Source organism: Marinobacter sp. SS21, from assembly GCF_028369065.1.
Taxonomy (GTDB): Bacteria; Pseudomonadota; Gammaproteobacteria; order Pseudomonadales; family Oleiphilaceae; genus Marinobacter.
This window is the reverse complement of sequence record NZ_JAQNDA010000001.1, coordinates 1-57,671: the sequence shown is the minus strand read 5'-3', so window position 1 is coordinate 57,671 and position 57,671 is coordinate 1. Positions and strand designations below refer to the sequence as shown.

Here is a 57,671-nt window from a genome sequence, read left to right as displayed (position 1 = left end):
GTTCATTTTGCAGCCAGCAACTGACTTTCCAATTTTTGTAACGTGAGAGCATCACCATGAAAAGAACGTTTCAACCGAGCGTACTGAAGCGTAAGCGCGTCCACGGTTTCCGTGCCCGTATGGCCACTGCCAACGGTCGTAAGATTCTGGCCCGTCGCCGTGCCAAGGGTCGCGCGCGTCTGTCCGCATAAGCCGTTACCATGAAGGCCTTGCACTTTCCCAAGACTGCACGCTTACTGCGCCCTGGGGATTACAGCAAGGTCTTCGATAACGTCCAGGTCCGAGTTTCACACCGGCACTTCTTGATATTGGCTACCCCCAACCAGCTGGGCCACGCCAGAGTCGGTTTGATCTTCGCCAAAAAGCACCTGAAACTGGCCGTACAACGTAATCGGGTCAAGCGACGGGTGCGTGAGACGTTCCGGCAACAGCTGCAACTGCCGTCCATGGATATCGTGGTCCTGGGGCGGCAGGGTCTGGCCGAGGTTGAGAATGCCAAGCTTCATGCCATCCTCAACGAGCTGTGGCGACGTCTGAAACGCAAGACCTCCACCGACGCAGCAGCTTCGGCTAAGCCGCCAAACAGTCAGACGTCCTCGCCAGTTACCCATCAACCGACTGGTGACGAGAAAGGAACGGGTTAATGCGGAAACTGCTGCTTCTGCCCATTCGCTTTTATCAGTACGCAATCAGTCCCATGATGGCGAGTCACTGCCGTCACTATCCAACCTGTTCCCAATACGCCGTAGAGGCCATAGAACAACATGGCGCCCTGTCCGGCCTGGTGCTGGCGGTAAAACGGCTGCTACGCTGCCACCCTTGGGCTGATGGTGGCTACGATCCTGTTCCGACGCCAACGCCAACGTGCGGCTGTGCGCCCAGCCGGAACCAGCACGCTCACCGGGTACCTACCCATCCCGTAAACGCCAACCAGACGACACAGTAGGTTTATGGATATCAAACGCTTTGTACTCTTTGCCGGGCTGGCCGTGGTCAGCTACCTGATGGTGCTGGCCTGGAACGAAGATTATCATCAGCCGCAAACTCAACCGGTGGCCGAGCAGCAAATCGAAGCCGGTCAGCCGCAGCTCGCCAACACCGCAACGGGCGAGGAATTTGCCACCCCGGAAAGCAACACAACCGATATCGCCAGCACCGGGTCAGTCAATACCGTCGGTGAGCAACTGATTACCGTTACCACCGATGTCATGTCTCTCAAGATTGATCGGGTCGGCGGCAATCTGGTGGAAGCCGCGCTGCTTCACTACGACGATACCCTGAACAGCGGCCAGCCACTGAAGCTGCTGAACAAGTCCGACTACCAGACCTACGTGCTTGAGAGCGGACTGATCGGTAAACACGGTTATGACAGCCGCCGTAATGGCCCAACTCCGGTCTATCAAACCAGCGCGGACGAGTTTCAGCTGGCGGAAGGCGAGAATGAGCTGCTGGTCAACCTGTCCTTCACCGCGGATAACGGCGTTCAGGTCACCAAACAATACCGCCTGGCCCGGGACAGCTACCGCATCGATGTCCGTTACCTGATCGACAACCAGTCCGACAGCGTCTGGGAAGGCAACTTTTCCGGCAAGATCGTGCGCGACCGGGCACCAGACCCCACCGCCCAGAACAGCCTGGGTATTCAAGCCTTCCTTGGCCTGGTGGTGAGCACGCCGGAAGATCCCTACGAAAAGTTCGACTTCGACGACCTGCGTGAAACTCCGATCAATCAGGCGGTGACCAATGGCTGGTTGGCGTTTCTCCAGCACTATTTCCTCACCGCCTGGGTGCCCAGCGCCGATCAGCCCAATCAATTCCAATCCACCATGCGTGGGCCGCTGTCGGTGATGGGCTTCGTCAGCCCGGCCACCGTGATCGCCCCGGGTGAGCGCGGCGAGGTCGGCGCCACCGCCTACGTCGGTCCCAAGATCATTGATCGGCTGGAAGAAGTTGCGCCGAATATGGATCGCACCGTCGATTTTGGCTTCCTGTTCTTCATCGCCCTGCCGCTGTTCCTGATCCTGGAATGGTTCCACGGCCTGGTGGGCAACTGGGGCGTAGCCATCATCCTGCTCACCGTGCTGGTGAAAGGGGTGTTCTTCCATCTGTCGGCCACCAGCTACCGCTCGATGGCGCGGATGCGTGCCGTCGCCCCCCAGCTGACCCGGCTGAAAGACCTCTACGGCGATGACCGTCAGCGCATGTCCCAGGAAATGATGGCGCTGTACAAGCGGGAAAAAATCAATCCCCTCGGCGGTTGTTTGCCGATCCTGGTGCAGATGCCGGTGTTCATCGCCCTGTACTGGGTACTGTTTGAAAGCGTGCAGTTGCGCCATGCGCCGTTCATGTTGTGGATTCACGACTTGTCAGTGATGGACCCCTATTTCATCCTGCCGATCCTGATGGGCGCCAGCATGTTCATTCAGATGAGTCTGAATCCGTCGCCACCGGACCCCATGCAGGCCAAGATCATGAAGATGATGCCGCTGATCTTTACCGTCTTCTTCCTGTGGTTCCCGGCAGGCCTGGTACTGTACTGGCTGGTCAACAACATTCTGTCGATCTCCCAGCAGTGGTACATTACCCGCAATATTGAAGCGGCCGCCGCCACCAAGAAGTCCTGACCCCGGGGCTTGTCCCTGGCGAGTTATCCACAGAGGCTCCTGATCAGGGGCCTCTGTGCGTTCTGTCCGGCCTGCGGATACTGAGGAATTCCCATGAACCATCGCTCCGAGACCATTGCCGCCATTGCCACCGCCCCAGGCCAAGCTGGAGTCGGCATCGTACGGGTATCCGGTCCGGTCGCCCGGGAGATTGCCCAGCGGGTACTGGGCTTTGATCCGACACCGCGCTACGCCCATTACGGGCCGTTCCGGCAGGCCGACGGCGGGATGATCGATGAGGGCATCGGGCTGTTTTTCCCCAACCCGCACTCGTTCACCGGTGAGGATGTGTTCGAACTGCAAGGCCATGGCGGCACCGTGATTCTTGACCTGCTGCTGCGGGAGGTGTGCAGCCTGGGCGCCCGCCTGGCGCGGCCGGGGGAGTTCTCCGAGCGGGCGTTTCTCAACGACAAGCTGGACCTGACCCAGGCCGAGGCCATTGCAGACCTGATCGAAAGCAGTTCCGAACAGGCCGCCCGTTGCGCGGTGCGCTCGCTGCAGGGGGAATTCTCGCGCCGCATCGATGGCCTGGTCAGCGCACTCACCAACCTGCGGATCTATGTGGAAGCCGCCATCGATTTTCCCGAGGAAGAAATCGATTTTCTCGCCGATGGCAAGGTCGCCGAGGACCTGAACCAGGCGATGACGGCACTGGACGCCATCCTGGCCGAAGCCCAGCAGGGCACCATTTTGCGGGACGGCATGAAGGTGGTGATCGCCGGCCGGCCCAACGCCGGTAAATCCAGCCTGCTCAATGCCCTGGCCGGGCGCGAGGCGGCCATCGTCACCGCCATCGAGGGCACCACCCGGGATGTGTTGCGGGAACATATCCACATCGACGGCATGCCGCTGCACATCATCGACACCGCCGGCCTGCGGGACAGCCCCGACGAAGTGGAACAGATCGGTATTGCCCGGGCCTGGGAGGAGATTCGCCAGGCCGACCGTATTCTGCTGATGGTGGATGCCACCACCACCGCAGAAACCGAACCCCATGCCCTCTGGCCGGATTTCATCGATCATCTGCCGGCCTCGGCGCCGGTCACGGTGATCCGCAATAAGGTGGACCTGTCCGGCGAAGCGGTCGGGCTTGTGGATAACCCCAAGGCGCCGGTGATTAGGCTGGCGGCCAAGTCTGCCGCCGGACTGGAGTCGCTGAGGGATCACCTGAAACAATGCATGGGTTTTGCCACCACCACCGAAGGCGGTTTCCTCGCCCGCCGCCGCCACCTGGATGCGCTGGATCGGGCCCGGCAATCGTTGTTGCAGGGCCATAATCAGCTGGCCGGCTACGGTGCCGGCGAACTGCTGGCCGAAGACCTGCGCGCCGCCCAGGACGCCCTTGGCGAGATCACCGGAACCATGACCCCGGACGACCTGCTGGGCAAGATCTTCTCCAGCTTCTGTATCGGCAAATAGACACCGCCAGCAGCGGTGTCGGAAACCCAGGGAGAGCACCACGCCATGCCTTATCACCCACACTCACTGGCTCTGGCTTGGCAGGGTCGCCGGCGGCTGGCGCTCGGCCTCATCGTCCTGTTGCTGGGGGGCTGCAGCAGCCTGTACTACAGCACCATGGAGAAGCTGGGCATCGAGAAACGGGACATCCTGGTGGATCGGGTGGAAGACGCCCGTGATGCCCAGGACGAGGCTCGGGACACCTTCCGGTCGTCGCTGGCGCGGTTCCAGAGTGTGGTGGCGACCCCCGACAGCGAACTCAAGGCGAAATACGCGGACATTCGTGACGCCTACGAGGACAGCCAGGCGGCGGCGGAGGAGGTCCGCGACCGCATCGAGGCCGTCGAGGACGTGTCCGAGGCGCTGTTCGAGGAGTGGCAGGACGAACTGGCGCTGTACCAGAGCGCCTCGTTACGCCGTACCAGCGCGCGCCAGCTCGCCGAGACCCGCAGCCAGTACCGGCGGCTGATCGACCGTATGCACCAGGCCGAAGACCGGATGGAGCCGGTACTGCAGGCATTCGAGGACCAGGTGCTGTACCTCAAGCACAACCTGAACGCCCAGGCCATCGGCGCCCTGGAAAGTGAGCTGGGTCGCATCCGCGGCGATGTGGACAGGCTGATCCGCAACATGGAGCAGGCCATCGCCGAGTCGGAAGCCTTTATCCAACGTTTTCAGAGCCAGTAACTGGCGACGACGGGAGAAACGACAGAAATCCGGTGAAGCGGATGACGGGGACGCGGGGAAGGCGATCCCGGACAGCGCCGGGATCGCCTGATTGCGGTGATCAGCCGTGGAACGCCATGTGCTCGGCGTCCAGCTGCATCAGGTTCTTGGTGGGGCTGAGCATGCTGGTGGCGTGGGTCTGGGCCCGCGGCAACAGCCGCTCGTAGTAGAACTCCGCGGTGGCCAGCTTGGCGTTGTAGAACTCGGCCGAGTCGTCGCCGCCGTTGTCCAGTTTCTTCACCGCTACCGCCGCCTGCCGGGCCCACATGTAGGCCATGGTGACGTAGCCGCTGTACATCAGGAAGTCGTGGGCAGCGGCGCTGACCACGTCGCGATCCTTGCGGGCGGCCAGCATCACGCGCAGGGTCAGCACGTTCCACTGGGCGGTCAGCTTGAGCAGTTCCACCGCGAACGGCCGGGTGCGCTTGTCCGCCAGCTGCTTGCGGGCGAAGTTGGCAATCTTCAGGGTGAACTCGCGTACCGCGCCGCCCTGGGTCATCAGCAGCACCTTGCGGCCCAGCAGGTCGAGTGCCTGGATGCCGGTGGTGCCTTCGTACAGGGTGGCGATCTTGGTGTCACGGACGATCTGTTCCATGCCGTGCTCGCGGATGTAGCCGTGGCCACCGAACACCTGAACCCCCACGTTGGCGGCTTCGTAGCCTAGTTCGGTGAGGAAGCCCTTGAGGATCGGGGTCAGGAAGCCGAGCTTGTCGTCGTAGGCGTCGGCTTTCTTGTGGTCTCCGGCGGTGTGGCCTTCCACCATGTGATCGGCGAGGCGGGCAGCGTAGTACAGCATCGAGCGACCGCCCTCGGCGATGGCCTTCTGGGTCAGCAGCATGCGGCGCACGTCGGCGTGATGGATCAGTGCATCGGCAATCTGCTCCGGCTCCTTCTTGCCGGACAGGGCGCGCATGGAGCGACGATCCTTGGCATAGTCCAGTGCCCACTGGTAAGACAGTTCGGCCGGGCCCACACCCTGGATCGAGGTTCCGATACGGGCGGTGTTCATGAAGGTGAACATGCACTCCAGGCCCTGGTTCTCGGGGCCGATCAGATGGCCGGTGGCGGCGTCGAAGTTCATCACGCAGGTCGCCGAGGCCTTGATCCCCATTTTTTTCTCGAGACTGCCGCAGCTGACGCCGTTGCGCTCGCCGATTCCGCCGTTGGCGTCCGGCAGGAACTTCGGCACGATGAACAGGGAAATGCCGCGGGTGCCCTTGGGGGCGTCCGGCAGGCGCGCCAGCACGATGTGGACAATGTTCTCGGTCAGGTCGTGCTCACCGGAGGAGATGAAAATCTTGGTGCCGGTAATTTTATAGCTGCCATCGGCTTGCGGCTCGGCCTTGGTCTTGACCTGGCCCAGGTCGGTCCCGCACTGCGGTTCGGTGAGGCACATGGTGCCACCCCAGCGGCCCTCGGTCAGCGCCGGCAGGTAGGCTTGCTTCTGTTCGTCGCTACCGTGTAGGAAGATGGTGTTCATGGCGCCCATGGACAGGCCCGGGTACATGGAGAACGACCAGTTGGCGGTACCCATCATTTCCTGCTTGAACAGACCCAGGGAGGCCGGCAGGCCCTGGCCACCGAATTCCTCCGGCGCCGACAGTCCCTGCCAGCCGCCCATAACGTACTGGTCGTAGGCTTCCTTGAAACCTGTCGGGGTGGTTACGACGCCGTCTTCCAGCTTGCAACCTTCCTCGTCACCGACCTGGTTCAGCGGGCTCAACACTTCTTCACAATACTTGCCGCACTCGGTGAGGATGGCATCGACAATGTCCGGGGTGGCATTTTCGCCACTGGCCAGCGACTCGTAGTGCTTGGGGTAGTTGAACACTTCGTTAAGCAGGAACTTCATATCGCGCAGGGGCGCCTTGTAGACCGGCATAGTTGTTACTCCGTGGTGCTGAAAAAGGGAAAATGGCGTCTACGCCATCCATTGGCCAATGTTTTACGGCAATCAAACGGGTGTTCCATTGACAAGAACCACTGGCAGCGTTGTCAAAAAGTCCAATTGGCTGAAATGACGCTGGCCCGCTCCGGGGTCAAGGCGCAAGCCGTGCGGGGCCGTGGTGGTTTGGCTTCGGCGCGGCTGTGGAGGTGCTTGGCGGGTCCCGATCACCGTGTAAAAGTTATGCAAAAACAGGGGATACCGGCGACCAAACTTGGCACCATAGCCGGTGAGGCGGTGAACTTTCCGACCCTGCGGGGGTCTGGGTCTTGGTATCCGGCTGCGGCGACCGTCTGGTTTTAATTGTCCTAACAGGCCAAGTGCGTCGGAGCCGTCCACGGCCGAAGGGGGAGGCCGATCGGGTGGTGGCGCGACAACGTGACAGGGAATGAGGCTGAAACATGGTAAGACAGGGGATAATCGCCCTGGTGATCCTGGCGCTGGCGGTGGCTGCCGGCACCGGTTATCAATGGCTGGGTGGGCAGGCGGCCGAGGGACCACAGCGCCAGCGTGCGCCCAGTGTGGTCAACACCGTGACGCCGACCGAGCAGACGGTGCAAGATGCCCTGGCCGCCGTTGGTACGCTGAAATCCCGGGACGCGGTGGCGCTGACCACCGAGGTCAGTGGCCGGGTGGTGGCGTTTGACCTGCCCCCGGGTGGCATCGTAGCCCAGGGACAACTGTTGCTGCGGCTGGACGATCGCCAGGCGCGGGCGGACCTGCGGGTAGCGGAGGCGCAGCTCGCCGATGCCCAGCGAAAGTACGATCGGGCCCGGCGTCTGGTGACCAATAACAGCATCGCCCAGTCCCAGCTCGACGAGCTGAGCACCGCGCGGGACGTCGCCCGGGCCCAGCGGATTGCCGCCCACACCCGACTCGACAACCACCGCATCGACGCGCCCTTTGCCGGGACTGTGGGGCTCACCGACATCGCCATCGGCAGCTACTTGAGCGAGGGCGACACCATCACCACGCTGGATGCCACCGACCGGATGGAGTTGAACTTTTCGGTGCCGGAACGCTTCATCGGGCAGCTGCATCTGGGCCAGCAAGTGACAGGCCACACCCCGGCGTTTCCTGGCGAGGCGTTTCGCGGCACCCTGGTGGAGCTGGGCGCCCGTATCAATGAGTTAAGCCGGACCCTGCCGGTGCGGGCACAGGTCGCCAATGCCGACCGCCGGTTGCGGCCCGGTCAGTTCATGTCGGTGCGCCTGACCCTGGAGGAACGCCAGGCGCTGGTGATTCCCGAACAGGCCCTGCTGATCCGTGGTGCCGACAGTTTTGTCTTCGTTGCCGAGGCGGGCGTGGCGCGGCGGGTGCGGGTGGAGGTGGGCAGCCGTCAACCCGGGCGGGTGGAAATCGTTGCCGGTCTGAGCCCGGAGGATGCGGTGATCATCACCGGCCAGGACCGCCTCAGCAGTGGCGATGCCGTGGAGGTGGTGGTGGACGACGCCGCGATCCCGGACAACCACCTGGCGCGACGGGCGCCGGCGGAAGAGGGCGGCCAGCGGTGATCCTGTCCGACATCTCCATCAAGCGCCCGGTGTTTGCCACCGTACTCAGTCTGCTGATCATCGTGTTCGGTATCGCCGCCCTGCTGGGGTTGCCGGTGCGGGAATATCCCGACATCGATCCGCCGGTGGTGTCGATCTCCACCGATTACACCGGGGCTGCGGCCGAGGTGGTGGATACCCAGATCACCCAGGTGATCGAGGGCGCCATCAGCGGCATAGAGGGTATCCGCGCCATCGAATCCAGCACCGAACAGGGCGAATCGCGAACCTCCATCGAATTCAACACCGCGCGGGATGTGGACATTGCCGCCAATGACGTTCGCGACGCGGTGTCGCGGGTCGCCAACCAGCTGCCCGGCGAGGCCGAGGCCCCGGTGGTGAGCAAGGCCAACTCCGACGCCCGACCGATGATGTGGGTAACCCTGCGCAGCGAGGTCTGGAGCAGCGCGGAGCTGAGCGACTATGCCGACCGGGTGTTGGCGGATCGACTGTCGGTGCTCGACGGCGTGGCCGACGTGCGCATTGGCGGCGAACGCCGCTACGCCATCCGGGTGTGGCTTGACCGCGAGCGGCTGGCGGCGCGGGACATCACCGTGGCCGAGGTGGAGCAGGCGTTGCGGGCCAACAACGTGGAATTTCCGGCCGGTTCGGTGGAATCGGCCACTCGCGATTTCACCGTGCGCGCCGAGGGTCGGCTGTCGTCGGTGGCGGACTTCCGCAATCTGGTGATTCGCCGGGATGGCAACGATCTGTTGCGACTGGGGGCGGTGGCCAATGTCCAGCTCGGCGTGGAATCCGACGTCAGTCGGCTGCGGGCCAACGGCCAGACCGCCATCGGCCTGGGCATCATTCGCCAGTCCAAGGCCAACACCGTGGCGGTGTCGGACCGGGTGCAGGCCGAGCTGGAGAAAATCCGCGCGACCCTGCCACCGGAAGTCACCATCGCCGAAAGCTACGACGAATCCATCTTCATCCGCGCCTCCATCCGCGAGGTGATGGTGACCCTGGCGATAGCGGTGTCGCTGGTGATCCTGGTGATCTTCGTGTTCCTGCGCTCCTGGCGCGCCACGCTGATTCCGGCGGTGACCATCCCGGTGGCGGTGATCGGCGCCTTCATCGGCCTGGGAGCGCTGGGTTTCTCGGTGAATGTGCTGACCCTGTTGGCGGTGATCCTGGCCATCGGCCTGGTGGTGGATGACGCCATCGTGATGCTGGAGAACATCCAGCGCCGCATCGACGATGGCGAACCACCGCTGCTGGCCGCTTACCGGGGCGCCAAGCAGGTGGCGTTCGCGGTGATCGCCACCACCCTGGTGCTGGTGGCGGTGTTCGTGCCGATCTCGTTCATGGGCGGCAACGTCGGTCGGTTGTTCGCCGAATTCGGCTTTACCCTGGCCACCGCGGTGGTGGTGTCCAGCCTGGTGGCGCTCACGCTGGCGCCGATGCTGTGTTCGAAATGGCTCCGCCACAGCCCGGAAACCGAGCAGGGGCACCGGCTCTGGATGGCCAGCGAGCGCCTGCTGGCGGGGCTGAATCACGGCTATGAGCGATTACTGCGGTTTTCGCTGCGCCAGCCCGGGTTGCTGCTGGGGCTGGGGCTGGCCGGGCTGGTGCTGGCGGCGGTGGTGTTCCCGAAGCTGCCGCAGGAGTTGGCTCCGATTGAGGACCGTGGCGTGATCATCCTGCCCGCCAAGGCGCCGCGGGGTGCCACCGTGGCGTACACCGACCACCATGTGCAGAAGGTCGAGCAGCAGTTGATGCCGTACCTGGAGGACGGCACCGCCAACCGGCTGCTGGCCATCGTCGGCTTTCGCGGGGAGCAGGACAGCGCCTTCATGATTCTGGGCCTGAATCCCTGGCATCAGCGGGACGTTAAACAGCAGGCCATCACCCGCGAGCTATGGCCGATGCTGGCGACGGTTCCGGGGGTGCGGGCCGCCGCCATCAATCCGCCCGGGCTGGGCCAGCGCGGCTTCAGCCAGCCCATCGAGTTTGTCCTCGGTGGGCCGGACTATGCCACCGTCCAGGCCTGGAGCGAACAGATTCTCGAACGGGCCCGGGACAACCCCAATCTGCTCAACCTGGAGACCGACTTCGAACTGACCCGACCCGAACTGAAGGTCACCATCGACCGGGAGCGGGCGGCGGACCTGGACATCACCATCGAAGACGTCGGCCTGACCCTGCAAACCCTGTTGGCGTCGCGGCAAGTCACGACCTACCTGGACCGGGGCCGGGAATACGACGTCATTGTCCAGGCCGCTGACGCCGACCGCGCCACCCCGGACGATTTGGGGCAGGTCTTTCTCAGGGCTCGCAGTGGCGGTGAACTGGTGCCGCTGCAAGCGCTGGTGACGGTCGAGGAAATCGGCGCCAATCCGGACCTGCGCCGCATTGACCGGTTGCCGGCGGTGGTGATCAGCGGTTCGCTGGCGGACGGCTACGACCTGGGCAGCGCGCTGGCGTTCCTCAATGGCCTGGCGCTGGACCACTTGCCGCCGGAGGCGCGGGTATCGTTCAAGGGCCTGAGTCGGGAGTTCGAGGAATCCGCGGCGGCGGTGTATGTCACCTTTGGCCTCGCCTTCGTCATCGTGTTTCTGGTGCTGGCGGCCCAGTTCGAGAGCTGGATTCACCCCTTGATCATCATGCTGTCGGTGCCGTTGGCGGTCACCGGCGCGCTGGTGGCCCTGTGGTGGTCGGGCTTCAGTCTCAACATCTACAGCCAGATCGGCATCATCATGCTGCTGGGGTTGATGGCCAAAAACGGCATCCTCATCGTCGAGTTTGCCAACCAGCTGCGGGATCGCGGCCATTCGGTGCACGACGCCATCCTGCAGGGGGCGATCCTGCGATTCCGCCCGGTGCTGATGACCACGGTGTCCACCATCTTCGGTGCCGTGCCGCTGGTGCTGGCCACCGGCGCCGGCGCCGAGAGCCGAGCCGCCATCGGGGTGGTGATCCTCGGTGGGCTGCTGTTCGCCACCACCCTGACCCTGTTCATCGTGCCGGTGTTGTACAGCCTGCTGGCCCGTTTCGCCAAGTCCACCAATGCGGTGGCGCTGGAACTGGAACAACTTGCCAGCCAGCAAGGCGGCGGCGCCGTCGCCGGTGCTCGACAGACCCGGGAGATGGATCGGTTCTGACCGGTTTTCATGGACATAGGGATCTGGTGACTTGCGCGGGCAGGCGCTTTATCGCATCGTATCGGCGACCCCACCGTAAAGGAACTACCGATGGCCGAGCACAGCCAGTTTCGCCTTCTGAAGCAACGGCGTTTTCTGCCGTTCTTCTTGACCCAGTTCTCTGGCGCGTTTAACGACAATCTGTACAAGAACGCTTTGCTGTTGCTGGTGACTTACAGCGCCGGTGGGCTGCTGGGGCTGTCGGTGGACATCGTGGTCAATTTCGCGGCGTTCCTGTTCATTCTGCCGTTCTTCCTGTTCTCCGCCATTGCTGGCCAGGTCGCCGACAAGTATGAAAAGTCGCTGGTGATTCGTCGGGTCAAGGCGCTGGAAATCGTCATCATGGCCATGGCGGCGGTGGGCCTGTGGTTCGGCTGGTACGAGGTGTTGCTGCTGTTGCTGTTCCTGATGGGCACCCAGTCCACCTTCTTCGGGCCGGTGAAATACGCCATCCTGCCGCAGGTGCTGGGAGATGATGAACTGGTGGGCGGCAACGCCTTGGTGGAGATGGGCACCTTCGTGGCAATTCTGTTGGGGACCCTGGCGGCCGGGCTGCTCATGGGCGCCGAGCGGCCAGAACGCATTGCCGCCTTGGCGGTGCTGGCGATGGCCATCGCCGGTTACCTGATTGCCCGGCGGGTGCCGGCCACCCCCGCCGGTGCCGCCGACCTGAAGGTCCGGCTGAACCCGTTGCAGGAGACCTGGCGGCTGATGGCGCTGGCGCGGGAGAACCATTCGGTGCTGCTCAGCATCATGGCGATCTCCTGGTTCTGGTTTCTCGGCGCCGCCTATCTGACCCAGTTTCCCAACTTCGCCAAGACCGAGCTGGCCGGCGATGAAACCGTGGTGACCCTGCTGCTGGCCATCTTCACCATCGGCATTGCCGTCGGCTCGATCCTCTGCGAACGGTTGTCGGGCCACCGGGTGGAACTGGGGATCGTGCCCATCGGTTCGCTGGGGCTGAGCCTGTTTGGCCTGGATATCTACCTGAACATGCCTGCCGAACCCACGCCGACCGACTGGTGGGTGATCCTGAGCGACGGCGACTACCGCCGCATCGCGCTCGACCTGCTGGGCATCGGGGTGTTTGGCGGGTTGTTCATCGTGCCGCTGTACGCCTTTGTCCAGCACGAAACCCCCACCGACAAGCGCGCCCGCATCATTGCCGCGCTCAACGTGTTCAACGCCCTGTTCATGGTGGTCAGCGCGCTGATGGGCATCCTGATGTTAGGCATCATCGGCCTGTCGATTCCGGAATTCTTCCTGGTGTTGTCGGTGATGAACCTGGTGGTGGCGGGCTTTGTTTACCAGCAGGTGCCGGAGTTCGCGCTGCGGTTCGTGATCTGGCTGCTGTCCCACACCGTGTACCGGGTGCGCCACCAGGGCCTGCGCCAAATTCCGGATGACGGCCCGGTGTTGCTGGTGTGCAACCACGTCACCTACATGGATGCGCTGGTGATCGCCGGCGCGGTGCGCCGGCCGGTACGCTTCGTGATGGATTACCGCATCTTCAAGACCCCGGTGCTGGGCGCCTTCTTCCGTCTCGCCAAGACCATCCCGATCGGCTCCCGCAACCGGGTGCCGGAGATTTACGACCGCGCCTTCGAGCGTATCGACGAGGAACTGGATGCCGGCCATGTGGTGTGTATCTTCCCGGAGGGCAAGTTGACCCTGGACGGCGATATCGACACTTTCCGTTCCGGCGTCGAGGTTATCCTGCAACGACGGCCGGTACCGGTGGTGCCGATGGCGCTCCGTGGCCTGTGGGGCAGTTTTTTCAGCCATTGCGGCGGTCCTGCCCTGGGGCACTGGCCGCGACGGTTCTGGTCCCGCATCGAATTGCTGGCGGCAGAACCGGTATCGGCAGAGGCCGCCAGTGCCGAGCACCTGTATAAGGTGGTGAGCGAATTGCGCGGCGATCATCGTTGAGGCTCAGGGGGCGGATGGATGTGGATAAGATTCGGGATAAATTTCGGATAAGGTCTGAATGGTTTTCGTATATATTTTTTAAAACAGTGACTTAGTTGTTTTTTGGGGCTGTTCAATAAGTGATTCCACCTGTGGATAACTTTATTGAAAACTTTTCTGAATAAGGTTAAGCAAGCACCTGAAATACAACGCCGTTTTATTTATCTACAGCCTGTGCAAAGTATGACCAGGGTGGCCTGCAAAGACAGCCTAGGCCGCCTTGTCGTGGATCGATGGCTCGGTGACACTTGAGTTGGTTAAAAATTGCACATTTAGACTGCAATTTGCGGGGCGAAGCGTTATACTCCCCGCCCAATTTTTTCCCTGTGTTCGAGGTGACGTGTGGATTTCCCGACCCGTTTCGATGTCATTGTCATTGGTGGTGGCCATGCCGGCACCGAGGCTGCGCTGGCGGCGGCCCGGATGGGTTCGGCGACGCTGCTGCTGACCCACAACATTGAGACCCTGGGCCAGATGTCGTGCAACCCGGCCATTGGTGGTATTGGCAAGAGTCACCTGGTCAAGGAAATCGACGCCCTGGGCGGGGCCATGGCGCGCGCCACCGACCGTGGTGGCATCCAGTTCCGGGTACTCAACAGCCGCAAGGGGCCGGCGGTGCGGGCGACCCGGGCCCAGGCCGACCGGGTGCTGTACAAGGCGGCGATCCGCGAGATGCTGGAGAACCAGCCCAATCTGACCCTGTTCCAGCAGGCCGCCGACGACCTGATTGTGGACAACGACCGGGTCACCGGGGTGGTGACCCAAACCGGCATCCGCTTCCACGCCCAGACCGTGGTGCTGACCACCGGCACCTTCCTCGGTGGCGTTATCCACATCGGCATGCAGAATCACGCCGGTGGCCGCGCCGGCGATGCCCCGGCCAACGCCCTGGCCCAGCGCCTGCGCGAGCTGCCGTTCAACGTCGGCCGGCTGAAGACCGGCACGCCACCGCGGATCGACGCCCGCAGTGTCGATTTCTCGGTGATGCAGCAGCAATGGGGCGACGATCCGACCCCGGTGATGTCGTTCCTCGGCTCCCGCGAGGAACACCCCGAGCAGGTGTGCTGTTACGTCACCCGCACCACCGAGCGCACCCACGACATCATCCGCAGCGGCTTTGACCGTTCGCCGATGTTTGCCGGCGCCATCGAAGGGGTCGGCCCGCGCTACTGTCCGTCCATCGAGGACAAGGTTAACCGCTTTGCCGACAAGGATTCGCACCAGATCTTCGTCGAGCCGGAAGGGCTGACCACCCACGAGCTGTACCCCAACGGCATCTCCACCAGCCTGCCGTTCGATATTCAGCTGGCGGCGGTGCGTTCGATTCCGGGCTTCGAGAACGCCCACATCACCCGGCCGGGCTACGCCATCGAGTACGATTACCTGAACCCGCAGGACCTGCGCCACACCCTGGAAACCAAGTTTATCCAGGGCCTGTATTTTGCCGGTCAGATCAACGGCACCACCGGCTACGAAGAAGCCGGCGCCCAGGGCCTGCTGGCGGGCATCAACGCCGCGCTGCAGGCGCAGCAGCGGGAGCCGTGGTACCCCCGCCGGGACGAAGCCTATCTCGGGGTGCTGGTGGACGACCTGATCACCATGGGCACCTCGGAGCCGTACCGGATGTTCACCAGCCGCGCCGAATACCGGCTGATCCTGCGGGAAGACAACGCCGATTTGCGTCTCACCGACAGCGGCCGCAGCCTGGGGCTGGTGGACGACGAGCGCTGGGACCGCTTCAACCGCAAACGCGACGCCATCGCCGCCGAGCGTCAGCGCCTGGAGAGCACCCGGATTCATCCCAACACCGACCAGGGCGCGGTGGCCGACGGCCACCTCAAGCAACCGCTGACCCGCGACCAGTCGCTGGCGGAACTGTTGCGACGCCCGGAAATGGCTTATCCACAGATTGCCGAGATCGGTGGCGAACGCACGGAAGACCCGACGGTGGCCGAGCAGGTGGAAATCGAGATCAAGTACGAGGGTTACATCTCCCGCCAGGCCGATGAGATCGAGCGTCTGCGCCGTAATGAAAACACCCGCCTGCCGGTGGACCTGGATTACGATGGGGTGGGTGGCCTGTCCAACGAGATCAAGCAGAAGCTCAAGGCGGTGCGACCGGAAACCATCGCCCAGGCGTCCCGCATCCAGGGCGTAACGCCGGCGGCGGTGTCCCAGCTGCTGGTACACCTCAAGAAACGTGAGCTGCTGAAGAAGCAGTCCGCCTGATGTCCAATGTGAGCAAGTCCGAAGCCATGATGTCGCGCTGGCGCCAGCAACTGGCCAGTGGCCTCGCCGAGCTGGGGCTGGCACTCGATGCCGAGACCCAGGCGCGCCTGCTGGCGTTCCTGGGTCTGCTGGCCAAGTGGAACGGCGCCTACAACCTGACCGCGGTGCGCAACCCGGACGAGATGGTGTCCCGGCAGCTGCTGGACAGCCTCAGCATTGCACCTTACGTAACCGCGGACGCGGTCCTGGACGTTGGCTCTGGTGGCGGCCTGCCGGGTATCCCGTTGGCCATTGTATTTCCCCAGCGTCGGTTTACCCTGCTCGACAGCAACAGCAAGAAGACCCGGTTCCTGACCCAGTGCAAGCTGGAACTGGGGTTGGACAACCTGGTGGTGATTCATGGCCGGGCCGAGGACTGCCAGCCAGATCAGCGTTACGCTCAAGTGACCAGCCGGGCGTTCACCGCGCTCGCCAACCTGATCAACTGGTGTGGCCCGCTGCTGGCGGACGATGGTGAGTTCCTTGCCATGAAAGGCCAGTTTCCGGAAGATGAGGTGTCGGCGCTGCCGGCTGGCTGGCGGGTGATGCAACACCAGTCCCTGGCGGTGCCCGGTTGCAGCGGCGAACGGCATTTGTTGACCTTGGCGCGGCAGTCGCCGGGCGCCGCCAGTTGATACCGACAACGATTCAAACACGACCCGTAAACCCAGCATTTCAGGACAGGAGGCAACCATGGCGCGTGTGATTGCGGTCACCAACCAGAAGGGGGGGGTGGGTAAGACCACGACCTGCGTCAACCTGGCAGCCTCCCTCGCCGCTACCAAGCGCCGGGTGCTGCTGGTGGACATGGATCCCCAGGGCAACGCCACCATGGGCAGCGGCGTCGACAAGAACGCTTTGTCGCTGTCGGGCTACGATCTGCTGACCAAGCGCGCCACCGCCGCCGAGGTCATTGCCGCGGTGGACTCTGCCGGCTACGATTTGCTCGGCGCCAACGGCGACCTGACCGCCGCGGAAGTGGAGCTGATGAATGAAATCGGCCGTGAGCACCGGCTGCGGCTGGCACTGAACACCGTGCGCGAGCACTACGATTACGTCCTGATCGACTGCCCGCCGTCCCTCAGCCTGCTCACCGTTAACGCCTTGTCGGCGTCCGATTCGGTGCTGATCCCCATGCAGTGCGAGTATTACGCGCTGGAAGGTCTGGCGGCACTGATGAATACCGTCGAGCAGATCCAGGAAACGGTGAATCCGAATCTGCAGGTGGAAGGCATCCTGCGCACCATGTACGACCCCCGCAACAGTCTGACCCTGGACGTGTCCGGCCAGCTCAATGAGTACTTTGGCGACAAGGTCTACCGGGCGGTGATCCCGCGCAACGTGCGTCTGGCCGAGGCGCCCAGCTACGGTCTGCCGGCGCTGAAGTACGACCGCGCCTCCAAGGGCGCCATTGCCTATCTGGCCCTGGCCGGGGAAATGGTGCGGCGGCATGGCACAACAAAGACATCGACGGCGGTTGCCGTGTAAGATAGCGGGCTGACTCTGATCGGGAAGAATGACAGACACCATGGCGGCGAAAAAACGAGGATTGGGTGAGCGCGGATTGGGCGCGCTGCTGGCCGGCTCCAAGGTCAACCTGGAACAGGAGGCCGCCGACCGTGACGGCGAGCTGCGGCAGCTGCCGGTCGATCTGATCCAGCGTGGCCGCTACCAGCCGCGTCGTGACATGGACCCGACAGCGCTGCAGGAGCTGGCCGACTCCATTCGTCAGCAGGGCGTGATGCAGCCGGTGGTGGTGCGCCGCATCGACGAAGGCCGGTACGAGCTGATTGCCGGCGAGCGCCGCTGGCGCGCGACCCAGATGGCCGAGCTGGACCGCATTCCCGCCATCGTCCGCGAGGTGCCCGACGAAGCCGCCATCGCTATGGCGCTGATCGAGAACATCCAGCGGGAAAACCTCAACCCGATCGAAGAAGCCTTTGCCCTGCAGCGTCTGCAGGAAGAGTTCGGCCTGACCCAGGCCCAGGTGGCCGAGGCGGTGGGCAAGTCCCGCACCACCATCACCAACCTGTTGCGGCTCATTGGTTTGACCGAAGACGTACGTCTTATGCTTGAGCATGGCGATCTGGAGATGGGCCATGGTCGCGCCATGCTGACCTTGCCGCCGGAGCAGCAGCTGCAGGCGGCGCGCCTGGTGGTGGCGAAATCGCTGTCGGTGCGCCAGACCGAGGCCTTGGTCCGCCGGATGCAACAGGAGGCCAGCCAGCCCAAGTCGTCAGCAACTCGCGCTCTGGACCCCAATATCCGCGCCCTACAGGATGACCTGTCCGAGCGTCTGGGGGCCCGGGTCTCCATCGCCCATGGCGAGCGCGGCAAGGGCAAGCTGGTGATCGAATACAGTTCGCTGGACGAGCTGGATGGCATTTTGGGCCATATTCAGTAACCGGCGACGTTTCCCGGCAGCGAGCCCCCGTAGCGGCGGCTCGCTGCAACTTTAGATCGGGGTCTTTGGTCTCGGTTTTCTGTCCGACCACTACATGTAGTGGTGAAAAAAGAATCACATCCCCATTTGTGTCGGGTGGCCTGTCAGCCTAGCATTTTCGCGCCCTTAGCGACGTTTCCACCGTGCCGGTGTTGTTGATTCGCGCAGATCGAAAACATATAATCTGCCGCGCTCGTACGCGGTGTATTTTTTCATGGGTATCCAACACCGACGCAAGGCGGCTACTTTTCGGGGCTTACATGACGAAGGCACATTCGAGCGGCATCGGCCGTCCGCCCATCGCTCGCTGGTTTCTGATCCAGGGCGTAGTGCTGGTTTTCGTCAGTCTGGCGTTTTTACTCAAGAGCCCGACTGCCTGTTATTCCGCCTTTGTGGGAGGCCTTGTGTTTCTGCTTCCCCACGGTTATTTCGCGTTTAAGGCATTCCGCTACTCCGGCGCGCGGGCTGCCAAACAGATCATGAGCTCTTTTTATCAGGGTGAGGCCGGCAAGCTCATCCTGTGCGCCATCCTCTTTACGATGGTGTTTAAATGGATTCAACCGCTTGATGTAGCGGCACTTTTTCTTACATTTGCGATCATGCTGGTCACCAATCTGGTGGCCCCGTTCCTGGCGAACGGCCGAGCGCAGCGAAATTAACTGGACCTGAGAGACCGTTATGGCAGGCAGTGCATCTGAATATATCCAGCATCACCTCCAGAACCTAACCTACGGAAACCTACCGGCGGGCTATGAACGCGCCGATGGAACCGTGACCACCGAAGCCGGTTGGACTCTGGCGCTATCCGGCAAGGAAGCGTCTGACATGGGGTTCTGGGCGGTGCATGTGGACTCCCTCGGCTGGGCCGTCGGCCTGGGCGTGCTGTTCCTGTTCCTGTTCCGCTTGGCGGCCAAACGCGTCACCAGTGACATCCCGGGTGGCCTGCAGAACTTTGTCGAGGTGATGATCGAGTTCGTCGACAACAGCGTCAAGGAGACCTTCCACGGCCGCAACAAAGTCATCGCGCCGCTGGCGTTGACCATCTTCTGTTGGGTGTTCCTGATGAACCTGATGGATCTGGTGCCGGTCGACTTCCTGCCGCAACTGTTCCACATGGCCGGTCTGGATTACATGAAAGTGGTGCCGACCACCGACGTCAACGTCACCCTGGGCATGTCCCTGTCGGTGTTTGCGCTGATCATCTACTACAGCCTCAAGGTCAAGGGCGTGGGCGGCTTTGTCGGCGAACTGACGCTGCACCCGTTCTCCTCTGACAACCTGTTCCTGAAGATCCTGCTGGTTCCGGTCAACCTGCTGCTGGAAGGCGTGAGCCTGATCGCCAAGCCGATCTCCCTGGCGCTGCGTCTGTTCGGTAACCTCTACGCCGGTGAGCTGATCTTTATCCTGATTGCGTTGCTGCCGCTGTGGGCTCAGTGGACGCTGTCCGTGCCCTGGGCGATCTTCCACATTCTGGTTATCACCCTGCAGGCCTTTATCTTCATGATGCTGACCATCGTGTACCTGAGCATGGCGCACGAAGACAGTCACTGATTGCAGTAGAAACTGAGTTGTCGTAAACGAACGCTTTAAACCCTAACCATTAACCGAAAACTAAACTGTAAAACTAGGAGTTAACATGGAAACTGTAGTTGGAATGACCGCGATTGCCGTTGCACTGCTGATCGGCCTGGGTGCCCTGGGTACTGCTATCGGCTTCGGTATCCTCGGTGGTAAGTTCCTGGAAGGCGCCGCGCGTCAGCCGGAAATGACCCCGATGCTGCAGGTTAAGATGTTCATCGTTGCCGGTCTGCTCGACGCCGTAACCATGATCGGTGTTGGTATCGCCCTGTTCTTCACCTTCGCCAACCCGTTTGTAGGTCAGCTTTAATCGAGTCTTCATGCCGGGGACGGTGTTCCCCGGTTTGTTGATTCTCTAACCAACAGGCGAGAGGTGAAGACGTGAACATTAATTTGACGATTATCGGTCAAGCCATCGCGTTCTTTATCTTTGTTGTCTTCTGCATGAAGTATGTGTGGCCGCCGATCATGGCCGCCCTGCAGGAGCGTCAAAAGAAGATCGCTGACGGACTGGCTGCCTCAGACCGTGCCGCGCGTGACCTGGAACTGGCGCAAGAGAAGTCTGCCCAGGAACTGCGTGAAGCGAAGCAGCAGGCCGCTACTCTGATCGAGCAGGCCAACAAGCGTGCCAACCAGATTGTGGAAGCCTCCAAAGAGGACGCCCGCAAAGAAGGTGACAAGCTGATCGAGCAAGCCAAGGCCGAAATTGAACAGGAGCGCAATCAGGCGCGCAACGCCTTGCGTGCAGAAGTTGCCGCTCTGGCCGTTGCCGGTGCCGAGAAGATCCTGGAAACCTCTGTCGATGCCTCCAAGAACAGCGAGATGCTGGAAAAGCTGGCAGCAGAACTGTAAACGACGAGGTTCATCATGGCAGAACTGAGAACGCTGGCCCGCCCTTACGCCAAGGCTGCTTTTCAGGCCGCACAGGACCAGCAGCAGCTGGCCCAGTGGGCTGAAGTGCTGACCCTGGCCGGGCAGATTACAGCGAACGACGTAGTACGACAGCTTCTCGCCAATCCGGGAACGGACGAGCAGAAGAAGGCAGAGCTGATCCTCGCCACCACCGAGCTGGAGGTGTCCGAGGGCATTCGCAACTTCTTCGCGATTCTTGCCGAGAATCGCCGTCTGGCATTGCTTCCCGAGATTGCGGCGCTCTTCAACACGTACCGCGCTGATCTGGAGCGCACTGTTGATATCGACGTTACCACAGCTTTCGAGCTGTCGGACGAACAGCAGCAGAAGCTCGCCCAGGCACTGTCGACCAAGCTCCAGCGTCAAGTGTCACTCGCAGCGTCATTGGACAAGTCTCTGATCGGTGGTGTGGTGGTTCGCACCGGCGATCTGGTCATCGACGCATCTGTTCGCGGAAAGCTGAAAAAGCTGGCCGAGACTCTGAGCTCCTGACTTCAGCACAAGGTTTGAGGATAAAGGCATGCAGCAACTGAATCCATCCGAGATCAGTGACATCATCAAGAAGAGAATCGAGAAACTCGATATCTCTTCCGAAGCAAAGAACGAAGGTACGATCCTGTCCGTTTCCGACGGCATCGTGCTGATCCACGGTCTCGCCGACGTTATGTACGGTGAGATGGTTGAATTCGCCAACGGCACTTACGGCATGGCTCTGAACCTGGAGCGTGATTCCGTCGGTGCGGTTGTGCTGGGCGACTACGACGACCTGGCCGAAGGCCAGAAAGTGCGTTGCACCGGTCGTATCCTGGAAGTACCGGTGGGTCCGGAACTGCTGGGCCGCGTCGTGGACGGTCTGGGTAACCCCATCGATGGCAAGGGCGATCTGGGCACCTCCCTGACCGACCCGATCGAGAAGGTTGCTCCGGGCGTTATCGCTCGTCAGTCCGTTGATGAGCCGGTTCAGACCGGTCTGAAAGCCATCGACACCATGGTCCCCATCGGTCGTGGCCAGCGTGAGCTGATCATCGGTGACCGTCAGATCGGTAAGACCGCGGTCGCCATCGATGCGATCATCAACCAGAAGAACACCGGCATCAAGTGTATCTACGTTGCCGTTGGCCAGAAGCAGTCTTCCATTGCCGCCGTTGTGCGCAAGCTGGAAGAGCACGGCGCCATGGATCACACCATCGTGGTTGCCGCTGGCGCTGCCGATCCGGCCGCCATGCAGTTCCTGGCGCCTTACGCCGGCACCTCCATGGGTGAATACTTCCGTGACCGCGGTGAAGATGCCCTGATCGTATACGACGACCTGTCCAAGCAGGCCGTTGCCTACCGTCAGATCTCCCTGCTGCTGCGTCGTCCGCCGGGCCGTGAAGCCTACCCGGGTGACGTTTTCTACCTGCACTCACGTCTGCTGGAGCGCGCATCCCGCGTTAACGCCGACTACGTCGAGCAGTTCACCAACGGTGAAGTGAAAGGCAAGACCGGTTCCCTGACCGCACTGCCGATCATCGAAACCCAGGCTGGTGACGTGTCTGCGTTCGTACCGACCAACGTGATCTCCATTACCGACGGTCAGATCTTCCTGGAAACCAACCTGTTCAACTCCGGCATCCGTCCGGCGATGAACGCCGGTATCTCCGTATCCCGGGTTGGTGGTGCCGCCCAGACCAAGATCATGAAGAAGCTCGGCGGTAACATCCGTCTGGCTCTGGCCCAGTACCGTGAGCTGGCCGCTTTCGCCCAGTTCGCTTCCGATCTGGACGAAGCGACTCGTAAGCAGCTCGAGCACGGTCAGCGGGTTACCGAACTGATGAAGCAGAACCAGTACAGCCCGCAGTCCGTGGCGGAAATGGGTACGGTGCTGTTTGCAGCCAACGAAGGCTTCCTGGACGACGTTGATGTTGAGAAGGTGGTGGACTTTGAAGCCCAGCTCCTGGACTGGATGCGTGCGGAGCAATCCGAGCTTCTGGCCAAGATCAACGAGAAAGGCGATTTCAACGATGACATCGCCGCCGGCCTGAAAGCTGCACTTGAAAAATTCAAGACCACTCAGAGCTGGTAACAAGGCGCGGCCTGCGAGTGATCGCGGGCCGGTTTTGTCGCAGCGAGTGTCTAACTTGAGAAGGCAGTGAGTTATGGCCGTCGGAAAAGAAATTCGTAACCAGATCTCCAGCATCAAGAGCACGCAGAAGATCACCAGCGCCATGGAAATGGTGGCGGCGAGCAAGATGCGTAAGGCTCAGGAGCGCATGCAGGCGACTCGCCCGTACGCTCAGAAGATGCTTCAGGCGATCGGGCACATTGCGAGGGCAAACGCCCAGTACCGTCACCCGTTTATGGTCGAGCGCGAGGTCAAGCGCGTGGGCTACATCGTGGTATCGACGGACCGGGGCCTGTGTGGTGGTCTGAACGTCAACCTGTTCAAAACGCTTGTCCGTGAAATGCGAGCGTGGACTGAAAAAGGGGTGGAAACCGATCTGTGCGCCATTGGCCAGAAAGGCACCTCCTTTTTCCAGAACTACGGCGGCAACGTCGTGGCGGCGCTGACCCATCTGGGGGACAGCCCGAGTTCTGAAAAACTCATCGGCAACGTCAAGGTCATGCTGGACGCCTACACCGAAGGCAAGATCGACCGTTTGTACCTGGTACACAACGAGTTCGTGAACACCATGACCCAGAGCCCCAAGGTGGAGCAGTTGCTGCCCCTGCCCGAAGGCGAGGACGAAGAAGAGATCAAGAACCAGTGGGATTATCTCTACGAGCCCGATGCCAAGCAGATCCTGGAAGGTCTTCTGCCACGTTACATTGAATCCCAGGTATACCAGGGTGTGGTAGAGAATCTGGCATGTGAACAAGCCGCCCGAATGATCGCCATGAAGAGCGCAACTGACAACGCCGGTGGCATCATCGACGAACTGCAGTTGGCTTACAACAAGGCGCGTCAGGCAGCGATTACGCAAGAGATATCGGAGATTGTGAGCGGCGCGGCTTCGGTCTGATCCCGCCCACAGTCCAACTGGTTTTAGTGACTATTTAGATAACGAGGAACCGAGCATGAGTAGCGGACAAATCGTTCAGATCATTGGCGCGGTTATCGACGTGGAATTCCCACGTGACTCCGTACCCAAAGTGTATGACGCACTGCTGCTTGAAGGTGGCGACACAACTCTGGAAGTCCAGCAGCAGCTGGGTGACGGCGTTGTACGTACCATCGCCATGGGCAGCACCGAAGGCCTCAAGCGGGGCCTGACCGCAACCAACACCAACGCACCGATCTCCGTCCCGGTCGGCACCCAGACTCTGGGTCGCATCATGGACGTTCTGGGTCGTCCCATCGACGAGAAGGGCGACATCGGTGAAGACGAGCGCTGGGCCATCCACCGCAAAGCGCCGGGCTATGCTGACCAGGCCGCTTCTGCCGACCTGCTGGAAACTGGCATCAAGGTTATCGACCTGATCTGCCCGTTCGCCAAGGGTGGTAAAGTCGGCCTGTTCGGTGGTGCCGGTGTTGGTAAAACCGTAAACATGATGGAACTGATCAACAACATCGCGAAAGAGCACTCCGGTCTCTCCGTATTCGCCGGTGTTGGTGAGCGGACCCGGGAAGGTAACGACTTCTATTACGAAATGAAGGAGTCCAACGTTCTCGATAAGGTGGCCATGGTTTACGGCCAGATGAACGAGCCCCCAGGAAACCGTCTGCGTGTGGCACTGACCGGCCTGACCATGGCTGAGAAGTTCCGTGACGAAGGTCGTGACGTACTGTTGTTCGTGGACAACATCTACCGTTACACCCTGGCCGGTACCGAGGTATCCGCACTGCTGGGCCGTATGCCTTCCGCGGTAGGTTACCAGCCGACTCTGGCCCAGGAGATGGGTGAGTTGCAGGAGCGGATCACCTCCACCAAGAACGGCTCCATCACGTCCATCCAGGCGGTCTACGTACCGGCGGATGACTTGACCGACCCGTCGCCGGCCACCACCTTCTCGCACCTGGACGCGACCGTGGTACTGAGCCGTGACATCGCCTCCAAGGGTATCTACCCGGCGATCGATCCGCTGGATTCCACCTCCCGTCAGCTGGATCCGCTGATCATCGGTCACGAGCATTACGAAGTGGCCCGTGGCGTGCAGACCAACCTGCAGCGTTACAAGGAACTGAAGGACATCATCGCGATCCTGGGTATGGACGAGCTGTCTGAAGACGACAAGCTGACCGTCGCCCGTGCCCGTAAGATTGAGCGCTTCCTGTCCCAGCCGTTCCACGTCGCCGAAGTATTCACCGGCTCGCCCGGTAAATACGTGCCGCTGAAGGAAACCATCAGCAGCTTCAAGGGCATCCTCAACGGTGACTACGACGACATGCCAGAGCAGGCTTTCTACATGGTAGGATCTATGGAGGAAGCGGTCGAGAAAGCGAAGGAAATGAAGGCCAAGGGTAAATAAGGCATCCATTTCCTGATCGACCAGAGAGGCAACTGACATGGGTATGACCGTGCATTGTGACGTGGTGAGTGCCGAAGAGAAGATCTATTCCGGACTGATCGAAATGCTGATCGCCGCCGGTACAGAGGGTGACCTGGGTATTGCCCCAGGCCACACCCCTCTGCTGACCGCGCTCAAGCCCGGCCCGGTCCGGGTGATCAAGCAAGGCGGTGAGGAAGAGATTCTTTACGTCTCCGGTGGTTACCTCGAGGTTCAGCCGAGCCTCGTCACGCTGTTGGCTGATACCGCGGTTCGTGCAAAGGATGTGGACGAAGCCGCGGCTGTGGAAGCCCAGCGCGAAGCCGAGAAGGCACTTGCCAGCAAGACCGGTGAATTCGAGTACTCCCGTGCCGCTGCAGAGCTGGCCGAAGCTGTTGCCCAGCTTCGTACCGTTCAGCAGCTGCGCCGCAAGATGAAGTAATCGTCTTCGGTCAGGGATCGCCGATCACCGAAGCCGCATCCTGGACGGCGGGGACAGCATCAGTGCTGGCCCCTGCGTTGAGGCTGCGGCTTTTTTATTTTGCGGACGCGCAGCGGTGAAACCCCGCCCCGCCTGGCGTTCTGTTACGCCGCTTGTTTTGCGCTAGATTTCTATTGAAGCACCCGTGCCCGTTGGCGGCCACAAGGAGACCCGTTCGACCATGAGCCCACTTCACGTCATCATCCTGGCCGCCGGCCAGGGCTCCCGCATGAAATCCGCACTGCCGAAGGTGTTGCATCGGGTGGCCGGCAAGCCGATGTTGCACCATGTGATCGACACCGCCCGCGCCCTCGGTGCGGCCGGCATCCATGGGGTCATTGGTCACGGTGCCGACCAGGTCCGGGCGATCACCGAGGCGGACGACGTCCAGTGGGCGCTGCAGGAACAGCAGCTGGGTACCGGCCATGCGGTAGCGCAGGCGTTGCCGAACATCCCGGACGACGCCAACGTGCTGATCCTTTATGGCGATGTGCCGCTGACCAGCACTGAAACCTTGCAGCAGCTGGTATTGAAGGTCGGTGAGTGTTCACTATCACTGCTCACCGTAACCCTCGATGACCCCCACGGCTATGGCCGCATCATCCGTGACGAAGCCGACAAAGTCTTGGCCATCGTTGAGCAGAAGGACGCCAGTGAACACCAGCATCGCATCACTGAAGTCAACACCGGTATCCTGGCGTTGCCGGCCAGGCTCCTTAAGGACTGGTTGCCACGGTTGTCCAACAACAACGCCCAGGGCGAGTACTACCTCACCGATATCATCGCCATGGCGGTGATGGACGGGGTGACGGTCAGCGTGACCCAGCCCGACACCGAGTTTGAAGTACAAGGCGTTAACAACCGCCTTCAGTTGGCCGAGCTGGAACGCTGGTACCAGCGCCGCGAAGCGGAGCGGCTGATGACCGAGGGCGCGACCCTGGCCGACCCGGCACGGGTGGACGTGCGCGGCGAGCTGAGCATCGGCAACGATATCCTGATCGACGTGAACGTGGTGTTTGAAGGCAAGGTGAGCCTGGGTGACCGGGTCTCCATCGGCCCTGGCTGCGTCATCCGCAATGCCAACATCGCCGAGGGCACGGTGGTGGCGGCACACTCGGTGATCGACGGCGCCGACATCGGCGCCGGTGCCCAGATCGGCCCCTTTGCCCGGTTGCGACCCGGAACCCGGCTGGCCGACCACACCAAGGTTGGCAATTTCGTTGAGACCAAGAAAGCCGAGGTGGGTGAGGGCAGCAAGATCAACCATCTGAGCTATGTTGGTGACGCCATCCTGGGGCGTAACGTCAATGTCGGAGCCGGCACCATCACCTGTAATTACGACGGCGTCAACAAACACCAGACGGTGATCGGGGATGAAGTTTTCGTAGGCTCCAACACCTCGCTGGTGGCACCTGTTACAGTAGCGGACAAGGCCACCATTGGCGCCGGTTCCACCATAACCCGGCCGATTGATACCGGCGAACTGGCGGTGGCTCGGGGCCGCCAGCGCAATGTGCAGAACTGGCCGCGACCCGAGAAAAAGTCCTGAACCGCGCCACTGCCGGCCTCAGGTTAGAACGATAGATAGATCAGACAGACAGGAATTAGGCTTATGTGCGGAATCGTCGGCGCAGTATCGGAAAGGGACGTTCAGGGAATCCTGCTGGAGGGCCTGCGGCGGTTGGAATACCGCGGTTACGACTCCGCCGGCATGGCGGTGCGGCAGGCCGATGGCAGTATCAACCGGGCCCGCGAAGTGGGCAAGGTCGCTGCCCTGGCGGAGTATGTGGATGCCCACCCCTGCAGTGGCCCACTGGGGATCGCCCACACCCGCTGGGCCACCCACGGCGAGCCGTCGCAACTCAACGCCCACCCGCACATGTCCGGTGACCATCTGGCCATCGTGCACAACGGTATCATCGAGAACTATCAGCAGCTGCGGGAAAGCCTGATGGCCGAGGGTTACCAGTTTACCTCGCAGACCGATACCGAGGTGGTGGCGCACCTGATCGAGAAGGAATACCGCATTGCCGGCAGCCTGTTGGCGGCGGTTCGTGCGGCCATTACCCAGTTGCGTGGCGCTTACGCGCTGGCGGTGGTGCATGCCAACGAACCGGATCACCTGGTGGTGTGCCGGGAAGGCAGCCCGCTGGTGATTGGCGTGGGTATCGGCGAAACCTTCATTGCCTCCGATCAGCTGGCGCTGTTGCCGGTGACCGACCGTTTCATGTTCCTTGAGGAAGGTGACCTGGCCGACATCCGCCGCGACGGCGTCACCATCTGGGACCGCCAGGGCGCGCAGATCGAGCGCACGGTGACTCGCTTCGAGCACGGCGTCGATGCCTCCGACAAGGGCGAATACCGTCACTTCATGCTCAAGGAAATTCATGAGCAGCCGAGGGTGATCAAGGCCACCATGGAAGGCCGAATCACCGATACCCGGGTGCTGGAGCAGGCGCTGGGTACCGACGCCGGCCAGCTGCTGGAAAACGTCCGACACGTTCAGATCATTGCCTGTGGTACCAGCTACCACGCCGGCATGGTGGCACGGTACTGGATCGAGGAACTGGCCGGTATCCCCTGCTCGGTCGAGGTGGCCTCCGAGTACCGTTACCGCAAGCACGTGATCCAGCCCGACACCCTGTTCCTGTGCATCTCCCAATCCGGTGAGACCGCGGATACCCTGGCCGCCCTGCGTCAGGCCAAGCAGGCGGGCTTCCGCGCCGCCCTGGCGATCTGCAACGTACCGGGCAGTTCCCTGGTGCGGGAATCGGATCTGGTGATCATGACCCATGCCGGTCCCGAGATCGGCGTTGCCTCCACCAAAGCCTTCACCACCCAGTTAGTGGCGCTGCTGCTGTTCACCCTGGCGTTGGCGCGCAAGAACGGTCTGTCCGAGTCCGACGAATCCGACATCGTCACCGCCCTGCACAAGCTGCCGGGTCAGGTCGAAGATGCGCTGGCGCTGGATGGCAAGATCGCCGAGCTGAGCAAGGCGTTCATGGACAAGAACCACAGCCTGTTCCTGGGCCGCGGCGCGCTGTTCCCGGTGGCGCTGGAAGGCGCCCTCAAGCTCAAGGAAATCTCCTACATTCACGCCGAAGCCTACCCGGCCGGCGAGCTCAAGCACGGGCCCCTGGCGCTGGTGGACAGCGAGATGCCGGTGGTGACCGTAGCGCCGAACAACGAGCTGCTGGAGAAGCTGAAATCCAATCTGGAAGAAGTCCGCGCCCGCGGCGGTGAGCTGTTCGTGTTTGCCGACGGCGGCGCCGAACTCAAGGAGCAGGACGGCATTCACGTCATGCAAATCCCCGAGGTGCACCCGGTGACAGCCCCCATTGTCTACACACTGCCGCTGCAGCTGTTGTCCTACCACGTCGCGGTACTCAAGGGCACCGACGTGGACCAGCCGCGCAACCTGGCGAAGAGTGTGACGGTGGAGTGAGCACCGTGGCGTGAGTTGGTGCCGTTCGCACGCCATCTTCACTCACCCATCGGGGTAGGCACCCGCCGCCCCGACGGTTGAGGGCGGGCGATGCTCAGGCGGTCTGCTGCGCCTCCAGCGAGAAGTTTCGCGCCAGCCAGATTTCCGCCGGCTCGGGCTTGTTGAGGTAGAAGCCCTGGATGACCGTCTCCGGGTAGCGTTTCAGGTACTGCCACTGATCTTCGGTCTCGACGCCTTCCACCACCGTGCGCAGGCCCAGTTCCACCGCCATGCTGTGAATCATCGAGACAATGGCCCGGCCACTGTGGTCGCCGTCGATGTCCTTGGTGAAGGAGCGGTCGATCTTCAATTCCTGGATCGGCAGGTGGCGCAGGTAACTGAGGCTGGAATAGCCGGTGCCGAAGTCGTCGATGGACACCTCGATGCCCAGTCCGTGCAGGGCGCGAATCTTGCTCACCACCTGCCGCAACTCCTGAATCATCACACTCTCGGTCAGCTCGAGGGTGATGTGGTGGCCGCTGATCCGGTGTTTTCTCAGGCAGGTGACGATGTGGGAGACGAAATCGGTCCGGGCGAAATGTTCGGCGCTGATATTGACGGCGAAGCGGACCTGTCCCAGCTTGTGCTGACAAGCCTTGATCATGGCCAGCACCTGATCCAGCACCCAGCGATCGAGCTGGTTGATCAGGCCGATGGATTCGGACAGCGGAATGAAGGTGGTTGGCGATACCAGGCCATGCTCCGGGTGTTCCCAGCGCAGCAGCGCCTCGGCGCCAATCAGTTCGTTCTCCGTGCTGCATTGGGATTGCAGGTACAGCCTCAGCTCTCCATTGTCGATGGCCTGTCGCAACGCCTGCGCCAGATGAAACTGTTCCATGGCGTCTACGCCCATCCGTTCACTGAAGAAGATGATGGCGTTGGAGTTATCCAGCTTGGCTTTGTGGTGAGCGGTTTCGGCATTGCGCAACACGTCCTGGGCGGTTTCCCGGCTGAGCCCCGGTAGCAAGGTCAGGCCGACACTGATGCTGAGTTTGAATTCATGCTCGCCCACCGCCAGCGGTTGCTCCAGCGCGGCCTGCAGTTGGGTCGCCGTCTCCAGGGCGATATTGGCCATGTGGCTCTTGCGGGCCGGGGAAGGGGCCAGCAGTACGGCAAACTCGTCACCGTCGATGCGGGAGACGGTATCGCTGGGGCCGGTCAGGGCTTCCAGCCGCTGACTGAAGGCCATCAAGACCTGGTCGCCCATATCCAGGCCGAGGGAGTCGTTGATTTCCTTGAATCGGTCAATGTCCAGTACCAGCACCGCGGATGCATGATCACTGCTGTTGCAAAGCTTGACCGCTACATTGAGCCGGTCGAGAAACAGCAATCGGTTGGGCAGCGAGGTGAGGGCGTCGTACCAGGTCAGAAAATCGATGGTGCTCTGGTTCTTCTTGGTGGTCGAGATGTCGCTGAACACCGAAATGTAGTGTGACACGCCGCCGTCCGGGCCGGTCACCGAATGGATGGTACGCAGCTCCGGGTAGGTTTCCCCGCTCTTGCGTCGGTTGATCAACTCGCCGCGCCACTGCCCCATTTTCCGCACTCGCTCCCAAACGTCGGCGGTAAACTCCGAGCGTTTGAGTTCGTTGCACAACGTGTCCTGGGGTTTGCCGACCACGTCGTCGGCATCGAAACCGGTGATTCGGGTAAACGCCGGATTGACGGCGCGGACCACACCGTGGACATCGCTGACCATGATGCCTTCCATGGCGTGGTTGAAGACCGCGTCCAGCAGGAAGGCCTCGGCATCCAGCTTTTCGGCGGCTTCAGTGGTGGAGGCAAACTCGGCACGGCTCTCGCTTTCGAAGGAGGCGTCCAGCCGCGATGCGGTCTGCATCAGCCGGTCCATCATGCCGTGTACCGACAGGTGGGAACGGATGCGGGCGAGCACCACCGAACGGTTGAACGGCTTGTGGATGTAATCCACGGCGCCGATGCGAAAGCCTTCGGCTTCCGACTCGCTGTCGGTGGCGGCGCTGACAAAGATCACCGGTATTTGGCGCCAGTTCGGATGCTGTTTGAGTGTGCGGCAAACTTCATAGCCGTCGATGCTGGGCATCATCACATCCAGCAGGATCAGGTCCGGTAGGGTGTCCTTCTCGACGAACTGCAGCGCGGCAGCACCACTGGTGGCGATGGCGATTTCATAGTCGTAGCGCAGCGCCTCGGCCAGAATGCGGAGGTTGTTGGGTTCGTCATCCACCAGCAGCAGCAGCGGTTTTTTTAGCGGTGTGGATCCGTCCATGGCTGAGCGCCTCAAGTTTGAACAAATGTACCATTCGGTAGTATAGCCTGTTATGACAAGTGTCCAGCGTCAAGCATGGAACTTGTTGGATTCACAGGTGCCGCTCGATATCCGCCAGGGTGACCAGGGCGGACTGGTAGCGAAATTCCTCCAGTTCATGCAGCAGGGTCTGGAAGCGTTCGCCCAGTGCCGGGTGCTGGGTGTGTTGCTTCAGGGCCTCAAATTGCCCGTCACTGGGTAATCGCGACCGGGAGATCAATTCCTGCAGCTCGCTGAGCTGGGCCTGCAATTGGCCGGAAACGGTGCCATCCGGTAATGCCTGAACCGGCTCTTCCTGCTGCTCCAACCAGGCCCTCAGATCGCTGAGCACGCTGTCCAGTTCCTTCGCAACTTCGGCGGTGTCCTGTACGCCGGCCTTAAATCGGGCCTCGGCCTCTTCCGCCAGCTGCGACAGCCGGTGCAGGCCGAGGGTGGCGGCCGACCCCTTGAGGGTGTGCAGAAACCGGGCCAGCTCGCTGACCCCGGAGGACTGATTCGTAGCGCTCTCCGAGCTGTCCTGACCAGCGGGCACCCCATCCCGGTACTGGCCGACAAAGCTGCGCAGCAGGCGCAGCACCAATTCCTGATCGCCCTGGAATCGGGTCAGCAGCTCCAGCTCGCTGAACTGCAGTGCGCCCGGCAGCCTCAGCGCGTTAGGTTCCGGCTCGGCCCCCCGCAGAATCGGGGTAACCTGGGCATTTTCCTGGGGGTGGAGCCATTTGCACAGTGTACTTGCCAACACCTGGAAATCGATCGGTTTGGCGATGTGGTCGTTCATGCCGGCCTCACGGGCCTGCCGGACGTCTTCTTCCATCACCGCTGCGGACATGGCGATCACCGGCAGCTCGTCGGTGCCATAGCGGACACGAAGCGCGCGGGTGGCGTCGTAACCATCCATGTCCGGCATGTGCAGGTCCATCAGCACCAGGTCGTAGGTTTCCTGTTCGATCAATTCCAGTGCTTCGCGGCCGTTACTGGCGGTATCCGCCGACAGCCCCAATTTGGCCAGCAAGGACAGCGCAACCTCCTGATTGAGCTCGTTGTCCTCCACCAACAGCAATCGGCTGCCGGCAATCAGCGATTTGAGGGTGGCCAGGTCGGGGATGACGATGCCGGTGCCACTGGCGTGGTGGTTGGAGGCCAGATGGCCGCGCTGGTTTAGGGCATTGAACAGCGTTGACGGGGTCACCGGTTTGGTGAGCACCGCCGGCAACCGCTGATCGCTGCCGCTGGCGGTTAACTGACTGATCAGGTCCTCCTGCTCATAGGCGGTGACCATGATCAGGATGGGGTCCGGTTGCTCCAGGCTGCCGTTACGGTGGTTGCGGATGCGTTGGTACAACCAGACGCCGTCCTTGCCGGGGAGTACCCAGTCCACCAGTATGGCGTCATAGACATTGCCCGCGTCCAACGAGCTGAGGTAACGAACCAGGCCGTCCTCGGCGGTGGTGGCCAGATCGCAGTGAACTTTCCAGGCCGAGAGGTAGGATTTCATCAACTCCGCCGAGGTGGTGTTATCTTCCACCAGCAGGACCCGGCGCAGGCCGAGGTTTTTCTTGCTCCAGGCAGGTTCGGCGTCGGTGATCTCAAATGGCAGCGAGAAATGGAAGTCGCTGCCTTCGCCCTCGTGGCTGGCTACCGCAACGCTGCCCCCCATCAGGTTCACCAGACTCTTGCAGATGGCCAGCCCGAGGCCGGAGCCGCCGTACTTGCGGGTGGTGGAGGTGTCGGCCTGGTCGAAGGCTTCAAACAGAAAGGATTGCTTGCTCTGCGGAATGCCGATGCCGGTGTCCTTGATCGAGAAGTGAACCTGCGCCACCTTGTTACTGCGCCGCTCCAGGGTCACCGAGATGGTTACCGAGCCGGCTTCGGTGAACTTCAGGGCATTGCCGAGCAGGTTGTTGAGCACCTGGCCGAGTCGGTGGTCGTCGCCCAGTACCGTTTTGGGCAGCTCCGGATCGATCCACACCGCCAGTTCCAGCTTCTTCTTGGCGAAAGCCAGCTCGAACAGCTGGATCGAGCGGCGTACGGTATCCTCAATCAGGAACGGCTCTTCCACCTTGGTCAGCTTGCCCGCCTCGAGCCGGGACAGGTCGAGAATGTCGTTGAGCACCTGCAACAGGGCATTGCTGGCACCGTTGATCTTTTCCACGTAATCCTGTTGGCGCTTGTTCAGCCCCGATTCGGACAGGATGGTGAGCAGACCGAGCACCGCGTTCATCGGGGTGCGGATTTCGTGGCTCATGTTGGCGAGGAAGGCGCTTTTGATCTTGGCGGCATTTTCGGCCGCTTCCGAGCGCTCCTGCAGCGCCTGGTTGAGCACGCTGAGGGCTTCCCGGGTCTGCACCGTCTCGGAAATGTCCGTGGTCAGGGAAATGAAGCCCTTGGTGAGCCCGAACGGATTGAAGATCGGCAGATAGTTCACCAGCACCGTACGGCTACCCTGGCTGGTGCTGATGATCTGTTCGAACGACTGCCTTTCCCCCTTCAGCACGGCCTCTATGTGGCTTTGGCACTGGCGGTAGTTTTCCGCGCCGAGTACGGATTTCAGCGGCAGCCCAGTCATGGTGTCCGGGTCCAGGTTGAGCCATTTGCGGAAGGTATCGTTACCGTACTGGCAGGTTTCGGAGGTGTCCCAATAGGCGACCAGGCCGGGCAGGGCGTTCGTCAGCGTGGTGATGAACTGGTTGTTCTCGGACAGGGTTTCGGCCTGATTGCGAAGGTTACGCTGCAGCTTGGTGGTTTGCCGCAGGCGGCGGAAAAACAGCCCCACCAGCACGGTAAACACCGCCAGCAGAATCAGCAACACCACGGCCGCCTCGACCAGCGCTCGGCCACGTTGGGCGGCAAGGGTGGCCGGGGTTTCGTGCAACAGTAGGAGCAGGGTCGGGGCCTGCGCGAGGGTGGCCCGACTCCGCTCCGGAAGCTTGGGGGTGACCGGGCTGGTAAACCAGCGTCCGGACGCCAGGGTCAGGGGCCTGGCCGAGGCGGTTTGCAGCGCCCGCCATAACTCCGGATCGGTCTTGGCGACGGTCTGGCCATGGTCGAGCTCCGATGCCCAGGCCAGCTCGGGGTTCGGGTGCATAATCCAGTCACCGTTTCCGCTCACCAGCCGCACTTCCAGCAGCTGATGACCGGCGACCGTGGTCAGACGCTGCAGTATGGGCGTCAGCGCCACGTTGATGATCAGGTAGCCGTTGTCCGTCCGGCCGTGGGGCGGCAGCCGGACCGCCACCCGGATGGTGGGGCGCAGGGGCCGCTCGATCTGGCCGCGTTCCTGGTTCAGTCCGGGTGCCGACACGTACACCTGGTAGGGTTGCATTGCCATCACGCGTCGATGGTAAAGCCGGTGGCCCTTGTCCTGCAGGGCCTCGGAGGGCACTTCGTTAATCTCGCCACTGCCCTGATCAATGTCGATGCGGACGCCTTCCCGACCGGAGCTCTGCACCCAGCGCACCTGAAAATAGTCGGGATTCTGGTAGATCAGCGGATACAAAGCCTGGGTAAAGTGGGCGGCCTTTTGCGCCGGCGCCTCGGAGGCGATGGCGGACTGGGTCAGCGGCGCCTGGGCGAGACCGGCCAGATCCCGGGCGGGGACCGACAGCGCATCGGTGAGCAGGCTGCGCAGCTCCACCAGTTCGCCCCTGGCGGCGGATTCGGCGATCTGGGCCGCGTGCTGGCGAGCCTGGTAATAGGTGACGCAGGCCAGGACGACCGCCAGGCACGCCAGTGGAATGCTCAGCATCAGCAATTGTTGCCAGGCATCACGGTTAAGTCCGAAACGAGAGGTCAAATAACGCACTCCATGCTGTATTTGGGGGGACCTGGGGACCTGGGGAGCTGCTGACTAAGGTTGAGAACGTCCCGCTACTCACATAGAAGCCACTGATTAACTCCGGGTCACCTCTGGCACACAGAGCCACTCATAATCCAGGCAATCCAGGCGTGACTTTGCACTAATGCCTGGACCTTGAAAGAAGGCGCAGCGCAGAACGTGGACGAACCCCGGGCCCGGCAGATCACGCGGAGCCGATTCGGAGTTAATCAGAAGTCCTTTAATCAAGAATGGCTCGTAAATGCGATTTTGCAAATCGAAAGTGACAACTTATCACTCGGTTGCGGCAAGTCAGGAAACCGCAGAGGCTGGGGACGGTGGGCCTGTTTAGTGTGGGCCAGATACGTTAGAATCCCGGCCCTCGCGATGCCGGTGGTTGGTTACCGAATGACCAGCGGCCGGTGTTGTTCGTTGTACCCCCACAATTCCCGGATTCTGTCATGCTGAAAACCGTCAAGACCGAGTGGTTGTCCAATGTGCGTGGCGACCTGCTCTCAGGCATCGTGGTGGCTCTGGCGCTGATTCCCGAAGCCATTGCCTTCTCCACCATCGCCGGCGTTGACCCCAAGGTCGGGCTCTACGCCTCTTTCTGTATCGCGGTGGTGATCGCGTTCACCGGTGGCCGCCCGGGAATGATCTCCGCCGCCACCGCCGCCATGGCCTTGTTGATGGTGGATCTGGTCAAGGACCATGGTCTACAGTATCTGCTCGCCGCCACCGTGCTGACCGGGGTGCTGCAGATCCTGGCGGGCTACCTGCGCCTGGGCGAGCTGATGCGGTTCGTGTCCCGATCCGTAGTGACCGGCTTCGTCAACGCCCTGGCCATCCTGATTTTCATGGCCCAGCTGCCGGAGTTGACCGGCGTAACCTGGCCGGTCTACGCCATGACCGCCGCAGGCCTGGCGATCATCTATCTGTTCCCGCTGATTCCCACCGTGGGCAAGGTGTTGCCCTCGCCGCTGGTGTGCATCATCGTGCTCACCGTGGTGGCGGTGCTGTTCAATATGGACATCCGCACCGTGGGCGATCTGGGCGAGCTGCCCACCGAGCTGCCGCTCTTCCTCTGGCCGGACGTACCGCTGAACCTGGAGACGCTGTGGATCATCCTGCCGTACTCGGTCTCGATGGCGGTGGTGGGGCTGCTGGAATCGCTGATGACCGCCACCATCGTTGACGACCTCACCGATACCAGCAGTGACCGCAACCGCGAGTGCCGCGGCCAGGGCATCGCCAACATCGGCGCCGGCCTGCTGGGGGGTATGGCCGGCTGCGCGATGATTGGCCAGTCCATCATCAACGTGAAGTCCGGCGGCCGGGTTCGGCTGTCCACGCTGACCGCCGGCGTCGTGCTGCTGATCATGGTGCTGGTGCTGGACGAGGTGCTGGTACAGATTCCCATGGCCGCGCTGGTGGCGGTGATGATCATGGTGTCCATCGGGACCTTCAGCTGGGATTCGTTCCGCAACCTGCGCAACCACCCGCTGTCCACCAACCTGGTGATGATCGTCACGGTGATTGTGGTGGTGGCCACCCACAACCTCGCCTTCGGCGTGTTTGCCGGGGTGTTGCTGGCGGCACTGTTCTTTGCCAACAAGGTGGGCCACTTTATGCTGATCCGTTCCGAGTTCGAGGAAAGCAGCCAGACCCGCACCTATACTGTGGTGGGACAGGTGTTTTTCAGCTCGGCGGAAAAGTTCATCGCCAGCTTTGACTTCAAGGAAGGTGTGGAGCGGGTGGTGATCGACGTGAGCCGGGCTCATTTCTGGGACATCACGGCGGTCGGCGCCCTGGACAAGGCGGTGATCAAGTTCCGCCGGGAAGGGGCCGAGGTGGAGGTGATTGGCCTCAATGAAGCCAGCGCCACCATCGTCGACCGCTTCGCGGTGCACGACAAACCGGAAGCGGTTGACCAGCTGATGGGACACTGATCCAATCCCCACGACGAGCAGCAAAAACAAACACAACCGTGGCGAGCGAGGGATTATGAAACAAGTGGTTGGGTGTATTGACGGCTCTCGGGCCGCGGCGGCGGTGTGCGATTATGCCGCCTGGGCCAGCCTGCGGCTGACGGCACCGCTGACCCTGTTCCATGTGTTGGACCAGGAACGCTATCCGGCCGAGTCCGACCTGGCCGGCAGCATCGGCCTGGGCAGCCGGGAGCACCTGATGGAGGAGCTGGCGGAGCTGGATCAGCGCCGCAGCAAGCTGGCTCTGGAGCAGGGCCGTCACATGCTGGCAGCGGCCACCGAGCGGGCGCGGGAAGCCGGGGTCAGCGACCTGCACCAGCGTCAGCGCCACGGCGACCTGACCGACTCCCTGCTCGCCATCGAGGACAGCACCCGGTTGCTGGTGATGGGGTTGCACGGTGAAAGCAGCAGCGACCGTGACATCCACATCGGCAGCCAGCTGGAAACCGTGATCCGCAGTGTCCATCGCCCGATTCTGCTGGTGCCGGACGCGTACCAGCCACCCCGCAGCGCAATGCTGGCGTTCGACGGCAGCGCCACCACCGTCAAGGGCCTGGAGATGCTGGCCTCCAGCCCGATGTTCCGCGATTTCGAACTGCACCTCGTGATGATCGGCGCCGACACTGCCGATCGCCGGGAGCAACTGCAGCAAGCGCAGCAGCAATTGGCGCCGCTGGGCGGCAAGGTCGAGCTGGCAATCCGTGCCGGTGACGTTGAAGCGGCATTGCATGGCTACCAGCAGGAGCACGGTATTGATCTGGTGGTGATGGGTGCCTACGGCCATTCCCGCATTCGTCAGTTCCTGGTGGGCAGCACCACCACCAACCTGCTGAAGACCAGCAAAAGTCCCCTGCTGATTCTGCGTTGAGCCCGGGCTGGCGGACGTTGGCGCCGGAGGGTGTATTTTTTCGCCAGTTTGTTAGGCTGCGGTTTTCCAATGACAAAAATAACGGGTGGAGAACGGGGTGAGCATCCGAAACCGGGGTAAAGGTCCGCATCGTTTCTGCCCAGTCCGGCGATGGCTCATCGCCGTCGTGGTGGTCGTGGGGACGCTGGTACAGACCGTGGCCATCGCTTCGTCGGGGCCGTCAGAGTCCCGGCCCCAGATACTGACGGTGGGTTATGTCGAGTTTCCGCCGCTGGAGTTCATGGATGAGCACAACCGTGCCTCCGGCCGGTTCATCGAGCTGACCCGCCAGGTCGCGGCGGAGGCCGGCTACGATCTGGAGTTTGCCTATCTCCCCATCAGTCGCATCTATTTCTACCTCAAAAACGGCGTCATCGACCTGTGGCCCGGCCTGAGCCAGATTCCCGAATTGCAGGACCAGGTGCTGGAATCCGAGATCAGCCCGGTGCCGGTCCGGTTGTCGGTGTGGTCGCTCGACGGCAGCGCCCCGGTGACCCGGTTCGAATCCTTCCACGACCGTATCCTGATCCTGATCACCGGCTACACCTACGGCGGCCTGCGGGATTACTTGGAACAACAGGACTCGATTCGCCTGACCTATGCCCCCAACCATCTGGCGGCGCTGTACATGCTGCAGCGGGACCGCGGTCATTACCTGCTCGATTACCAGTTCCCGGTGCGGGAAGTGATGAAGGAACAGGGTATCAGCGGCATCCAGGAGCAGGAAGTACGCACCCGCTACAGCGCCTGGCTGTTCTCGCGGAAGAATCCGCACAGTCGTCGTCTCCAGCGTGACTTCGACGCTGCCTACCGCCGCCTGGAAGCCCGTGGTGAGGTGCCCCCGGCCATCGCCAGAGACGCCGACTTCCTGTTGCCCGGTTTTCCGGCCCGTTAGGGGCAAGTGCGGCCAGCCGTGACCGGCCAGCGGTTATTCTCGGTGGTCGTCACGCCGTAGCTGGACATCGCCATACCAGGCGGTGGCGGCTTCCCCGGTATTGTCGGCGTCGGACATGATGCCGATGCCCACGATGGCGGGCGGTGCCTCGCCAAACGCCTGGTGGTAGTCCGCCACCAGATCCCGTTCCACCGTCACCCACTGGCCGGCTTCGGCGTCGCCACTGTTGACCGCCACCATCACGGTCTGCTCGGTGTAGGGATTGGCAATGAAGGTGCCCGGCGGTATCTGGTTGGCCCAGATGTAGTTCAGGGCATTGCCCGGCAGCTCTTCACCGAACAGCGTCTTGACGGCGCCTCGCTTGAGTCGCTCGAACAGCCCCGCCTTGTCTTCCTCGAACTGGAACGCCACGTAAATCCGCGCCGGGTAGTCGTCGCCGTCCTTGCGGCGGGCATCGCCGCGGCGATAGGTGTTGGAGATTTTCCAGCGCCAGCTCAGCGTCAGCCGCTGGCCTGGGTCCACCGTCAGCCGGGCGATCAGGCCCGAGGCACTGGCGTCGGCTCGGGCCACCACGACCTGCTGGCCATCCTCCTGGGCGAGCCGATAGTCACTGTGACGGTCAATATTGGGGAACTCCAGCGGCTCCCAACCGTCGTCCAGGCTGGCCATGGCGGAAAACGGCCTGGGCTGGGCCAGGTCCTGGGCGATGGCCGGGATGGCGCCCGTCAGACCGGTGGTGAGGGCGATGGCAGCGCAGTAATGTAGACGAAGTTTCATGCAACCTCCTTGATCGCGGTAGAGATCGGTGCAATGGCAAAAAGTGCCTTGTTGTCGCTGGTGTTCGTGTATATAGTGCTCGAATCCTTGGTTCGATACCAGATGTAGTGATCAAGGGTTGGCCAAAGCGAACAAGGATTCGCCAATGCGGCCAACCTTGAGGCCTCTGGTAGCGGGAATCCGGTGAGACTCCGGAACTGACGCGCAGCGGTATTGGGGAACAAGCGAGGCACGGTGCCAGGCACCAGACACTGACCGAACCCGGTTGGGAAGTCGCCCCGCAAGGCGGTTCAATTGATGAACCTTGCCCCTGAGTCCGAAGACCTGCCAAGGCTTTATTACTGCACCTTCGCGTTACAGGTGAGCAGGACAGGATTCAGCACGGGGTTGAGTCTATGCGGTGACAGATTTGAACTCTGTCACCGCTGTACGTTCCCAAGGCGGCTGTTCCTATCTCGCACTCCTGCCTACGCGAAGGCCACGAACTATAACGCGTACTCAGGAGGCACCCCATGTCCACCGCCACGGCCGATCCCCAGCTCAACACCGATTCCCTGCAGGTCATTAAACGCAACGGTACCCTGGTCAGCTTCGACGCCGCCAAGATCAACGTTGCCGTCACCAAGGCCTTCCTTGCCGTCGAAGGGGCCGAGGCCGCCGGGTCCGCCCGCATCCACGACAGTGTGGCGCGGGTCAGCGACCAGGTGGTGCAGGCCATCAGCCGTCGCCTGAAAGCCGGTGGCAAGGTTCATATTGAAGACATTCAGGATCACGTCGAGCTGGCGCTGATGCGGGCGGAAGAGCAGAAGGTGGCGCGGGCTTATGTACTCTACCGGGACGCTCATGCCCAGGAGCGGGCCAGCCGGGAAGCCCCGGTGGAGGCTCACCCCAGCCTGACGGTGAAGCAGGCCAACGGCAAGGTGGCGCCACTGGATCTGGGCCTGATGAAATACCAGGTAGAGCAGGCCTGCGACGGACTGGACGGCGTCGACGCCGGCTCGGTGGTGGAAGAAGCCCTGCGGGGGCTGTACGACGGCATCCCCGAATCCGATGTGCTGGCGGCGCTGGTGATGACCGCCCGTGGCCGCATCGAGCAGGCCCCGGACTACAGCCAGGTCACCGCCCGCCTGCTGTTGGAGCAGCTGCGCATCGAGACCGCCGGCGCCCTCGAATTGCCCTTGCAGGAGGCCCTGGCCAGCGTCTATCCCCAGGCCCTGACAACCTTCATCCATGCCGGTATCCGTTACGAGCTGCTGGACGAGGCGCTGGCGGGCTTTGACCTGGAACGCCTGGGCGCCGCCCTGCAGCCGGAACGGGACCACCAGTTCGGCTTCCTCGGCCTGCAGACCCTGTACGACCGCTACTTCCTGCACTGGAACGGTGATCGCCTGGAGCTGCCCCAGGTGTTCTTCATGCGGGTGGCCATGGGCCTGGCGCTGCGGGAAGACGACCCCAACGGCCGCGCCATCGAGTTCTACAACCTGCTGTCGTCCTTCGACTACATGGCCTCCACTCCGACCCTGTTCAACAGCGGCACCCGCCACAGCCAGCTGTCGTCCTGCTACCTCACCACCGTGGGGGATGATCTGGAAGACATCTACGGCGCCATCAAGGACAACGCCCTGCTGTCGAAATGGGCCGGTGGCCTGGGCAACGACTGGACCCCGGTGCGAGCCCTGGGCTCCCACATCAAGGGCACCAACGGCCAGAGCCAGGGCGTGGTGCCGTTCCTCAAGGTGGTCAACGACACCGCCGTGGCGGTGAACCAGGGCGGCAAGCGCAAAGGCGCGGTCTGTGCCTACCTGGAGAGCTGGCACCTGGACATCGAGGAATTCCTGGAGCTGCGCAAGAACACCGGCGACGAGCGCCGCCGCACCCACGACATGAACACCGCCAACTGGGTACCGGACCTGCTGATCGAACGCATGCGCCGGGACCAGGACTGGACCCTGTTCTCCCCCAGCGACACCCCCGACCTGCACGACCTCTACGGCAACGCCTTCCGCAGCCGTTATGAGGAGTACGAGGCCAAGGCCGCGCGCGGCGAGCTGCCGCTGCACAAGAAGATTCCCGCCAAGCAGCTGTGGCGCAAGATGCTGACGGTGCTGTTCGAGACCGGCCATCCCTGGATCACCTTCAAGGACCCCTGCAACCTGCGTTCGCCCCAGCAGCACCAGGGCGTGGTGCATTCCTCCAACCTGTGTACCGAGATCACCCTCAACACCAGTGCCGAGGAAATCGCGGTGTGCAACCTGGGCTCGGTTAACCTGGCCGCCCACATCAAGGACGGCGAGCTGGATGTACAGCGGCTTGAGCGCACCATCACCACCGCGGTGCGGATGCTGGACAACGTCATCGACATCAACTTCTACGCCGTGCCCCAGGCCCGCGAGTCCAACCTGCGTCACCGCCCGGTGGGCATGGGCCTGATGGGCTTCCAGGACGCCCTGTACCAGCTCAAACTGGCCTATTCCAGCGTCGAGGCGGTGGAATTCGCCGATCTGGCGATGGAGCAGATCAGCTACTTCGCCATCCGCGCCTCCGCCCTGCTGGCGGCCGAGCGCGGCGCCTACCCAACCTACCAGGGCTCGCTGTGGGAGCAGGGCATCCTGCCCATCGACTCCATCAAGCTGCTGGCGGAAGCCCGCCAGGACGGCGACCTGTCCCTCAACACCGAGGCCAGACTGGACTGGGCGCCGGTGCGGGAGCTGGTGGCCAGGCACGGCATGCGTAACTCCAACGTCATGGCGATTGCGCCCACGGCGACCATCTCCAACATCGTCGGCGTGTCTCAGTCCATTGAGCCGGCGTACCAGAACCTGTTCGTCAAATCGAACCTGTCCGGCGAGTTCACCGTGGTCAACCCGGCTTTGGTGGCCGACCTCAAGGCCGAAGGCCTGTGGGACAACGTCATGGTCAACGACCTCAAGTACTTCGACGGCTCGGTGCAGCAGATCGAACGCATCCCGGCCGAAATCAAGGCCCGCTACGCCACCGCCTTCGAGATGGACGCCCGCTGGCTGGTGGAAGCCGCCGCCCGCCGCCAGAAATGGCTGGACCAGGCCCAGAGCCTCAACCTGTACATGGCCGAGCCCTCCGGCAAGAAGCTGGATGCCTTGTACCAGCTGGCCTGGGAACGCGGCCTGAAAACCACCTACTACCTGCGCTCCCTGGGCGCCACCGGCGCCGAGAAATCCGCCCCGGTGCAGGCCGCACCGGCGCCGCAGGTATGCTCCATCGACAACCCGGACTGTGAGGCTTGTCAGTAAGGCAAGGCCCGATAGGGGACAGAATTCAATTCTGCCCCCTTGCGTAGCCTACGTAGGATGCGGTGAGGCTTGCCGAACCGCATCAACACGCACTGATTATTGGCCACGAAATCCACGAAAGCGCACGAAAGAAACGGGGACGGAATTCAATTCTGTCCCCCTTACCGCAGATTTAGGGGACAGGTTGAAACCTGTCCCCAACTCAACGCCGCCGAATTCACCTGGGGACAGATTTCAAATCTGTCCCCACACCGAGCCGAGGACAGAACCATGCTCGATTGGGACGACGACTCCACCCCCAAGCAACCGCAAGCCGGCAACCCCGATGGCCCGCGCCCGGTCAATGTTGACGACAAGCGCGTCATCAACGGCGAAACCGACATCAACCAGCTGGCACCGTTCAAGTACCCCTGGGCCTGGGAGTACTTCATGAACGCCAACAAGAACCACTGGACCCCCCTGGACATCAACATGGCCCAGGACGTCCACGACTACCACCACCGGCTGACGGCACCGGAGAAACACGTCTACGAGAACGTGCTGGCCTACCTCACCACCTCCGACATCCTCGCCATGCGCAACATCGGCCTGGCGGTGATGGAGAAAATGAGCGCCCCGGAACTGCAGATCTACCAGGCCCGCCAGGTCTATGAGGAGGCGCTGCACACCTGGACCTACCAGCACTGCATCGAGACCCTCAACCTCGACCAGAGCGAGATCTACAACCGCTACCGCGTGGTGCCCCAGATCAACCAGAAGATCCAGGTGGCCAACCGCCGCCTCGACGCCGCCATGCGCTCCGACATGAACCTGCGTAACCCGGACGACCTGCAGGAATTCATCATGTCCTACCTGTTCTTCGCCGCGGTGTTCGAAGGTTGCTGGTTCTACAACGGCTTCAGCCCGATCTTCGCCTTGCAGCGCCGTGGCCTGATGCGTGGCACCGGCGAGCAGTTGCAGTACATCCTGCGCGATGAGGCCATGCACTTCTCCTTCGGCCTCAAGGTGGTGAATCAGATTCTGGAAGAGGAAAACATCACCCTCGACCCGACCGCCGTGCGGGAGATGTGGGACGAGTCCGAAGCCGCCGAAAAGGCCTACGCCGACTACATCCTGCGCGATCCGATCCTCGGCTATTCCGCCGAATACCACAGCGAGCAGTTCCGCTTCGTCGCCAACCGCCGCGCCCGCACCGTGGGCCTGGAAGAACCGTTCCCCGGCGCCAAGAACGTCTCGCCCTGGCTGGACGAGCAGGCCACCATGCGCAAGGAAAAGAACTTCTTCGAGACCCGGGTGATCGAATACCAGACCGGGGCGTCGCTGGAGTGGTGAGTGCGGAGTTATACGAACGCATTCGCAAAACTCCCGAACCCCGGCGGGCAAACTCCGTAACTCTCTGATAGATTTGAGGGTAGTGGAATTCACTAGCGGAGTTATACGCCCTTCTTGACCCAGGATGGTCTTGGGGGCGAGGGCGTATAACTCCGAACGAGCCTTGCTCGGTTTTTTCTATCTTTTTGTTTTTAAGGGATTTATAAGAATCCGGTCGAGGGTTACAAATGGAGTTATACGAATGCTGGATATACGAACGCGTTCGTATAATTAGCTGTTAGGCCCATAGGAGATCCAATGCAATCGCACGAAATTGACGATCATTACGCGACTTGCACAGGCACTTACGCCACTCTGCGGATCACGTCCGAAAGAGTGGACCCTGATGCTATCTCCGCTCTAATAGGTTGTGAGCCAACTCGTAGTTTCGAAAAAGGTGAGCAGAGAACGAAACGCACCGATGTGAACTATAGATACTATCCGCGGCACGGATGGTTTTATTCGACTAAAGAGCTTAGCGAATCCAGGGATTGCCGACGTCACCTTGAAATTCTGCTTGCTGGGCCGCTCAGGGACGCTGGGATTTTGGAAGGTCTTCGAGATCGTGGTTGTGATATGTCTGTGGCGATTATGTATGGTTACACTCAAGGTGGTCCTACTATCTCGCCAGATCAGATGCGCGGATTGGCCGATGCGGGTGTAGAGGTGTGGTGGGATTTGTATCACGAACCGGAGATTCAAGGCGATGAATCGAGTTGCTGCTAAATGGCCTAACCAATGCAGGCACGGCGACGCCCATTACATTGCGCCTTCGGCTCCATTTCATGGGCGCGCATGCTGCTGGCGTTAACGGCCCAAGCCCCAAGGGAAGTACGTCGGTAGAGCAGGGAGTGGCTTTCGCAAGTGTTCCACAGTTCAGCCGTTCTCCCCGCAAAAGACGGTGAAGCCCTTAGCGCTCGTGTTTTGGCTCCTCCCGCCATGGGCTTAGCTTCGTGCAAGCTACATCGGAGCGGGCATTCGGGTTTGGGTGCCGGAATTCACGACCGGGTAACCGGCCATTAACAAGGCGCATCAGTACGCAGCCGATGGCTGCCGGACGCCACTGACGTGGCGCCGCTGTGCTCAGCGTTAAATGCCTGGCTCCGTCGCTTTTGGGCTTGGTGCTCGGGCTCGGTTTTGCAGTTGGTTTCGGGCAAAACACAGCCTCCAATCAGTCATCGGTTTTGGCTGGTAACTCGGGGTTCAGGTTGTGGGGCAATCCGGCGCAACCATAAGATGTTTTCGCGCATTCGGTGTTCTGGTTCCTGGCGCCATGGGTCAGCTTGGTGCAACGTATCGGGAGTAGGCATTCAGGGTTGGGTGCCACAATAAAGTGCCGGGTAACCGGCATCTAACAAATCGCATCAGTACGCGGCCGGTGGCCGCCGGACGCCCTTTACGTGGCTCCTTCGGCGCCACTCCAAGGTCGCCGCTGTGCTCCGCGTTAATGGCCAAGGCCTCGGAAGGATTCATTCAGTAAAGCAGGGAGTTGCTTCCAAGTGTGTACCACCGTTCAAGTCGTCTCCCCGCAAGACACTGAAAAATCATTAGGTTTCGTGTTCTGGTTCCTTTCGCCATGGGCTAGGCTGGGTGCAAGCTGCATTGCAAAGGGCATTCGGCTTTGGGTGCCAGGGATAAACCGCCGGGTAACCGGCCATTAACAAGGCGCATCAGTACGCGGCCGATGTCCGCCGGACGCCACTGTCGTGGCGCCGCTGTGCTCAGCGTTATGGCGCAAAAGCTTTTGAACTTTTGGGTAGCAAGTTCGGCGTGTAATTCGAGTTTCTAGTCCGGCGAAAACGTGGTTCAATTTGGCATATTCGCATTGTGTGGTATGCCGCTCAGGGGGTAACACCGGGCATCAAGTTCAGCGCCTAGTTCTTCGTGGCGCTGTTCAAACAAAGAGGGAATTTTGTCATGCATCGCGCTGTTCTCAGTGCCACTCAGTCGGTCAGGCGGCAATTCACGGCTCTGTGCGCTAAACCATCGCACTTGGCAAGTGTGGCCTCCGCTGTGGCTGCGGCAGCGCGGCGTTGTTCATCATCAACCATTGCGGCCATAACAAGGGCAAGCAGTTCGCTCCCTGCGGTCGCTGGGACGCAGTCGCTAACGCGCCTGCGCCCCTGTTGCTAGCGTTAACTGGTAGCGGTATGAAGTCGCGAGTATTCAAATTTTGGATCGTGTTACTGCTTTTTCCGCTAATGTGCAGGGCATTGGCCTACGCTGTTCCTTGGGGGCTCATCCCTCTAGGCGTTGAGATACTCTATTTTGCCCCTGTTTCCTGGGTAGGTGAGCCATTTTTTATCTATAGCAGGGACATTGGTGCATACATCTCCCAATGGGAGGGATTTGTACTTGGATTAGCCCTGTACTCACTGGTTTATTGGTTAATCTGTTGGTTTTTATGTACGTTTCATAAAACCAGTTAACAAGTGCATCAAATACGTTCCGGGCCGATGGCCCTCCACCGGACGGCTTTTTCTTCGCTTCGCTACGTAAAAGCCGCCGTTTATGCAGGCGTTAATGGCCAAGGCTTCGGAAGGATTTAAGCAGTAGAGCAGGGAGTTGCTCGCGAATTATCACTTCGGTCCAATTCTTTTCCCCGCAAAACACTGCAAAATCTGAGAGCTCCGTGTTCTGGTTCCTCGCGCCATGGGCTAAGTTGGTTGCAAGCTGCATCGCAAAGGGCATTCAAGTTTGGGTGCCAGGGATGAAGCGCCGGGTGACCGGCCACTAACAAGTGCGTCAAATTCGTTCCGGCCCGATGGGCCTCCACCGGACGGCTTTTTCTCCGCTTCGCTGCGCAAAAGCCGCCGTTTACGCAGGCGTTATGTGTAGCTGAAGTCATGAGACAGATTAAGATAAAAATTTTACCCGCTATGGGTAGTGCCGACGGCAGGTGGGAAATCGTTAATTTTGACGATTTTCTCCTGCGTTATTCGCCAAGTCTGGCGTTGCTCGTCTCATGCACGAAACAGTTTCCCCCTTTCCATATTTTGAAGGAGGAGCTGCTTTCTGGTGGCGCTGATCAAGGAATGGGAGGTGGTTGTTACTGGAAACCTTTCGAAATTACTGAAGAAGAATACGAGGATATTCGGGAAGAGATGCTCACATCTCCATCCTACGACCTTGAGTACGATTCTGGTCTTGAGGATCGCAAAACCACAAAGAAATGGTGTGGTGCCGTAATTTCTCATCACAATCCACGAAACCGGGGTGCTACATAACCAGTCATTCCAGTTCGTTCCGGCCCTGAAGGGCCTCCACCGGACGGCCTTTTCTCCGCTTCGCTACGCAAAGGCCGCCGCTGAATTTTGGCGTTAATGGCCAAGGCTTCGGAAGGATTTAAGCAGTAGAGCAGGGAGTTGCTCGCGAATTATCACTTCGGTCCAATTCTTTTCCCCGCAAAACACTGCAAAATCTGAGAGCTCCGTGTTCTGGTTCCTCGCGCCATGGGCTAAGTTGGTTGCAAGCTGCATCGCAAAGGGCATTCAAGTTTGGGTGCCAGGGATGAAGCGCCGGGTGACCGGCCACTAACAAGTGCGTCAAATTCGTTCCGGCCCGATGGGCCTCCACCGGACGGCTTTTTCTCCGCTTCGCTGCGCAAAAGCCGCCGTTTACGCAGGCGTTATGGGCGCGCTCATGTTTAGTGGGTAGGGCGCGGAAATATCGGAGTCAGTAGCGGCAAGGGAATGTGCCAACCTTCATCATCTGCACATTTATTAGCCTTTTCATCAGCGTGGCTCCACCAAGTAGTTTTGCGGTAAATTCAGGCATCGTGCTTTCGCTCGGTGCCACAATGGCGTGCGGTTGGTCCGTGCCTCGGGTATATCCGCGCAGAATTGAACTCATGGTGGTGCGGCTGGTGGCTTCGTAGCAAGTCTCTGCTGGCGCCGCCATAACAAGGCCAGTCAGCAGGACCGCCGGGACGGGGCTTCGCCCCTAAAAGCCCCGGCGGCCTCTGCTGGCAGCGTTATACGTAAACATGAATCACTCTCGGAAGCCTAGAAAGCCTATTGGTATCATGAGCCGGAAGGAGCTAAAGAGCGCACTGACGCGGGCTATAGTGCTGGAGTACCAAAACGCGAAAGTCTCAGGGCGCATGAGTTGGGGATGGGATAGGCCGCCATCGATGTATGTAGCTCGTCAAAATCGGATCAGGCTAGCCATCCGCTATTCGCGACTATACGGGGCGGTGAATAAAAAACTGTTTGAAAGAAGGTTGCCCGCAGGTCGAGCTTGGCCCGGGACAAAAGGGTTGCTGTGAGACCGTATAACCAGTGCAGGCACGGCGACGCCCACTACATTGCGCCTTAGGCTCCATTCCATGGGCGCGCATGCTGCAAGCGTTATGCAGAGTGCACATGAGGAGAGGCTGTGCTAAGTGATAAGGACATCAAGGCCGTAGTCGGCCCAACACCAAGAATGTACATGTTCTTAAAATGTACGGTTGCTTTTCTGATTTTATTCTTCGGTTTCGGTGCTGTATACAACTTATATTTGGCCTTTCACTATGCAAGCTTGTTCGGGCTGGACGTTTTTGGTGCCATTGAGCTGTGGAATCAAGAGACCGTATTACGCAAGACATATGCCGGTTATGAATTGGCATCGCTTCATCGTCTAAATATGTCGATTCTATCGTTCGGAATGGTAATTCTTCTTTCTTTACAGCTGGGATGGTTCATCACTACAAGGAAACGGAACTCACGAATCTTATCTGCGTTAGTGCAAGCCGGAGCGGTCAGTGGAGAACGGGTAAATGCATAACCAAACGCACCAGTTCGCAACCTGCGGTTGCCGGACGCTCGCCAGCTCGCGCCGCTGTGCTCTGCGTTAATGGCCAAGACCTCGGAAGGATTCATTCAGTAAAGCAGGGAGTTGCTTCCAAGTGTGTACCACCGTTCAAGTCGTCTCCCCGCAAAACACTGCAAAATCATTAGGTTTCGTGTTCTGGTTCCTTTCGCCATGGGCTAGGCTGGGTGCAAGCTGCATTGCAGAGGGCATTCGGCTTTGGGTGCCAGGGATAAACCGCCGGGTAACCGGCCATTAACAAGGCGCATCAGTACGCGGCCGATGGCCGCCGGACGCCACTGTCGTGGCGCCGCTGTGCTCAGCGTTAACGGCCCAAGCCCCAAGGGAAGTACGTCGGTAGAGCAGGGAGTGGCTTTCGCAAGTGTTCCACAGTTCAGCCGTTCTCCCCGCAAAAGACGGTGAAGCCCTTACCGCTCGTGTTTTGGCTCCTCCCGCCATGGGCTTAGCTTCGTGCAAGCTACATCGGAGCGGGCATTCGGGTTTGGGTGCCGGAATTCACGACCGGGTAACCGGCCATTAACAAGGCGCATCAGTACGCAGCCGATGGCTGCCGGACGCCACTGACGTGGCGCCGCTGTGCTCAGCGTTAATGGCCAAGGCTTCGGAAGGATTTAAGCAGTAGAGCAGGGAGTTGCTCGCGAATTATCACTTCGGTCCAATTCTTCTCCCCGCAAAACACTGCAAAATCTGAGAGCTCCGTGTTCTGGTTCCTCGCGCCATGGGCTAAGTTGGTTGCAAGCTGCATCGCAAAGGGCATTCAAGTTTGGGTGCCAGGGATGAAGCGCCGGGTGACCGGCCACTAACAAGTGCGTCAAATTCGTTCCGGCCCGATGGGCCTCCACCGGACGGCTTTTTCTCCGCTTCGCTGCGCAAAAGCCGCCGTTTACGCAGGCGTTATGCGGCAAAGGCTTAATGAGCCATCGCTGCCTAAAAAGTAGCGGCACACTGGCAAAGCAATATCAGAATTGCAGTGAAAACAACAATCAAATAATGTCAGGTTTCACTTGGTTCATATCGGCATCGGCGGTGTACACGGTTGCAGTCCACGGCTGGGCAGCTCTGAAAGTCCCTGCCACATCGTTCGGTGCCAAACCTCAGCCGCGTCACGCCGCTGAGGCGGAAAATGGGTTGTGCCAATCCCCTTGCGGTAGTATTGGCATAGCAAACAATCAAAGTGGCGTTGCTGCAGCATTCCCGCATAACAAGCGGCGGCAGTCGTGGCCTGCGGCCACTGGGACGGCGTGCTGCGCACACCGCCCCTGCGCCGGGCGTTAGGAAATTACATGAGAACGGAATCAGTCATGGCCGTCTTACTGGGAATTGGAATGGCCCTGGCAGTTGTCGTTGCGACCTATCAGGTATATGAATTTTCGATGAATGTCTTTGCGGTGTACTCGTTCGAGCCACTGTCAGACAGTCCGGAAACAGTAGTCAGGTACCCCAACCTTCGATGGGATCCACTTGTTTGGGCTTGCCTAGCTACAGCTGTCGCATTGTTTCTCTACCGGCTATGTCGTGGGGAGATCGCTAAAACCGGTCAACGGGGCGAGCATCGTGATTCCTAACCAGGTGGTCAACGGGACGCCAACTACGCTGCGCTCCGTCGGCGCCCATTACCACTGGCGTTATAAATCAGGGAGAGTTACACATGGAAGAGTCGTTAAAAGCTGAACTTGAGAAGCATGGCGGAGATGACGTGACCGTTTCTTACGCTGACATCGCGAAAATATTTCCCAGTGACATCCCGCATCCTGATTCATTTGAGTACAAAGTCATAGATGAAGAGCGGTTATTATCTTGGGCAATGGCTCACTCTTGGAAAGTTGAGAAAGTGCCGAATCAAGCTGCATTAAAGAACAGCCCTCCGATCAGGTTTACCCGGATCAAATGATTTATAACAAGCCGCATCAGTACGCGGCCGATGGCCGCCGGACGCCACTGTCGTGGCGCCGCTGTGCTCAGCGTTAATGGCCAAGGCCTCGGAAGGATTCATTCAGTAAAGCAGGGAGTTGCTTCCAAGTGTGTACCACCGTTCAAGTCGTCTCCCCGCAAAACACTGCAAAATCATTAGGTTTCGTGTTCTGGTTCCTTTCGCCATGGGCTAGGCTGGGTGCAAGCTGCATTGCAGAGGGCATTCGGCTTTGGGTGCCAGGGATAAACCGCCGGGTAACCGGCCATTAACAAGGCGCATCAGTACGCGGCCGATGGCCGCCGGACGCCACTGTCGTGGCGCCGCTGTGCTCAGCGTTAACTGGTAGCGGTATGAAGTCGCGAGTATTCAAATTTTGGATCGTGTTACTGCTTTTTCCGCTAATGTGCAGGGCATTGGCCTACGTTGTTCCTTGGGGGCTCATCCCTCTAGGCGTTGAGATACTCTATTTTGCCCCTGTTTCCTGGGTAGGTGAGCCATTTTTTATCTATAGCAGGGACATTGGTGCATACATCTCCCAATGGGAGGGATTTGTACTTGGATTAGCCCTGTACTCACTGGTTTATTGGTTAATCTGTTGGTTTTTATGTACGTTTCATAAAACCAGTTAACAAGTGCATCAAATACGTTCCGGGCCGATGGCCCTCCACCGGACGGCTTTTTCTTCGCTTCGCTACGTAAAAGCCGCCGTTTATGCAGGCGTTAACGGCCCAAGCCCCAAGGGAAGTATGTCGGTAGAGCAGGGAGTGGCTTTCGCAAGTGTTCCACAGTTCAGCCGTTCTCCCCGCAAAAGACGGTGAAGCCCTTACCGCTCGTGTTTTGGCTCCTCCCGCCATGGGCTTAGTTTCGTGCAAGCTACATCGGAGCGGGCATTCGGGTTTGGGTGCCGGAATTCACGACCGGGTAACCGGCCATTAACAAGGCGCATCAGTACGCAGCCGATGGCTGCCGGACGCCACTGACGTGGCGCCGCTGTGCTCAGCGTTAATGGCCAAGACCTCGGAAGGATTCATTCAGTAAAGCAGGGAGTTGCTTCCAAGTGTGTACCACCGTTCAAGTCGTCTCCCCGCAAAACACTGCAAAATCATTAGGTTTCGTGTTCTGGTTCCTTTCGCCATGGGCTAGGCTGGGTGCAAGCTGCATTGCAGAGGGCATTCGGCTTTGGGTGCCAGGGATAAACCGCCGGGTAACCGGCCATTAACAAGGCGCATCAGTACGCGGCCGATGGCCGCCGGACGCCACTGTCGTGGCGCCGCTGTGCTCAGCGTTGAGGCTGTAGAAAAACCCCGAAACCCTCCCGATTTTGATAGCATCAGGCAAACGGACAAGGAGTCGTCACGTGGCCAAGCGCAAACCCCGTTTCAAACCCTACAACCCTGACCAGAACGCCATGGTGGTGATCAACTACCAGGACCAGCTCCAGCCCGGCACCTTTGAGCATGCGGTGCATTACCTGATCGAGCACAAGCTGGACCTGTCGGTGTTTCATCCCAAGTACCGCAACGAAGACACCGGCCGGTTGGCCTACGATCCGGCCATCCTGCTGAAGATCATCCTGTTCGCCTATTCCCGGGGTATCACCTCCAGCCGCGAGATGCAGTGGTGCTGCGAGACCAACATCCAGTTCAAGGCACTGTCCTGCGATACCGTGTCGCATTTCACCACCCTGGCCAAGTTCGTCAGCGGCCATGCCGAGGCCATCGAAGCGCTGTTTGAACAGGTGCTGCTGGTGTGCCACGAGCAGGGCCTGCTGGGCAACGAACTGTTCGCCATCGACGGCTGCAAGATGTCCTCCAACGCCAGCAAGGAATGGTCGGGCAGCTTTAAGGAGCTGGAGGAAAAACGGATCAAACTGCGGCGCTTGATCCGTCACCACCTCAAGGCCCACTACGAACGGGACGAGGCGGAAACCGAGGCCGAACTGGATCGGGACATCCGCCGGGCCCAGACCATCCTCTCGCTGGATGAAGCCCTCCAGAAAGTGGACCGCTTCCTAAAGACGAACCGCCCAAGGATGGGCCGGGGGAAGCGGAGCAAGGAAGTGAAGAGCAACATCACCGATAACGACAGCGCCAAGATGACCACCAGCAAGGGCACGATCCAGGGCTACAACGGCGTGGCCACCGTGGACAAGAAACACCAGGTCATCATCGACGCCCAGGCCTTCGGCGAAGGTCAGGAACACCACACCCTGCAACCGGTGCTGGAGAGCGTCGAAACCCGCTTCAAGAAACTGGGCATCGCTGACAGCATCTACCAACAAGACACCATCATCACCGCCGACACCGGCTTCGCCAACGAAGCCAACATGAAGTACCTGCACAACCGGAAAATCAACGGCTACATCCCGGACAACAAATTCCGCAGCCGCGATCCGAAGTTCGCGCAGCAGAAAACCAAGTACGGCAAGCGCCACCAGGACAGTCCGGCCACGGACTGGAAAGCGGTCATTCCGGCCAGCGAGTTCCAGTTCGATCCGGTCAAGCTCACCTGTGTCTGCCCATCCGGCCAATCACTCAGTTACCGGGGCCAGCGGGAAGCGGATACTGGCAAACTCCGGGTGCACTTCGAGGGTCGCTTACTGCAATGCCGGCACTGTCCGAAGAAACACCGGTGTATGCAACATCCCGCGTCAGCAGACCACCGTAACGGTTCCGGCAGACAAGTCTCCTTCACCATCGAGAACAAGCGAGCCCCCGACTATACCGACTGGATGAAGCGCCGGGTGGACAGCCCCAAGGGCAAGGAGATCTACAGCCACCGGATGTCGGTGGTGGAACCTGTGTTCGGCAACATCGGCACCAACAAGGGCCTGAACCGCTTCAGCCTGCGGGGCCGAAAAAAGGTCCAGAGCCAGTGGCAACTCTACTGCCTGGTGCATAACATAGAGAAATTAACGAATTACGGGCAGTTAGTGGCATAAACGAAGGGCATGGCAGCCCCGCCTGTGCCCGAGTCAGAGTGGGTATACCGCTGCCAGAATAGAAACAGGGCCGTATTCGACACCTTGGGTGGCGGAATCGGAAAATCAGCCAGTTGATGGCTGGGAAACAGAATTGGAAATCAGGCGGTGGGAAACGGCTTCGGAAAGCGTTTTTCTACAGCCTCGTTATGCAATATGGAGAATAGATAAATGGATTTATTAATTCTAATTTTTAAGGTTATTGTGGCTTTCATATTAGCTCAATTTATTATTGGGCCAATATTGGTTTATATGTCGCAGAAAATGCCTGAAGCCTTTCGATTTAAACTTCTGGACCAAGATGACTTTCTCTCTGAAAGAACGGAAACTTTCAAAAGTTTACATGAAACTATAATCAACCAAGGTTTTGAATACATTGGATCTTCTGAAATAAATCAAAGCCATTCAAATATGTACTTCAGTATCTACAATAATTATGAGCTGGAGATTGCCTGCACATTATCCACGGCGCATAGTGCAGCTCAAGAATCAACTCAGATTGAATTTACTCAAATGTATAGTGACGGCACTGTTGTTAATATTAACAATAATCCCATCATTAATGTTTACCCTAAAAGCTTTCAAAAACTATGCTTCAGGTTTCCTGATGTTAATGACTTTGGCCAACTTCTAGATATTGCAATGAAATTAATTTCGGCTCATAAAACAGAAGCCAAGAAGGTTACCTTTGATAGAGGCCATGAGTTTCCAACAATCGAGGACCACCTAACGGATGAGTTAAAACTACTTATATCAAAGGGGTGGGTCTCATCAAAAGTTAACAATGAGTTTAGAAAGTTAACAATAAAGGGGGCAATATTAATGACATGGCAACTTTGTTGGCCCGTTAAACTATGGTTTATCAGTAGAGATCTATCGCAGTCTAAAAGAGCATTAGATAATGCATAACAAGCGGCTGCAATCTGACCTTGGACTTCCCCCAGTTCAGTGGACACGCATCGATAACTCCTGGACTTCCACCGCTTCGCGGCTCCAAAATCGCCGCAAAGTTCTGCGTTAAGCACAATTGCATCGGAGTTGGTATGGTGAAACAAAACCGGGTGGCTAGAAACAGGGCCGACCTTGAGCAAGAATTAACCGATCAGATCGCCTTGCTCAAAAATTCTTGTCAGTCGTACGATTCCGGGCTGGAAGCAATAGGAAAACATATCGCTTTAATTCTGAGAGTTCTTTTCCATCACCACGGACAATCTCGATCTCTCCTCGAGCAACTCGGCCTGCGAAATAAAAGGTTCTTTGACTCTGCTGGCTTGCTTAATCCCAAGAACCTTCTTTCTGAAATGCCTTTGATTGTTACCCGTGCCAGTAGTGAAGAGGCCAGATATTTAGCCGCTTGTCAGGCTGGTGGATCTCCAATTCAGCCCAAAAAAATCAAATTTGTCGATTGGTGGAACCAGCCGGTCTTAAAGGACCAGGCGGGACGAAAATTTTGTAGACGTGAGCTTGTCCAGCACGTAGCAAATACAGATGGAGGCGCTCATGTCGACCCTAGTCTGGAAGAAGCATACATGGATTTATCAAGGAACAACTCGTTAGGCTGGTTTTTTTCTAAAGGCGATGTTGAAGAAAAGTTCAAAGGGAAACCCGAACTGGCCTGCATAAGACAAATAGCGCATGAGACCTTGCTGTCTTTGGCGGAAATAGCCCCAGAGCACGTCAATGCTTAACCAGTGCTTCAAATTCGTTCCGGCCCTAAGGGCCTCCACCGGACGGCTTTTTCTTCGCTTCGCTGCGTAAAAGCCGCCGTTTATGCAGGCGTTATACAGAACGTTCGTCTTGACGTACGTACCTATAAGCGTACACTTTGTTTAAAGTTAAACACGCAAGAGGTGCGTCATGACCGGAATCACAGCGACTGAGGCGCGCAGCAACCTTTATCGGTTGATCGACGAGACTGCCGAGTCCCACCAACCGATCGTCATCATGGGTAAGCGGAACAAAGCTGTTCTGGTTTCCGAGGAAGACTGGTCTGCAATTCAGGAGACACTTTACCTGCTCTCCGTACCAGGTATGCGGGAGTCTATTCGTGAGGGGATGGATACCCCCGTGAATGAATGCGATGAGGAGCTGGACTGGTGACATGGAAGTTGGTTTACACCCAGCAAGCCCAGAAAGATGCAAAGAAGTTGGACTCCTGCGGCCTTAAACCAAAAGCCCAGGAACTGTTAGCGCTGCTAGCGGAAGATCCGTACCGCAAGCCGCCTCCGTTTGAAAAGCTCATTGGTGATCTTGCGGGGGCCTATTCACGCCGCATCAATATTCAGCATCGTCTGGTCTACCAAGTGTTAGTGGACGAGCAAGTGGTGAAAGTCCTCAGGCTTTGGAGCCACTACGAATAATGCATAACCAGCCGCTGTTGCCGGACAATTTTTCCACCGCTTCGCGTTAGGCTCCAAGGAGATAGAGTGTGTGCAATTTGAATACCGTAGAACTGAAGGCCTTTATTCCTTCGAAGGACTTTAATATCTCAAAACAGTTTTATTCCGATTTAGGTTTCATAAAAGCTTCAGATTCAGATGGTGTTGCGTATTTCCATATTGGGAACTGTAGCTTCTTACTTCAAGATTTTTACGATCAGTCATTAGCCGAAAATCTTATGATGCATCTTCTCGTCGAAGATATTGAGTCATGGCATAAACAAATCTTAAACTCAGGTGTGGCTGATAAATATGGTGTTACAGTTTCTGAAATAACTAAACAGCCATGGGGTATGCTAGATTTTGTAGTCCATGATCCAAGCGGCGTACTGTGGCGGTTTGGTCAAAATGCATAGCCTAACAAGTGACTGTTTGATTTGTAATCCGATCTAAAACTTCCATGAGTGCGAATCCAAAAAGATTGAGGCCCTTCCATGTATTTTGGTTTTCAGATGCTTGATTGTCTTTAGCCAAACCAATACCCCACGGCCAACAGCCTTAGCTTCTCCAGGATTACTAGCAGAAAGAACTTTCTCACACGCTTTGTTAGGGCTGGTCGTAGTGCCCACCAATGGCGAAGATATAAATGGAGTTATCATCAAACCGATATATCAACCGATCTTTCTGCGAAGTACGCTTTGACCAGAGACCAGATAGGTTGTGTTTCAGCGACTCAGGTTTCCCCCAGCCAGATGAGGGATCGTCGGATCGGGGCATTTCTTTGAGTAGTTTGCATAAGGCTTTGTGCAGTCGCTTGTCTATTTCGCGCATAGCCTCATACGCTTCCCACGTATTACCCTCAAATACCAGTGATCTCATTCAGTTGCTCGTCGGTCGGTTTGTAGCCTTGGCTGCGGGTATGAGTATTGCGTATTCCGGCGAACGTGAACGCCCATTCTGGTTGAACGTGAACACCTCGTTTCTTAACGCATCACCCACCGGAGTTTGTACTCCGGGTGTTCACGTTCAGTCAATTTCCTGAAGTCGTTTTCTCATCGATTCTCCTTTCAGAGCCCAGCGATGGGCGTTGTGCATGAGCCGATCCAGGATGGCATCCGCCAGGGTGTTATCGCCGATGGCGGCGTACCATTGATCGGTGGGTAGTTGGCTGATGATCATGGTCGAGTGGGTG

At 59.8% G+C, this 57,671-nt stretch carries 45 protein-coding genes and 1 riboswitch; of the genes, 39 read left to right on the top strand and 6 right to left on the bottom strand.

What is annotated here, in order from left to right; all coding sequences use genetic code 11:
* Positions 1–56 precede the first annotated feature (56 nt).
* The 6 genes from rpmH to N6L25_RS00200 all read left to right on the top strand — a co-directional run bounded on the left by rpmH (position 57) and on the right by N6L25_RS00200 (position 4,808).
* Complete coding sequence (gene rpmH, locus N6L25_RS00225; RefSeq protein ID WP_227173016.1) at positions 57–191, top strand: 50S ribosomal protein L34; 135 nt, start codon at positions 57–59, stop codon at positions 189–191.
* Positions 192–200: 9 nt separating this feature from the next.
* Positions 201–644, top strand: coding sequence for a ribonuclease P protein component (gene rnpA, locus N6L25_RS00220; protein WP_271976905.1), 444 nt, complete (start codon positions 201–203; stop codon positions 642–644).
* A complete protein-coding gene (gene yidD, locus N6L25_RS00215; RefSeq protein ID WP_271976904.1) occupies positions 644–946 on the top strand; it encodes a membrane protein insertion efficiency factor YidD in 303 nt (100 codons plus the stop codon). Before rnpA ends, yidD begins: the two co-directional genes overlap by 1 nt.
* A gap of 4 nt (positions 947–950) precedes the next feature.
* A complete protein-coding gene (yidC, locus tag N6L25_RS00210) occupies positions 951–2,624 on the top strand; it encodes a membrane protein insertase YidC (protein ID WP_271976901.1) in 1,674 nt (557 codons plus the stop codon).
* Between the two features lie 93 nt (positions 2,625–2,717).
* On the top strand, positions 2,718–4,082 hold the full coding sequence (mnmE, locus tag N6L25_RS00205) for a tRNA uridine-5-carboxymethylaminomethyl(34) synthesis GTPase MnmE (protein WP_271976899.1): 1,365 nt from the start codon (positions 2,718–2,720) through the stop codon (positions 4,080–4,082).
* Between the two features lie 45 nt (positions 4,083–4,127).
* Positions 4,128–4,808 (top strand): DUF2959 domain-containing protein, encoded by a 681-nt coding sequence (locus tag N6L25_RS00200; protein WP_271976897.1) that lies wholly within the window; start codon positions 4,128–4,130, stop codon positions 4,806–4,808.
* Positions 4,809–4,908: 100 nt separating this feature from the next.
* On the opposite strand, the gene N6L25_RS00195 is transcribed toward N6L25_RS00200, so the two are convergent.
* Positions 4,909–6,729, bottom strand: a complete 1,821-nt coding sequence (locus tag N6L25_RS00195) for an acyl-CoA dehydrogenase C-terminal domain-containing protein (protein ID WP_271976896.1) — start codon at positions 6,727–6,729, stop codon at positions 4,909–4,911.
* A gap of 464 nt (positions 6,730–7,193) precedes the next feature.
* Here N6L25_RS00195 and N6L25_RS00190 point away from each other — a divergent pair, with 464 nt between their 5' ends.
* The 18 genes from N6L25_RS00190 (at position 7,194) to glmS (ending at position 29,050) form a co-directional block, all read left to right on the top strand.
* Entirely contained in the window at positions 7,194–8,306 is a 1,113-nt protein-coding gene (locus tag N6L25_RS00190) for an efflux RND transporter periplasmic adaptor subunit (RefSeq protein WP_271976895.1), read from the top strand.
* Positions 8,303–11,449 (top strand): efflux RND transporter permease subunit, encoded by a 3,147-nt coding sequence (locus N6L25_RS00185; protein ID WP_271976894.1) that lies wholly within the window; start codon positions 8,303–8,305, stop codon positions 11,447–11,449. Before N6L25_RS00190 ends, N6L25_RS00185 begins: the two co-directional genes overlap by 4 nt.
* Before the next feature lie 90 nt (positions 11,450–11,539).
* On the top strand, positions 11,540–13,417 hold the full coding sequence (locus tag N6L25_RS00180; RefSeq protein WP_271976892.1) for an MFS transporter: 1,878 nt from the start codon (positions 11,540–11,542) through the stop codon (positions 13,415–13,417).
* Positions 13,418–13,798: 381 nt separating this feature from the next.
* Positions 13,799–15,685, top strand: a complete 1,887-nt coding sequence (mnmG, locus tag N6L25_RS00175) for a tRNA uridine-5-carboxymethylaminomethyl(34) synthesis enzyme MnmG (protein WP_271976891.1) — start codon at positions 13,799–13,801, stop codon at positions 15,683–15,685.
* A complete protein-coding gene (gene rsmG / locus N6L25_RS00170) occupies positions 15,685–16,359 on the top strand; it encodes a 16S rRNA (guanine(527)-N(7))-methyltransferase RsmG (protein WP_442915187.1) in 675 nt (224 codons plus the stop codon). The genes mnmG and rsmG overlap by 1 nt, the downstream gene beginning before the upstream one ends.
* 58 nt (positions 16,360–16,417) lie before the next feature.
* Positions 16,418–17,212 carry a ParA family protein gene (locus tag N6L25_RS00165; RefSeq protein WP_271976889.1) on the top strand — a complete coding sequence of 265 codons (795 nt, stop codon included), beginning with the start codon at positions 16,418–16,420 and terminating at the stop codon, positions 17,210–17,212.
* 40 nt (positions 17,213–17,252) lie between these two features.
* Positions 17,253–18,128 carry a ParB/RepB/Spo0J family partition protein gene (locus N6L25_RS00160; protein ID WP_271976886.1) on the top strand — a complete coding sequence of 292 codons (876 nt, stop codon included), beginning with the start codon at positions 17,253–17,255 and terminating at the stop codon, positions 18,126–18,128.
* A gap of 299 nt (positions 18,129–18,427) precedes the next feature.
* Positions 18,428–18,826, top strand: a complete 399-nt coding sequence (locus tag N6L25_RS00155) for a F0F1 ATP synthase subunit I (RefSeq protein WP_271976884.1) — start codon at positions 18,428–18,430, stop codon at positions 18,824–18,826.
* A gap of 19 nt (positions 18,827–18,845) precedes the next feature.
* Positions 18,846–19,718 carry a F0F1 ATP synthase subunit A gene (gene atpB, locus N6L25_RS00150; RefSeq protein WP_271976882.1) on the top strand — a complete coding sequence of 291 codons (873 nt, stop codon included), beginning with the start codon at positions 18,846–18,848 and terminating at the stop codon, positions 19,716–19,718.
* A gap of 85 nt (positions 19,719–19,803) precedes the next feature.
* Positions 19,804–20,055 (top strand): F0F1 ATP synthase subunit C, encoded by a 252-nt coding sequence (gene atpE, locus N6L25_RS00145; RefSeq protein WP_099614295.1) that lies wholly within the window; start codon positions 19,804–19,806, stop codon positions 20,053–20,055.
* Positions 20,056–20,126: 71 nt separating this feature from the next.
* Positions 20,127–20,597: a F0F1 ATP synthase subunit B gene (locus N6L25_RS00140; protein ID WP_271976879.1), complete on the top strand. Its 471-nt coding sequence runs from the start codon at positions 20,127–20,129 to the stop codon at positions 20,595–20,597.
* A 15-nt stretch (positions 20,598–20,612) separates the two neighbouring features.
* Complete coding sequence (locus N6L25_RS00135; RefSeq protein WP_271976877.1) at positions 20,613–21,149, top strand: F0F1 ATP synthase subunit delta; 537 nt, start codon at positions 20,613–20,615, stop codon at positions 21,147–21,149.
* Positions 21,150–21,177: 28 nt separating this feature from the next.
* On the top strand, positions 21,178–22,722 hold the full coding sequence (gene atpA / locus N6L25_RS00130) for a F0F1 ATP synthase subunit alpha (protein WP_271976874.1): 1,545 nt from the start codon (positions 21,178–21,180) through the stop codon (positions 22,720–22,722).
* Positions 22,723–22,795: 73 nt separating this feature from the next.
* On the top strand, positions 22,796–23,659 hold the full coding sequence (gene atpG, locus N6L25_RS00125) for a F0F1 ATP synthase subunit gamma (protein ID WP_271976872.1): 864 nt from the start codon (positions 22,796–22,798) through the stop codon (positions 23,657–23,659).
* Positions 23,660–23,714: 55 nt separating this feature from the next.
* The gene (gene atpD / locus N6L25_RS00120; RefSeq protein ID WP_271976871.1) at positions 23,715–25,106 is read left to right on the top strand and encodes a F0F1 ATP synthase subunit beta; all 1,392 of its coding nucleotides are present in this window, start codon (positions 23,715–23,717) and stop codon (positions 25,104–25,106) included.
* Positions 25,107–25,143: 37 nt separating this feature from the next.
* Complete coding sequence (locus N6L25_RS00115) at positions 25,144–25,566, top strand: F0F1 ATP synthase subunit epsilon (RefSeq protein ID WP_271976869.1); 423 nt, start codon at positions 25,144–25,146, stop codon at positions 25,564–25,566.
* A 220-nt stretch (positions 25,567–25,786) separates the two neighbouring features.
* Entirely contained in the window at positions 25,787–27,154 is a 1,368-nt protein-coding gene (gene glmU, locus N6L25_RS00110) for a bifunctional UDP-N-acetylglucosamine diphosphorylase/glucosamine-1-phosphate N-acetyltransferase GlmU (protein WP_271976868.1), read from the top strand.
* Between the two features lie 63 nt (positions 27,155–27,217).
* Positions 27,218–29,050: a glutamine--fructose-6-phosphate transaminase (isomerizing) gene (gene glmS / locus N6L25_RS00105; RefSeq protein WP_271976867.1), complete on the top strand. Its 1,833-nt coding sequence runs from the start codon at positions 27,218–27,220 to the stop codon at positions 29,048–29,050.
* A gap of 94 nt (positions 29,051–29,144) precedes the next feature.
* Here the strand turns inward: glmS and N6L25_RS00100 are convergent, their stop codons facing one another.
* Both N6L25_RS00100 and N6L25_RS00095 read right to left on the bottom strand, forming a co-directional pair.
* A complete protein-coding gene (locus N6L25_RS00100; protein WP_271976865.1) occupies positions 29,145–31,337 on the bottom strand; it encodes a two-component system response regulator in 2,193 nt (730 codons plus the stop codon).
* A gap of 91 nt (positions 31,338–31,428) precedes the next feature.
* Positions 31,429–35,169 carry a hybrid sensor histidine kinase/response regulator gene (locus N6L25_RS00095; RefSeq protein WP_271976863.1) on the bottom strand — a complete coding sequence of 1,247 codons (3,741 nt, stop codon included), beginning with the start codon at positions 35,167–35,169 and terminating at the stop codon, positions 31,429–31,431.
* 482 nt (positions 35,170–35,651) lie between these two features.
* Between N6L25_RS00095 and N6L25_RS00090 the strand changes: the two genes are divergently transcribed.
* The 3 genes from N6L25_RS00090 (at position 35,652) to N6L25_RS00080 (ending at position 38,980) form a co-directional block, all read left to right on the top strand.
* Positions 35,652–37,139 (top strand): SulP family inorganic anion transporter, encoded by a 1,488-nt coding sequence (locus tag N6L25_RS00090; protein ID WP_271976861.1) that lies wholly within the window; start codon positions 35,652–35,654, stop codon positions 37,137–37,139.
* A 55-nt stretch (positions 37,140–37,194) separates the two neighbouring features.
* Positions 37,195–38,046, top strand: a complete 852-nt coding sequence (locus N6L25_RS00085) for a universal stress protein (protein ID WP_271976860.1) — start codon at positions 37,195–37,197, stop codon at positions 38,044–38,046.
* A gap of 97 nt (positions 38,047–38,143) precedes the next feature.
* Positions 38,144–38,980, top strand: coding sequence for a substrate-binding periplasmic protein (locus N6L25_RS00080; protein WP_271976859.1), 837 nt, complete (start codon positions 38,144–38,146; stop codon positions 38,978–38,980).
* A gap of 33 nt (positions 38,981–39,013) precedes the next feature.
* Here the strand turns inward: N6L25_RS00080 and N6L25_RS00075 are convergent, their stop codons facing one another.
* Positions 39,014–39,757, bottom strand: coding sequence for a DUF3047 domain-containing protein (locus tag N6L25_RS00075; RefSeq protein ID WP_271976858.1), 744 nt, complete (start codon positions 39,755–39,757; stop codon positions 39,014–39,016).
* A gap of 150 nt (positions 39,758–39,907) precedes the next feature.
* A riboswitch (cobalamin riboswitch) is annotated at positions 39,908–40,102 on the top strand.
* A 167-nt stretch (positions 40,103–40,269) separates the two neighbouring features.
* Here N6L25_RS00075 and N6L25_RS00070 point away from each other — a divergent pair.
* The 12 genes from N6L25_RS00070 to N6L25_RS00015 all read left to right on the top strand — a co-directional run bounded on the left by N6L25_RS00070 (position 40,270) and on the right by N6L25_RS00015 (position 56,895).
* Positions 40,270–43,026 (top strand): ribonucleoside-diphosphate reductase subunit alpha, encoded by a 2,757-nt coding sequence (locus tag N6L25_RS00070; RefSeq protein ID WP_271976856.1) that lies wholly within the window; start codon positions 40,270–40,272, stop codon positions 43,024–43,026.
* Between the two features lie 270 nt (positions 43,027–43,296).
* Positions 43,297–44,358 carry a ribonucleotide-diphosphate reductase subunit beta gene (locus tag N6L25_RS00065; protein ID WP_271976854.1) on the top strand — a complete coding sequence of 354 codons (1,062 nt, stop codon included), beginning with the start codon at positions 43,297–43,299 and terminating at the stop codon, positions 44,356–44,358.
* 297 nt (positions 44,359–44,655) lie between these two features.
* Positions 44,656–45,123 (top strand): DUF4279 domain-containing protein, encoded by a 468-nt coding sequence (locus tag N6L25_RS00060; protein ID WP_271976852.1) that lies wholly within the window; start codon positions 44,656–44,658, stop codon positions 45,121–45,123.
* A 2,120-nt stretch (positions 45,124–47,243) separates the two neighbouring features.
* Positions 47,244–47,624 carry a hypothetical protein gene (locus N6L25_RS00055; RefSeq protein ID WP_271976851.1) on the top strand — a complete coding sequence of 127 codons (381 nt, stop codon included), beginning with the start codon at positions 47,244–47,246 and terminating at the stop codon, positions 47,622–47,624.
* Between the two features lie 1,150 nt (positions 47,625–48,774).
* Entirely contained in the window at positions 48,775–49,164 is a 390-nt protein-coding gene (locus tag N6L25_RS00050) for a hypothetical protein (RefSeq protein ID WP_271976850.1), read from the top strand.
* Positions 49,165–50,857: 1,693 nt separating this feature from the next.
* Positions 50,858–51,100, top strand: coding sequence for a hypothetical protein (locus N6L25_RS00045; protein ID WP_271976847.1), 243 nt, complete (start codon positions 50,858–50,860; stop codon positions 51,098–51,100).
* Positions 51,101–52,529: 1,429 nt separating this feature from the next.
* Entirely contained in the window at positions 52,530–54,062 is a 1,533-nt protein-coding gene (locus N6L25_RS00040; protein WP_271977402.1) for a transposase, read from the top strand.
* Positions 54,063–54,272: 210 nt separating this feature from the next.
* Complete coding sequence (locus N6L25_RS00035; protein WP_271976845.1) at positions 54,273–55,010, top strand: hypothetical protein; 738 nt, start codon at positions 54,273–54,275, stop codon at positions 55,008–55,010.
* A gap of 134 nt (positions 55,011–55,144) precedes the next feature.
* Complete coding sequence (locus N6L25_RS00030; protein WP_271976843.1) at positions 55,145–55,789, top strand: hypothetical protein; 645 nt, start codon at positions 55,145–55,147, stop codon at positions 55,787–55,789.
* Positions 55,790–55,958: 169 nt separating this feature from the next.
* Entirely contained in the window at positions 55,959–56,201 is a 243-nt protein-coding gene (locus tag N6L25_RS00025; RefSeq protein ID WP_066315220.1) for a type II toxin-antitoxin system Phd/YefM family antitoxin, read from the top strand.
* Positions 56,198–56,461 (top strand): Txe/YoeB family addiction module toxin, encoded by a 264-nt coding sequence (locus tag N6L25_RS00020; RefSeq protein ID WP_271976840.1) that lies wholly within the window; start codon positions 56,198–56,200, stop codon positions 56,459–56,461. Before N6L25_RS00025 ends, N6L25_RS00020 begins: the two co-directional genes overlap by 4 nt.
* A 68-nt stretch (positions 56,462–56,529) precedes the next feature.
* Positions 56,530–56,895 carry a VOC family protein gene (locus N6L25_RS00015; protein ID WP_271976837.1) on the top strand — a complete coding sequence of 122 codons (366 nt, stop codon included), beginning with the start codon at positions 56,530–56,532 and terminating at the stop codon, positions 56,893–56,895.
* 190 nt (positions 56,896–57,085) lie between these two features.
* Here N6L25_RS00015 and N6L25_RS00010 read toward each other — a convergent pair whose 3' ends face one another.
* A complete protein-coding gene (locus N6L25_RS00010) occupies positions 57,086–57,358 on the bottom strand; it encodes a Txe/YoeB family addiction module toxin (protein ID WP_271976836.1) in 273 nt (90 codons plus the stop codon).
* Positions 57,359–57,505: 147 nt separating this feature from the next.
* A partial coding sequence (locus N6L25_RS00005) for an ATP-binding protein (protein WP_271977401.1) occupies positions 57,506–57,671 on the bottom strand: 166 nt, incomplete at its 5' end.

Bases quoted from the DNA above. Each gene is read 5' to 3' on its own strand.
- rpmH (WP_227173016.1), top strand. From the start codon at position 57: ATGAAAAGAACGTTTCAACCGAGCGTACTGAAGCGTAAGCGCGTCCAC.
- rnpA (WP_271976905.1), top strand. From the start codon at position 201: ATGAAGGCCTTGCACTTTCCCAAGACTGCACGCTTACTGCGCCCTGGG.
- yidD (WP_271976904.1), top strand. From the start codon at position 644: ATGCGGAAACTGCTGCTTCTGCCCATTCGCTTTTATCAGTACGCAATC.
- yidC (WP_271976901.1), top strand. From the start codon at position 951: ATGGATATCAAACGCTTTGTACTCTTTGCCGGGCTGGCCGTGGTCAGC.
- mnmE (WP_271976899.1), top strand. From the start codon at position 2,718: ATGAACCATCGCTCCGAGACCATTGCCGCCATTGCCACCGCCCCAGGC.
- N6L25_RS00200 (WP_271976897.1), top strand. From the start codon at position 4,128: ATGCCTTATCACCCACACTCACTGGCTCTGGCTTGGCAGGGTCGCCGG.
- N6L25_RS00195 (WP_271976896.1), bottom strand. From the start codon at position 6,729: ATGCCGGTCTACAAGGCGCCCCTGCGCGATATGAAGTTCCTGCTTAAC.
- N6L25_RS00190 (WP_271976895.1), top strand. From the start codon at position 7,194: ATGGTAAGACAGGGGATAATCGCCCTGGTGATCCTGGCGCTGGCGGTG.
- N6L25_RS00180 (WP_271976892.1), top strand. From the start codon at position 11,540: ATGGCCGAGCACAGCCAGTTTCGCCTTCTGAAGCAACGGCGTTTTCTG.
- rsmG (WP_442915187.1), top strand. From the start codon at position 15,685: ATGTCCAATGTGAGCAAGTCCGAAGCCATGATGTCGCGCTGGCGCCAG.
- N6L25_RS00165 (WP_271976889.1), top strand. From the start codon at position 16,418: ATGGCGCGTGTGATTGCGGTCACCAACCAGAAGGGGGGGGTGGGTAAG.
- N6L25_RS00160 (WP_271976886.1), top strand. From the start codon at position 17,253: ATGGCGGCGAAAAAACGAGGATTGGGTGAGCGCGGATTGGGCGCGCTG.
- N6L25_RS00155 (WP_271976884.1), top strand. From the start codon at position 18,428: ATGACGAAGGCACATTCGAGCGGCATCGGCCGTCCGCCCATCGCTCGC.
- atpB (WP_271976882.1), top strand. From the start codon at position 18,846: ATGGCAGGCAGTGCATCTGAATATATCCAGCATCACCTCCAGAACCTA.
- atpE (WP_099614295.1), top strand. From the start codon at position 19,804: ATGGAAACTGTAGTTGGAATGACCGCGATTGCCGTTGCACTGCTGATC.
- N6L25_RS00135 (WP_271976877.1), top strand. From the start codon at position 20,613: ATGGCAGAACTGAGAACGCTGGCCCGCCCTTACGCCAAGGCTGCTTTT.
- atpA (WP_271976874.1), top strand. From the start codon at position 21,178: ATGCAGCAACTGAATCCATCCGAGATCAGTGACATCATCAAGAAGAGA.
- atpG (WP_271976872.1), top strand. From the start codon at position 22,796: ATGGCCGTCGGAAAAGAAATTCGTAACCAGATCTCCAGCATCAAGAGC.
- atpD (WP_271976871.1), top strand. From the start codon at position 23,715: ATGAGTAGCGGACAAATCGTTCAGATCATTGGCGCGGTTATCGACGTG.
- N6L25_RS00115 (WP_271976869.1), top strand. From the start codon at position 25,144: ATGGGTATGACCGTGCATTGTGACGTGGTGAGTGCCGAAGAGAAGATC.
- glmU (WP_271976868.1), top strand. From the start codon at position 25,787: ATGAGCCCACTTCACGTCATCATCCTGGCCGCCGGCCAGGGCTCCCGC.
- glmS (WP_271976867.1), top strand. From the start codon at position 27,218: ATGTGCGGAATCGTCGGCGCAGTATCGGAAAGGGACGTTCAGGGAATC.
- N6L25_RS00100 (WP_271976865.1), bottom strand. From the start codon at position 31,337: ATGGACGGATCCACACCGCTAAAAAAACCGCTGCTGCTGCTGGTGGAT.
- N6L25_RS00090 (WP_271976861.1), top strand. From the start codon at position 35,652: ATGCTGAAAACCGTCAAGACCGAGTGGTTGTCCAATGTGCGTGGCGAC.
- N6L25_RS00085 (WP_271976860.1), top strand. From the start codon at position 37,195: ATGAAACAAGTGGTTGGGTGTATTGACGGCTCTCGGGCCGCGGCGGCG.
- N6L25_RS00075 (WP_271976858.1), bottom strand. From the start codon at position 39,757: ATGAAACTTCGTCTACATTACTGCGCTGCCATCGCCCTCACCACCGGT.
- N6L25_RS00070 (WP_271976856.1), top strand. From the start codon at position 40,270: ATGTCCACCGCCACGGCCGATCCCCAGCTCAACACCGATTCCCTGCAG.
- N6L25_RS00065 (WP_271976854.1), top strand. From the start codon at position 43,297: ATGCTCGATTGGGACGACGACTCCACCCCCAAGCAACCGCAAGCCGGC.
- N6L25_RS00060 (WP_271976852.1), top strand. From the start codon at position 44,656: ATGCAATCGCACGAAATTGACGATCATTACGCGACTTGCACAGGCACT.
- N6L25_RS00055 (WP_271976851.1), top strand. From the start codon at position 47,244: ATGAGACAGATTAAGATAAAAATTTTACCCGCTATGGGTAGTGCCGAC.
- N6L25_RS00045 (WP_271976847.1), top strand. From the start codon at position 50,858: ATGGAAGAGTCGTTAAAAGCTGAACTTGAGAAGCATGGCGGAGATGAC.
- N6L25_RS00040 (WP_271977402.1), top strand. From the start codon at position 52,530: ATGGTGGTGATCAACTACCAGGACCAGCTCCAGCCCGGCACCTTTGAG.
- N6L25_RS00035 (WP_271976845.1), top strand. From the start codon at position 54,273: ATGGATTTATTAATTCTAATTTTTAAGGTTATTGTGGCTTTCATATTA.
- N6L25_RS00030 (WP_271976843.1), top strand. From the start codon at position 55,145: ATGGTGAAACAAAACCGGGTGGCTAGAAACAGGGCCGACCTTGAGCAA.
- N6L25_RS00025 (WP_066315220.1), top strand. From the start codon at position 55,959: ATGACCGGAATCACAGCGACTGAGGCGCGCAGCAACCTTTATCGGTTG.
- N6L25_RS00010 (WP_271976836.1), bottom strand. From the start codon at position 57,358: ATGAGATCACTGGTATTTGAGGGTAATACGTGGGAAGCGTATGAGGCT.